The following is a 54,203-nucleotide window of genomic DNA, read 5'->3' as shown; positions in this document are numbered from 1 at the left end:
CCCGCACGGCACCCCACAACCCCGAGAACACCAGCAGCGAGTCCGCCGCGCGCCGCCGCGCCGCCGCGTCCAGCGCGGCCAGGCCGAGGGCGTCGTAGAGCACGCCGGTGTAGATCTCCCCGGCGGGGCGGGCGCCGGCCGTGCGCAGCCCGGCGTTCTTCGCGACCTCGCCGCGCAGTCCCTCGCTCAGCCCGAGGATCTCGCGGGCCTTGTCCTCGTCGGCGGCGCACAATTCGACCAGTTCGGTGAGCACGGCCTCCCGCGCGCCGGTCAGCCCCGGCAGGGACAGCGACTCCAGCTCCAGCGGGGCACCCTCACCCGCGCTCGCCTTGCCCTCCGAGGGGGGCAGCAGGACCAGCAACACGTACTCCTCACGTAGACCTCCGCGTCAGGGTACGGCGTACCACCGGTACGGCCTCGCCCCGGCGTCGGCGGCCGTCCGGGCCCGCACCACCGGCCCGGCCCGGCCCGGCGCGGGCCCGGCACGCGGCATGGAAGCGGACCCCGCGGGCGTTGCACCGTGGCAGACGGCACGACGAGGGGGAGTCCGATGGGGGAGCAGGACCGGGTGGAGCAGGGCCGGGCGGAGCAGGATCGGGCGGAGCAGGCGCCGGGGGAGCGGGCGCTGTGGACGCGGGCCCGGCTGGGGCGGTGCGGACCCCCGCTCGACCTGCTGACCGCGAACTTCCGGCGGCACGTGTACGCCCCGCACGCCCACGACGAGTACACGATCGGCGTCTGCGTCGGCGGCTCCGAGGTCATCGCCTACCGGGGCGGCCACGTCCGTACCGGCCCGGGCACGATCATCGTCCTCGAACCCGGCGAGATGCACACGGGCGGTCCCGGCAACCCCACCGACGGCTACGCCTACCTCGCCCTGTACGCCGAGCCGTCCCTGCTGGCCGACGGCACCGGCGGCGGCCTGCCGCACTTCCGCGAGCCACTCGTCGACGACCCCGCGCTGGTCAGGGCCCTGCGCACCGCCCACACGCAGCTCAGCGCCCGCCCCGACCCGCTGGAGACCGAGTCCCGGCTGCCCTGGCTGCTGACCGCCCTGGCCCGGCGCCACTCCACGGCACGCCCGGTGGCCGACCGCGTCCCCGGCGCCGCCGCCATAGCCCGTACGGTCCGCGACCGCCTCGCCGGCGAACTCGCCGACCCGCCGTCCCTCGCCCTCCTCGCCACCGACCTCGGCCTGTCCCGCTACCAGCTCCTGCGGGCCTTCCGTACGACCATGGGGATACCCCCGTACGCCTGGCTCGCCCAGCACCGGGTGGCCCGCGCCCGCACCCTGCTCGGCACCGGCCTGCGTCCGGCCGAGGTCGCCCCTCTCGTCGGCTTCGCCGACCAGGCGCACCTGACCCGCTGGTTCCGCCGGGTGCTCGGGGTGACCCCGGCGGTCTACCGCAACAGCGTTCAAGACACCCCGGGGCGCGCCGGCCGAGACTCGACCCCATGACTGCACGCGGCTGGTTCCTGTTCTCCCTGATGGGAGTGGTCTGGGGCATCCCCTATCTGATGATCAAGGTGGCGGTGGACGAGGTGTCCCCGCCGGTGGTGGTGTTCACACGCTGCGCGCTCGGCGCGGCCCTCCTGCTCCCGTTCGCCGTGCGCCAGGGCGGCCTGCCCGCGTCCGTGCGGGCCCACTGGCGGCCCCTGCTGGCCTTCGCGGTGCTGGAGATCATCGTCCCCTGGTTCACCCTCACCGACGCCGAACGGCACCTGTCCAGCTCGACGGCCGGCCTGCTCATCGCGGGCGTACCCATCGTGGGCGTGATCGGGGCGCGGCTGCTGGGGGACACCGAACACCTCGGCGTCCGCCGGGTGGCCGGCCTGGCACTGGGCCTCGCCGGCGTGACGGTCCTGACCCTGCCGCACCTCACCGGCGGGGACGCGCGCTCGCTGGTGGAGGTCCTGCTGACCGTGCTGGGCTACGCGACGGCGCCCCTCATCGCCGCCCGCCGTCTCAAGGAGGTCCCTTCCCTCCACCTCACCGCCGCCTGCCTGACGCTGGCCGCGCTGGTCTACGCCCCCGTGGCCGCGCTCACCCGCCCGGCCGCCGTCCCGTCCGCCACGGTCCTGGCCTCGCTGGCCGGTCTGGGCGTGATCTGCACGGCGGTGGCGTTCGTGGCGTTCCTGGAACTGATCCGGGAGGCCGGCCCCACCCGGGCGACCGTGATCACCTACGTCAACCCGGCGGTGGCGGTGGCGGCGGGCGCGCTCTTCCTGGACGAGCCGCTGACCCTGCCCGTACTGGCCGCCTTCGCGCTCATCCTCGCCGGCTCGGTCCTGGCGACGGCCGCCGGTCCGCGGCGGGGCACACGCCCGGTACCATGGTCGACACGGCAGACGAGCCGGGCGGACGGCCGCGTGGAATCCCTCAGGGGGCTCCCCGAGGAACGTCCGGGCTCCACAGGGCAGGGTGATGGCTAACGGCCACCCGGGGTGACCCGCGGGACAGTGCCACAGAAAGCAGACCGCCGGGGATCTCGGTCCTCGGTAAGGGTGAAACGGTGGTGTAAGAGACCACCAGTGCCCAGGGTGACCTGGGCAGCTAGGTAAACCCCACCCGGAGCAAGGTCAAGAGGAGCGCCGTGAAAAGCGCTCTGCGCGGACGTTCGAGGGCTGCCCGCCCGAGTCCGCGGGTAGACCGCACGAGGCCGGCGGCAACGCCGGCCCTAGATGGATGGCCGTCGCCCCGGCCGCCGCGAGGCGACCGGGGAACAGAACCCGGCGTACAGCCCGACTCGTCTGCCGCCACCTGCGGCTCCGCTTCGCCTGCGCCGAACCGGTGTCCGCCGGGGGACCGGGGCTCCCTGGCAGGAGGAGTCATATACCGGGCTTCAGCCGGCCGTGCCCTGAAGGACCGGTGACGTCCGCGAACTCGTCGGGAGCCGGATCCGTTCGGCCGTGTCCGGGGCCGGTGGCAGGTCGTGCAGGCGCCGCTCGCGGTCCACAGCGACAGGAACCCGGTGATCCTGTGCGCCGAGTCGTCGTACGCGGTTACGGCGACGGAGGAGGACGGACGCCCCGAGCGCGGGGACAACGGCCCCCCACCCGGGCGCAGGTCCGCCCACCCCGTGCGGCAGATGCTCAGCCGGCGGCGCCGGAGCCGTCGTCGTCGCGTGGCGTGATGTGGAAGTCGAACGCCAGCGTCCCCGGGTCGAGGGCCGTCGTCCCGCCGTCGACGGTGAGGACCGCGCCGTTGACGTAGGACGCCGCCGGGGAGAGCAACCAGTCGATGGCCTGCGCGATCTCGCGCGGCTCGCCCGGCCGTCCCGCGGGCAGCGACCTGGTCGCCTCCTCGTAGGCGGCCTGCACTCCACCGCGCAGGCCGGCCTCCTCGGCGAAGCGCGCCATGCGCCGGTCGGCCATCTCCGTCCGTACCCAGCCGGGGCACACGGTGTTGGCACGCACCCCGTACCGCCCGTAGTCGACGGCCACGGAACGGCAGAGCTGGAGCAGGGCCGCCTTGGAGGTGGCGTACGGGGCGTTGCCCGCGCCGTTGCGCAGCGCGGAGACCGAGGCGACGGCGACCACCGCTCCCTTGGACTCCAGCAGGTACGGCAGGGCCGCGCGCAGCAGCAGCAGCGGACCGGTGACATTGGTGCGCATCACGTCGTCCCAGTCCTGGAGCGACAGGTCACCCACGGCTCCGCCGCGCCCGATCCCCGCGTTCAGCACCACTCCGTCGATCCGTCCGTGCTCGGCCAGGGCCGCCCGGACGAGCCCCTCGGCCGCGTCGGGCTCCCCGGCATCGGACGGATGCGCCAGCGCCCCGATCTCCCGGGCGAGGCGCCGCAGGGGTTCGGGCCGGCGTCCGGAGACGACCACGTGGTGGCCTCCCTCGCGCAGCAGCCGGGCCGTGGCCTCCCCGATGCCCGTGCCTCCGCCGGTCACGACGACAACCCGCTTGTCCGCCAACGTGGTCGAACCCCCCATCCACCGAGATCACCTGGAGCATCCGACTCTAGGGCCGGCGGCTCCGCCTCCGGCGACTTCCGGCCAGGGGCGCGGGCATGGGCAGGACATGGACAGGTGGCAGCCCGCACGGTCGCTCACCGCGCGGGTGGGGAGCCCGCTCCAGGCGCGTTCGGTGTGATCAGGACGCGTCCTGCGGGAGGTCCCGGCCGGCGAGGCCGCTCTCGGCGAAGTCCGCGTCGCTCGGCCCCGGGCCGCCGGCGAAGAAGCCCTGCATGAGGGCGTTCAGGTCCAGCTTCTTGGCCCCGGCCGGAACGGTGGGCCTGGTGCCCTTGCCCAGCCGCACCGTCAGGCCGAGCTTCTTGACCTTGGCGTTCTCGGCCAGCTTGGCGAGGTCCACGTCCACCTCGGTCAGCTCACCGTTCTTGAGGGTGAAGTCCGCCGTCACCTTGGCGTCGGGGGCGTCCTTGAGGTCCTTGGCCGTGGGCAGTTCCATGCCCGGCGGCAGGTCCTTCACCAGCGGGCGGATCTTGCCGAACAGTTCGGTGACGAGCGTGCGGAAGGGGGCCGTGGCCAGGACGTGCTCGGTGCCGTTGCCGCCGCCGGCCGTCTTGAGGTGCACGTGACGGGCGACGACCTCGCGGAGGGCGTTCGCGAGCTTCTTCTGCGTCTTGGCGTCGAGGGACGGGCCGGGCGCGGGACTGTCCTTCGGCCCCTGGCCGTCGGCGGTGGCCTTCTGCATCTCCTTGGTGTCGAACTTCACCCACTTGCCCGCGAGGACGTCCTTGATCGCCCCGGCCTCCGGCGGCAGGTCCGCGGCGGACGGTACGGGGCTGCCCGACAACTTGCCTATGGTGTCCATGTCGGCACGGATGTAGGCGTTGTCGCCGATCACCCGGTACTCGGCGAGGTCGCCGTCCGGGCTGCTGACCTTCATGGCCATGCCGACGAGGTCCTTCTCGTCGGACTTCTCGATCGGCTTCTTCGACTGCACGGTGACCGTGATCTTCGCGCCGCTGATCAGCTTGGCCGCGTCGTCCGGGATCTCCTCGCCGGGCGCGGGGCGGGACTTGGCGTCCAGCGCCTTCAGGGACGCGACGTCGGTGTCCACGTCGAGCTCGAAGGAGAGCGTGTTCTTCTTGCCGAGCTTCTCGAAGGCCCGGTCGAGCTTCTTGCCGGCGGAGAGCTGCTCCACCGTTCCGCAGGCGGCGGAGCCCGCGAGGACGGCACCGACGACGGCGGTGGCGGTCAGGGTCTTGCGTATGGCACTGATGATGGTCTCCTCGTGAATCCGACCACGGTGTGATCGATCAGAAGACTCATCAGTTGCTCACAAGGTTGTCCCGTCCGTCGCGCGATATCGGAACACCGGCCCGAGCACCGGCCGGTGCGTCGAATGGACGGTCCTGCGCGTGAGGGGACCGGGCGTCAGGCCTGGGTGTCGAGCGGGCGGGACCCGACCTTCTCGAGGTGGTGTTCGAAGACCCGCCGGGCGTCCGGGGTCAGGGTGCGCAGCGCCACCAGGGCCGTGATCGCCACGTCGCACAGTTCCGCCTGTACGTCCTCCCAGGTGTGGGTGACGCCCTTGCGCGGGTTCTGGCCGGTCGCGCCGATGACCGCCTCGGCGACCTCGCCGACCTCCTCGGACAGTTTGAGGATGCGCAGCAGCACCCCGTCCTGGCCGCCCTGGGCGCGGGCGGCCTCCAGGCGGGCCCACAGGGAGTCGACTGCGGGCCAGAGCCCGGCGGCGGAGTTCTGAGCGCTCATGTCCCGCAGCTTGCCATGCCCGGACGGCGGTGCCGGCCGTTCCCGGGCGGCGGTCACTCCTCGAACAGGGTCTCCTGTTCGGCCGCCTCGGCGGCCCGCGCCCGTACCCGCCTGGTCCGGGCGCCGACGACCACGGCCGTCACCGCGGCCGTCACGCCGAACGCGGCCGGCACCATCCAGGCGCGGTCGAGGACGTGCCCCAGGGCGTGGTCGAGGGAGAGGCGGCCCGGTCCGGTGACGGCGAGGCCGGCCCCGACCAGGCCCAGGCTCACCGGGTGCTCGTAGCCGCCCTCCTGGGCGAAGAAGCCGTTGGGCAGGTGGATGGCCGCCGCTCCCGTCATCGCCCCGGCCGCCGCCGCGCCCGCCGCCGGGGTCGCCAGGCCCAGCGCCAGCAGGACGCCGCTACCCGCCTCCGCCAGGCCCGACGCCGCAGCGCTGGCCTTGCCGGGCGCGTAGCCGACGGACTCCATGAACTGACCGGTGCCCTCCAGGCCGTAGCCGCCGAACCAGCCGAACAGCTTCTGCGCGCCGTGAGCGGCCAGCACCCCGCCGGCGCCCAGCCGGAGCAGCAGCAGGCCCAGATCACGTCGGTCGTAACAGCTCACGGTGACTCCCAAGCGGACAGGCGGACAGGCATACGGGCGTACAGGCTCCCTCCCGCGTTCCAGCCTGGCACCCCCGGCACCGCCCGGCCCCCGCTGGCTGCCGTTCGGGTGGCGGCCCCGGGGGAGCGGTGTGAGCCTGACGCCATGACGATTCAGCCGACCCGGCTCAGCGATCCGGCCGTCAGGGCCTTCGTGCACGCCGTGAACTCCCGCGACCTGGAGGGCTTCATGTCGCTCCTGGCGCCCGGTGCGACCATGTGCGACGACGGCTTCGACCGTGATCTCGCCGAGTGGACCGACCGGGAGATCTTCTCCTCCCACGGGCACCTGGAGGTCGACAACGAGTCGGACGGCGGCCGTACCGTCCTCGCCCGCTACCGCAACGACACCTGGGGCGAGATGCGCACCAAGTGGGTCTTCACGGTCGAGGACGACGGGCGGATCTCGCGTTTCGAGACCGGGCAGGCCTGACAGGCGCCCGCGTGCCGGGAGACGGCGGTGACGCACCGGGAATTGCTCCGGTGGCGCGTTCCCCGGCCCCACGGCCCTCCTGCGCGCCGGGCCTCCACCCGGCGCGGTGTACGGTCCCCGGGTGCGTGAAAGTTCCCGGCTCAGCCGGCGTGCCGTCCTCGGGCTGTCGGCCGCCGTCCTTCCCCTCTCCACGGCCACCAGGGCCGCCGCCGCGACCGGGGTCGTCGGCGGCGAGCGGCTGGCCCGTCCCGGCGTCCAGGTGAGCGGTGCCGCCGGACTGCCCGGAAAGCTCACCGCCCGCTCGTGGCTGGTCGCCGACCTCGACAGCGGGGAGATCCTCGCCTCGTTCGCCGCGCACCGGCGCCTGCCGCCCGCCTCCACCCTGAAGATGCTGTTCGCGGACACCGTGCTGGATCGGCTGGACCCCGCCGAGCGGTACCGGGTCACCGACGCCGACCTCGCCGACGTCCCGGCCGGCTCCAGCCTCGTCGGCGTCAAGCCCGGCATCACCTACACGGTCGAGCAGTTGTGGCAGGGCGTGTTCCTGCGCTCCGGCAACGACGCCGTGCACGTGCTCTCCCACCTGAACGGCGGCATCGCCCGGACGGTCGCCCAGATGCAGGCCAGGGCCGCGGACCTCCAGGCCCTGGACACCCATGTGGTCAGTCCCGACGGCTTCGACCACAAGGGGCAGCTCTCCTCGGCGTACGACCTGACGCTCTTCGCCCGCCACGGGCTGAAGGACGCCGCGTTCCGCCGGTACTGCGGCACGCGGACCGCCGACTTCCCGGCGGGCGGGAAGAAGACCTTCCAGATCCAGAACACCGACCGCCTGTTGACCGGGGCGTGGGGCCTGAAGACGTACGACGGGCTGATCGGCGTCAAGAACGGCTACACCAGCCACGCCGGCAACACCTTCACCGGTGCCGCCACCCGGGGCGGGCGCACCCTGCTGGTCACCGTGATGCATCCCGGGGCCGGCGGCAACGCCGTCTACGAGGAGACCGCCGCGCTGCTCGACTGGGGCTTCGGGCACGGGCGTTCGGCGCAGGCAGTGGGTCTGCTGGTGGCACCGCTCAGTGAGGGCGGGGTGAAGGCGAGTCCGCCGCCCGCGCGCAAGCCGGTACGGGCGGCGGCCGGCGCGCCCGGTACGGGGTCGGGGGGCGGCTCGGGGTGGGGGCTGGCGGAGGGCTCGGCCGGGGCGGCGGCCCTGCTGGGTGCCGGCGCCTGGGCCCTGCGCCGGCGCCGGACGCGGACGGCGGTGAACGGCGAGGCCGGCGGGCGCGGTACGGCCCGCGAGGGCGGTGAGCGCCGCAGAGGCGGCGGCCCGCCGGGAGGGCGTCACCGGAGCTGACCGGCGGGTGCGGCGGTCACCGCAGCCGAGCGGTGCGCGGCGGTCGTTCCACCCACCGGCGTGTGCCCCGCGATCGGCCACGAGGCCCACCCCGACTCCGGTCCGGTGGAACGGCCGCCGCCTTCCCCCCGAGGGAGTGGCCGCGGAATGTCGGCGCGTCAACTGTGAAGCTCTGGTGGAGGAAAGTTGAGCACACGGGCGTGACCGGCCGCAAGAGCGCGGATGTTCAAATGCCGGTTCCCGGGCGCCGAGCGGGCGGGCGCGGCCCGGCTCAGCCCCGCCCGATGTACGGCATCCCGGTCGCCAGTACGGTCGCGAACTGCACGTTCGCCTCCAGCGGCAGCTCCGCCATGTGCCGCACCGTGCGCGCCACATCGGCCACGTCCATCACCGGTTCCGGGGCCACCTCCCCGTTCGCCTGGAGCGCGCCGGTCCCCATCCGGGCCGTCATGTCGGTCGCCGCGTTGCCGATGTCGATCTGCCCGACCGCGATGCGGTACGGCCGCCCGTCCAGCGACAGCGACTTGGTCAGCCCGGTCAGCGCGTGCTTCGTCGAGGTGTAGGCGACCGAGTGCGGGCGGGGCGTGTGGGCCGAGACGGAACCGTTGTTGATGATCCGGCCGCCCCGCGGGTCCTGCTCCTTCATCCGCCGGTAGGCCGCCCGGGCGCACAGGAACGCGCCGTTGAGGTTGGTGTCCACCACGTGCCGCCAGGCGTCGTACGGCAGATCCTCGACCGGGACCCCGCCGGGCCCGAAGGTCCCCGCGTTGTTGAACAGCAGATCCACCCGCCCGAACCGCTCCACCACCGCCGCGAACAGCGCGTGCACGTCCTCGGGACGGGACACGTCGGTGCTTGCGGCGAGCGTGGTGCCCTCCGGCACCAGCGCCGCCGTCTCCTCCAGCGTCCCGGCGCGCCGGCCGGCGAGCGCCACCGACCAGCCGTGGCGCAACAGCTCCACGGCGACGGCCCGTCCGATGCCGGAACCCGCCCCGGTCACCACCGCGATCTTCGATTGCCTGTCGGTCATGGCTCCGCAGCCTAGGCGGCAGATCCGTCATACGGAATCAGGTGTCCGCCATACGGTTATCCGGCGACGCCGGCCGGCTCGTCACCCGGATACCGCGCCCCGGCCTCCCCCGGATACCGCACCCCGGTCAGCTCCCGCACCGCGTCCAGCGTGCGCATCACCGCGAGCGTGCCCTCCAGCGGCACCAGCGGCGACTCCTTCTCGCCCGCCCGCAGCGCCCGCATGACCTCCCGCGCCTCGTGCCGCATGCTGTCGCGCGGCCCGTCGGCCGGGTCCGCGGTGAACTCCTCGGGGTCACGGCCGTCCCGGTGCAGCACGAACCGGTCCGGGTGGAAGAAGCCGGACGGGACGTCGATCCGGCCGCGCGAGCCGGTCACCGACGCGGTGGCCGCCGTAGCGCCGTCGATGGAGCAGTGCAACGAGGCCAGCGCGCCGCCGTCCCAGGACAGCACGGCCCCCGTCTGGAGGTCGACGCCCTCCGGGGACAGCACCGCGCTCGCGGTGACGCCGTCCGGCTCACCCAGCAGCAACTGCGCGAAGGACACCGGGTACACGCCCAGGTCCAGCAGCGCCCCGCCGCCCAGCGCCGGGTCCCGCAGCCGGTGGTCCGCGGCGAAGGGCCCGGCCAGCCCGAAGTCGGCCTGCACGGTGCGCACCTCGCCGATCGCCCCGTCCTCCACCAGCGTCTTCAGCCGCCGCACCAGGGGGTTGCAGTACATCCACATCGCCTCCATCAGGAAGCGGTCGTGCTCCCGCGCCAGCGCGACGAGTTCCTCCGCCTCGCGCAGGTTGAGCGTGAACGGCTTCTCGCACAGCACGTTCCGCCCCGCCGCCAGGCACAGCCCGGCCGCCGCCCGGTGCGCGGTGTGCGGGGTGGCGACGTACACGACGTCGACGTCCTCGTCCGCCGCCAGCGACTCCCAGTCGCCGTACGCCCGCGTCACCCCGAACCGGTCGGCGAACGCCCGCGCCGACTCGGGCCGGCGCGACGCCACCGCCACGAGCTCCGGCGCCGGCCCCGCCGCGGAGCCGTCGCCCGACGCGGCCACCAGATCCGCCGCGAACGCCGCCGCGATCCCGCCGGTCGCCAGGATCCCCCACCGCACGCCCCGCTCCGCCATGCCCGCCCCACCCTCGCTCACCAGTACCCCGGCAGTGTGTACGAGCTGAGAGCATAGGCGCCGGTACGGCACGAGAGCCGGTCCAGTAGGAGAGGGAGGGACACATGCCCGAGCACCCGGCGGCACGGACACCCGGGACGCAGCACCCGTCCACCCAGCCGAGCCCACCCGCCGACCGCCGGACCGGCCTGCTCGTCACCCTCGTCCTCGGCGGCCTCACCGCCACACCCCCCCTCGCCATGGACATGTACCTCCCGTCCCTGCCGGAGGTCACCCGCTCCCTGCACGCCCCCGCCGCCACCGTCCAGCTCACCCTCACCGCCTGCCTGGCCGGCATGGCACTCGGCCAGCTGATCGTCGGCCCGATGAGCGACCGCTGGGGCCGCCGCCGTCCGCTCCTGGCCGGCCTCGCCGTCTACGTCCTCGCCACCGCCCTGTGCGCCTTCGCCCCGAACGTCGAGACCCTGGTCGCCTTCCGGCTGGCCCAGGGCCTCGCGGGCGCGGCCGGCATCGTCATCGCGCGGGCCGTCGTACGCGACCTGTACGACGGTGTGGCCATGGCCCGCTTCTTCTCCACCCTGATGCTGATCTCGGGGGTCGCCCCGATCGTGGCGCCGCTGATCGGCGGGCAGATCCTCCGGGTGACGGACTGGCGGGGCGTGTTCGCCGTCCTCACCGTCGTGGGCGCCCTGCTCGCCGCCGTCGTCCGGTGGCGGCTGCCCGAGACGCTGCCACCCGCCGACCGCCACGGCGGCGGGACCGGCCAGGCCCTGCGCGCCATGCGCGGCCTCCTCGCCGACCTGCCCTTCACCGGTTACACGCTGGCCGGCGGCTTCGCCTTCGCCGCGCTGTTCGCCTACATATCCGCCTCGCCGTTCGTCATCCAGGAGATCTACGGCGCCTCCCCGCAGACCTTCAGCCTGCTGTTCGGCGTCAACTCGGTCGGCCTGATGATCGCGGGCCAGATCAACGGCAAGGTGCTCGTGGGCCGGGTCAGCCTGGACAAGGTCCTCGCCACCGGCCTCGCGGTCATCGTGCTCGCCGCCACCGCCCTGCTCCTGATGGCCACGGGCACCTTCGGCGACGTCGGCCTGGCGCCCGTCTCCGCCGCCCTGTTCGTCCTGATGTCGGCCATGGGCATCACCCTGCCCAACGCCCAGTCCCTCGCCCTGCTGCGCACCCGGCACGCCGCCGGCTCCGCCTCCGCGCTGCTCGGCACCACCTCCTTCCTCGTCGGCGCGGTCGCCTCCCCGCTCGTCGGCGTCGCCGGGGAGCACACCGCCGTTCCCATGGCGATCGTCCAACTGGCGGGCGCACTGGTCGCCGCGGCCTGCTTCGTGGGAATGTGCCGTCCCTGGAACATCCGTACGGCGCCGGAGGGAGCGGACAACTGAGCGCACCGAGACTGCGTACCGGCACGCCCGAGCGAGCCGGGCTCGACCCCACGGAACTCGGGCGTCTGACCGACGACGTGCACGCCCTGACCACCGGCGTCCGCCCCTGGGCGGCCGGCGCCGTCGTGGTGGCCGGACGCGGCCCCGTGGTCGCCGTGGCGGAGGCCGCGGGCTGGGCGGTGCGCTACAGCGCCTACGACCCGAAGACCGACAACGCTGTCGCGCTGCCGTCCCACTCCCGGGTCCCGGCCACCGTCGACACCCCCTTCGACCTGGCCTCCCTCACCAAGCTGTTCACCTCCGTCGCCGCCGTGCAGCAGATAGAACGCGGCACCCTCGGCATGGACGCCCGGGTCGGCGCCTACCTGCCCGAGTTCACCGGAGCCGCCGCCTACGGCGTCACCGTGCGCCAGCTGCTCACCCACACCTCCGGGCTGCGCCCCGAGCTCCCGCTGTACGACTGCCCGGACGAGCGCGCCCGCCTCGCCCTCCTGCGGAACACCGCCCCGACGGCGGAACCGGGCACCTACCGGTACTCCGACCTGAACATGCTCCTGCTCCAGTTCGTCCTGGAGCGCATCACCGGCCGCCCCCTCGACGTCCTCGTCCAGGAGGGCATCACCCGCCCGCTCGGCATGACCGCCACCGCCTTCGGGCCCTGCCCCGGCGCCGCGGCCACCGAGGACCAGCGCCGGCCCTGGGCCAAGGCCGACCGGGGCATGCTGCGCGGTGTGGTCCACGACGAGAACGCCTGGGCGCTCGGCGGGGTCGCCGGCCACGCGGGCCTCTTCTCCACCGCTCCCGACCTGGCCGTCTTCTGCCGCGCCCTGCTCGCCGGCGGCTCCTACGGCCCCGCGCGCATCCTCGGCGCCGACTTCGTGGAGCTGCTGTTCACCCCGCCCGGGCTGGGCTTCGCCCTGGACCAGCCGTGGTTCATGGGCGAACTGGCGGGCCGCGGCGCGGCGGGCCACACCGGCTTCACCGGCACGTCCCTGGTCCTGGACCCGGCGACGGACACGTTCCTCGTCCTGCTGGCGAACACGGTGCACCCACGGCGCCGCCCGGCGGACAGCACCCCGAGAGCGGCCCTGGCGACCCGGCTGGCCCGAGCGGTGATCTGAACCCGGCGCCGCCCCGCCACCGCCCTCCCGTCCCCCGCACCCCGCCCCTCCCGCACCGCCCTCACCCCCCGCCCTCGTACAATCGGCAGGTGAACCACCCCGTATCCCCGTCCCCGGCCGAGACTCTGCGCGGGGCCCTCGGTGGGCTGCTGGCCGGGTTGCCGCCGTCGCGGGTCGCCGGAGCCGTGGAGCGGCTGATCGCCAATTACCGCGGCGACACCCCCACCCACGCACCGATCCTCCGCGACCGCGCCGACGTCGCCGCGTACGCCGCCTACCGGATGCCGGCCACCTTCGAGGCGGTCCGCTCGGCGCTGGCGGCGTTCGCCGACGCCGTGCCCGGCTGGGTGCCCGCCGGGCACGTGGACGTCGGCGGCGGCACCGGCGCCGCGACCTGGGCGGTCACCGCCACCTGGGACGGCACCCGCCCGGTGACGGTGCTGGACTGGGCGGAGCCCGCGCTCGCCCTCGGCCGGGAGCTGGCCGCCGCCAACCCGGCCCTCGAGGGCGCCCGCTGGCAGCGCGCCCGCATCGGCACCGGCCTCGCCCTGGACGACACCGACCTGGTCACGGTGTCGTACGTCCTCAACGAACTCGACGCGGCCGACCGGGCCGCCCTCGTCGACGCGGCCGCGAGCGCCGCGCGGGCCGTCGTGATCGTCGAGGCCGGCACCCCCGCCGGCTACGAGCGGGTCATCGAGGCCCGTGACCGGCTCGTCGGGGCCGGGTTCCGTGTCGCCGCGCCCTGCCCGCACAGCGCCGCCTGCCCGATCGCCCCCGGCACCGACTGGTGCCACTTCTCCGCCCGGGTCGGCCGTTCCTCCCTGCACCGCCAGGTCAAGGGCGGCTCGCTGGCGTACGAGGACGAGAAGTTCGCCTACGTCGCCGCCACCCGGTTGCCCGCCGCACCGGCCCCCGCCCGTGTGGTCCGGCGCCCGCAGATCCGCAAGGGGCAGGTGTTGCTCGACCTGTGCGAGGCCGGCGAGCGGCTGACCCGGACGACGGTGACCAAGCGCCACGGCGAGCTGTACCGGGCGGCCCGGGACACCGACTGGGGCGATGCGTGGCCGCCGGACGGCTCCGTGCCGTAGTCCGCGCCGCCCCTCGTTGCTTCGGTCCCCCGGTCGGCAAGTCCGCCCCCGACGCCGCCCGCCGCAGCGAGAGGCCCCGCCGGGCATTCCACGCGGGCGGCCCGGGAGGCGGGGCAGCAGCCCGTCCGCGCCACCCGGCACCGGTGACCTGGCCGCCGGCCTCAGGGCGGTGCTCCCGGCCACGGTGGACGGGCTGCTCGACCCGTGCTTCGAGGCGCCCTCGCGGGCTCCGGCCGCGGAGGGCCCGGTCGACGAGGAGCTCGGCCGCCGGTTCGCGGCGAAGCTCCCGGGCGTGCTGTGAGGGTTGTCTCGCCCGGTTGGGCCGGAACTGTCCCCATGGGCCCCGGGGCGGAGGGAAGATAGGTCGATGAGGCAAGCTGTCCGCACACAGCGAGGCGAGGGGACAGATGAGCGCGACGTTCGGCGGCCGGACCGGTCTCCAGGGCAAACTCTCCCGGTGGCTGCCGGGGCGCCGCCCGAGAGCCGCGGCCGGCGACGACGGCCGTGAGGCCCTGCTGCTCGCCGCCGCCGGGGCAGGCCTGCCGTTGGCCCCGGCCGCGCACCCCGCCCCCGGCTACCGCTGTTCCTGCGACCGCGTCGGCTGTCCCACCCCGGCCCGGCACCCCGTGTCGTTCGCCTGGCAGACCCAGTCCACCACCGAGCGCGGTCAGATCGAGCGCTGGGCCCGGCATCAGCCGCAGGCCAACTTCATCACGGCCACCGGCATGGTGCACGACGTCCTGGACGTGCCCCTGGAGGCCGGCCGCGAGGCCGTGGAGCGGCTGCTCGGCGCGGGTGTCGAGGTCGGCCCAGTCGCGGAGAGCGACGACGGCCGCATGCTGTTCTTCACCCTCACCCGCGGCACCCCCGAGGTCGAGGACGAGTGGTGGCCCTGCGAGCTGGACTGCCACCCCGAGACGATGGACGAGCACCCGGGCCTGCGCTGGCACTGCCGCGGTTCCTACGTCCTCGTGCCGCCCGCCCGGCTCCCCGGTGACGACCGCCGGGTGCGCTGGGTGCGAGGCCCGGAGCAGCCGCTGCCCGACCCGCTGACCCTGCTGGAGGCGCTCACCGACGCGTGCGCCCGGTACGCGGCCCAGGAGCCCGCCCACCCGGCCGCGGCCTGGCCGCCGCGCCACTGACCCCGTCGGCCGTGTCCCGCGCCGGCGCGCACGAGCCCCGCGCGTTCAGGCCCCCTGTCCGCCCGTCAGGCCCTGGACGCGGCCGAGGATCCGTACCGGGCCGCCGGGCGGGTCCAGCGCGGCCTCACCGGCCATCGACTCCAGCGTGAGGGACTGCTTCACGTCGCCCTTGACGAGGGCCCGGACGTCCTTGCTCGGGATCGGCACGCTCGCGCCCGGGTAGGCGGTCCGCTTCTCGAAGTGGCGCGTGGTGAAGAACACCAGCGCTCCGCCGTCCGACGTGCGCAGCGCGAGCGGCGCGTAGTCGCCGTGGGTGAGCGGCTCGTCGATGAACTGGCGTACCAGGCCGGGCTTCTCGGCCGCCTTCTTGCGGTCCGCGCGCAGCACGCTCGTGTCGCGCCCGTCCGCGAAGGTCCCGCCGCCGCTCTTGAGGTACGACGTGTACGAGGCGCTCAACGCGTCCGGCCGCACGGCCAGACCCGGGGAGCCGGCCGGTACGGCCTCGGCCCAGCCGTCCTTGTCCGTACGGAACTTCGGTACGGCGCCGGGCGCCATGAGCGTCAGGTACGCCACCTGCCACCGCTCGCCCCGGCCGTGCCGGGTGAACACCAGCACCCAGCGGACGGCACCGCCCTTGTTGCTCCGGGCGTCGGCGACGAACCAGCGCGGCCAGCCGGCCTTCTTCGGGATGGTGTACGTGACGTCCGTCAGTGCCAGCGGGGCGTGCCGGGCGTTCCCGGCGGGGCTGTTGGTGTGCCCGGCCTTCAGCCGGGCGGAGTCGATGTCGGCGACGGAACCGGTGACGTAGGGCGCGTCCAGGGAGCTGTCGTAGGCCTTGTCGGCCTTGTTGTACGCGTCGGTGAACGCGGTCAGCGCCCTGGCGGCCTCGGCGCGGGTGGCGGCCGGGAGCACCACGCGTTCCCCGTGCACCACCACACAGCCGCTCGCCGTCATCGACATAGCGGTCAGGCAGGCCGCTATGAGTGCGTTCCGGTCACGCCTGCGAAGCCGTCGACGGCTGCTTTCCCTGGTCATCCGGCTGCTTCACCTTCCCCTTACCGGAGGCGAACCCTACCGGGGAGAGGAACAGCGCGAGCACCGGGACCAGATACAGCGCCCACACCGAGACCTGGACGACCGTCGGGTCCGGCTGGAAGTTGAACACGCCCTTCAGCAGGGTGCCGTACCAGCTGTCCGGCGGGATCGTGTCGCTGATGTCGAAGGCCAGGTGGGTCAGGCCCGGGACCCAGTCGGCCTCCTGGAGGTCGTGGAAGCCGTACGCCAGTACGCCCGCCGCGACGACGACGAGCATGCCGCCGGTCCAGGTGAAGAACTTCGCCAGGTTGATCTTCAGGGCGCCGCGGTAGAACAGCCAGCCCAGCAGGACGGCCGTGGCGAGGCCGAGGGCGACGCCGACCAGCGGGCGCGGGGTGCCGTCGGAGGCCGCGTGCACCGACGCCCACACGAACAGCGCCGTCTCCAGGCCCTCCCGGCCGACCGCGAGGAACGCGGTGGCGACGAGCGCGCCCGTGCCGAGGGCGAGGGCCGCGTCCAGCTTGCCGTGCAGCTCCGACCGCAGGTGCCGGGCGGTGCGCCGCATCCAGAACACCATCCAGGTCACGAGGCCCACGGCGACGATCGACAGGGAGCCGCCGAGCGCCTCCTGCGCCTGGAAGGTCAGCTCCTGGGAGCCGAACTCCAGGGCGGAGCCGAAGCCCATGGCGATGGCGATCGCGATGCCGATGCCGATCCAGATGGGCTTCAGGGCGTCCCTGCGCCCGGTCTTGACCAGGTAGGCGATCAGGATGCAGACGACGAGCGACGCCTCCAGCCCCTCGCGCAGGCCGATCAGGTAGTTGGAGAACACGGGCTACGCCTCCTTCGAGAACAGCGTGCGGCCCCACCAGTCGCCGGAGTCCCGGACGCCGGGGGGCACCGCGAAGACCGCCGAACCCACGTGCTGGATGTACTCGTTGAGCGCGTCGTGCGCCGACAGCTTCCGCTGGAGCGGGATGAAGCCCTTGCGCACGTCCCGCTGGTAGGCCAGGAAGAACAGGCCCGCGTCGAGGCGGCCGAGGCCGTCGGTGCCGTCGGTGAACGAGTAGCCCCGGCGCAGGATGGTGACCCCGTTGTTGGAGTCGGGGTGGGCGAGCCGCACGTGCGCGTCCGGTTTCATCGCCTTCAGGAACGGCTCGTCGTGCTCGTGGGCCTTGCCGACGGGGGCGCCCTCGCGCTTGTCCCGGCCGAACACGTCCTCCTGCTCCTGGAGGGAGCTGCGGTCCCAGGTCTCGATGTTCATGCGGATGCGCCGGGCGACCAGGTAGGAGCCGCCGGTCATCCAGTCCGTCCGCGTGTCGCCGTCGCCGTCGCCGACCCACACGAACTTCTTGAGCCGGTCGGTCTCGGTGCCCGCGATGTTGCGGGTGCCGTCCTTGAAGCCCATCAGGTTGCGCGGGGTCTGCGCGCCGGGGGTGGTCGAGGACGTCTTGCCGAAGCCCAGCTGCGACCAGCGGATGGCGACCTTGCCGAAGCCGATCCGGGCGAGGTTGCGGATCGCGTGCACGGCGACCTGCGGGTCGTCGGCGCAGGCCTGGACGCACAGGTCGCCGCCGGTGCGGGACCTGTCCAGGTTGTCGCCGGGGAACGCGGGCAGGTCGACGAGGGCCTCGGGCCGCCTGTCCTTCAGCCCGAACCGGTCGAAGAGGGAGGGCCCGAACCCGATGGTCAGCGTCAGCCGGGACGGCTTGAGCCCGAGGGCCTCGCCGGTGTCGTCCGGCGGGGCCTCGGCGAGCCCGCCGTAGGCGCCCTCGCCGACCGCCTTGCCCGTGGTCATCCGCCGGGCCGCCGCCGTCCAGTCCTTCAGCATCTGCACGAACGCGTCGCGGTCGTCGGTCTTCACGTCGAAGGCGGCGAAGTGCAGCCGGTCCTGGACCGGCGTGGCGATGCCGGCCTGGTGGGCGCCGTGGAACTCCACCGCGCCGCCGGTCTCGGCGGCCACCGGGTCCACGTCGTCGCCCGTCCTGGTCATCGCCACCGTGCCGCCGGCCGCGGCGGCCCCGAGCGCGAGCCCGGCCCCGCCCCAGCCGATCAGCGCGCGACGCGACGGAGTGCTGCCCTGGGTATCGGTCATCGCCCTGCCCCTCTGCTTACTTCACGACCGCGGCGGCGAGCTTGGACAGCGGCTCGGCGAGCGCGTTGACCGCGTCCGACAGCTCCTTGCGGCGGTCCTTGCCGACCTTGTCGTAGGAGATGAAGTCGTAGCCCGTCCGGTGGGCGGGATCCGTGCGGTAGGTGTCCAGCAGCGCGTCCAGGGTGGTGAACTGCTTGTCCAGTTCCCGGGTGAGCGCCGGGTCGTTGTGCGCGGCGACCGGCTTCAGCAGCTCGTACGCCTTCTGGGCGCCCTCGACGTTGCCCTTGAAGTCGACGAGGTCGGTGTGCGCGTAGCGGTCCTCCTCGCCGGTGACCTTGCCGGTGGCGACCTCGTCGAGCAGTTCCTTGGCGCCGTTGGCCATGGACGTCGGGGTGATCTCGGCCTTGCCGACCCGCTTCTGCCAGTCCTTGAGGTCCGTCACCAGCCGGTCGGCGAGTGCCTTCTCCTCGGCGCCGATCTTCTTGTCGTGCCAGAGGGCCTTCTCCAGCCGGTGCCAGCCGGTCCACTTCTGGCCGTCCTCCAGGCCGTCCTCGCGGACGTCGACCTTCGGGTCGATGTCGCCGAAGGACTCGGCGACCGGCTCGGTGCGCTCCCAGCCGAGGCGGGAGACGGCGTAGGCCTTCTTCGCGGCGTCGAGGTCGCCGGCCTTGACCGCCTTCACGAACGTCTCGGTCCGCGGCAGCGTCTCGTCGGCCTGGTCCTGGGCGTACCGGCGGTACTCGGCGACCGCGGTGTCCAGCTTCGGGTCGCGCCGGGCGCTGCCGCCGCCGCCGGTGACGGTGAGCTTCTGCCGGACGCCGTGGCCCTTCATGCCGGGCCGGCAGGCGACCTCGTACGATCCGGCCTTCACCTCGGCGGTGAGCGTGTACCGGGTGCCCGGCCCGATGTTCTCCTTCTCGGAGACGATGCGGTCGTCGGGGAAGAGGATCTCGACCTCGGTGGCCTGGGAGCCCTTGTTCTCGATCTTCAGCGTCACCTGGCCGGCCGGCACGGACTTGGTGGAGGTCTCGCAGGTGGAGTCGGCGGCCGTGACCCGGACGGCTTCGCCGTCCTTGGCGTCACTCTTCGCGGTGCAGGCCGAGAGGGCGGTCAGAGCGGCCGCGGTGGCGGCGGCGGTGACGGTCAGTCGGACGGCTCGCATGCAGGCTCCCGGATCGCATTGGTGAGGCTGCCCTAACTTACATGAGGCTCACCTCACCCAGAACAGTGCGGGTCGTGATTCAGCTCTCGCCGGAAGATCACGGCCGGTACGGAGTCGGTGATTGAATCTCCAGGTGACTGCATACGACGTACTCCGGGTCTTCTGCGGGCCGTACGGCGGGTACGGCAAGGAGCTGGGCGTCGTCCGCGACGGCTCGCGGATGCCGGAGCGCGACGAGCGGCAGGCCCTCGCCGCCAGGCTCGGCTTCGGCACGACCGTGTTCGTGGACGATCCCGAGCGCGGGGTGATCGACCTCTACACTCCCGCCCGGCGCCCGCCGTTCGCCGTGCACGCCTGCGTCGGCACGGCCTGGCTGCTCGACGTGCCGGAGCTGGTCACGCCCGCCGGTGCCGTCGGGGTCCGGCTGGACGGCGAGTTCAGCTGGATCGAGGCCCGCGCCGAGTGGGCGCCGCCGCGCACCCTGCGCCGGTACGCCGGAGCCGCCGAGGTGGACGCGCTCGGCGCGCCCGCGCCGGCCGGGGCGGGGCTCTACGCCTGGGCCTGGGAGGACGAGGCGGCCGGCCGGGTGCGTGCCCGCGCCTTCCCGGACGGGGAGGCGGAGGCCGGGGAGGACGAGGCGACGGGCGCCGCCGCGCTGCTGCTCACCGACCGGCTGGGCCGCGCCCTGAACATCGCCCAGGGCGCGGGTTCCCAGATCCTCACCGCACCGCAGCCGCACGGCTGGACCGAGATCGGCGGGCGCGTCCTCCTCGAACGCTGACACGCGCCCCCGTTCGGGTGGATCGCGTGTGCGCACGACGACGGACGAGGACGTCCGGGCGTGACCACCGCGCCCCTGCGGGAGGAGCACCTGGCGCACCGGAACCGTCCTGGCCACGGCCGTCCCTCTTCGTGCGGGACAGAGCCCGACTTCGAAGGAGGGCGGCCGCGCGGCGTCACGGCAGGGTCAGGATGTCCGCGCCGGTCTCCGTCACCACCAGCGTGTGCTCGAACTGCGCGGTCCGCCTGCGGTCCTTGGTCACGACCGTCCAGCCGTCGTCCCACATGTCGTACTCGTGCGTCCCGAGCGTCAGCATCGGTTCGATCGTGAAGGTCATCCCGGGCCGCATGACCGTCGTCGCGTGCGGGCTGTCGTAGTGCGGGACGATCAGGCCGGAGTGGAAGGAGGTGTTGATGCCGTGTCCGGTGAAGTCCCGGACGACGCCGTAGCCGAAGCGCTTGGCGTACGACTCGATGACCCGGCCGATGATGTTGATCTGCCGGCCGGGCCTGACGGCCTTGATGGCGCGGTCCAGGGCCTCCCGCGTCCGCTCCACCAGCAGCCGTGACTCCTCGTCCACCTCACCGACCAGGTAGGTGGCGTTGTTGTCGCCGTGCACCCCGCCGATGTACGCCGTCACGTCGAGGTTGACGATGTCGCCGTCCCTGAGGACCGTCGAGTCCGGGATGCCGTGACAGATGACCTCGTTGACCGAGGTGCACAGCGACTTGGGGAAGCCCCGGTAGCCGAGCGTGGACGGGTAGGCGCCGTGGTCACACATGTACGCGTGGGCGACCTGGTCGAGCCGGTCCGTGGTGACCCCGGGCGCGATGATCTTCGCGGCCTCCGCCATCGCCCGCGCGGCGATCCGGCCGGCGGTCCGCATGGCCTCGACGGTCTCCGGCGTCTGCACCTCCGGCCCGGTGTACGGCGCCGGCGCGGGCTTGCCGACGTACTCGGGGCGGCGGATGTTTCCGGGAACCGGACGGATGGGGGACAGCTCCCCCGGGACGAGCAGCGACTGGCCAGACATACCGGCGAGTCTAGCGAGCGGGCATTGGGGGAACATGACGGTGGCGAGAGGAGCTGCCGATGGCCCTGTTCAAGAAGCGCACCGCCGGAAAGCCGGGCGAGTGGTACTACTGCCTGGAGCACCACAAGGTCGAGGAGGGCCCGGACTGCCCGGGCAAGGACCGCTTCGGCCCCTACGCCTCCGCCCAGGAGGCCGGGCACGCGATGGAGGCCGCCCGCGAGCGCAACCTCCAGTGGGAGAACGACCCGCGTTGGCACGACACGCCGGCCGGGCAGGACACCCGGGACGACTGAGCCGGCCCGTGCCGCACCCGGCCGGCCCGGCGGGGCTCACCAGGGGGCCGGCGGGGGTGCCGTCAGCGCCTCCGCCAGCCTCGACAGGCGGTCCCGCAGATGACGCCGGGCCCGTGGGCTCTCCCCGGCCGGGTTCTCCCCGGCCGCCGCGCTGACCAGGTGCTGCACGCTGTCCAGGTCCAGTTCGGCCCCCTCGGGGACGGCCAGCGTGTCGTGCGCCATGGCGGCCAGCTCGCCCCCGCCCGCGCCCAGCGCCAGCACCGTCACCCCGGCCCGCCGGGCGTCGTGCACCCGCTCCAGCAGCGGCGCGGGCTCCTCGGGCGCCACGACCAGCAGGGTGTCGCCGCGCCGCGCCGCCGCGATCCGGGCCGGCCCGACGGCCAGGTGCGCGGGATCGCAGGGGCGCACGTGATGCCGCACGAGAGTCGGGGCCAGCTCCGGTGTGCCCGACCACGCGGCCTCGTCCACCAGGTGCGCGGCCAGATGCCACGGCTCGTACGCCGGCGTGCCCACCAGCAGCAGCCCGCCCCCGTGCGCCACCACCGACCCGCGCAGCAGCCCCGCGAATCTGCGGGTGGCGCCCAGCCACTCGGTTCCGGCGAGCACTTCCCGCAGCAACGCGACCCGTACGGCGTCCATGCGACCGCATCCTGCCGTAACGGACCGTTCGTCACACCGAGTTCACACGGAATTCGCCCGGCCGGGGAAGGGGACGGGGCCCGTTCCGTCAGAAGTGAGGAGCCGTCCATGACCGACGCGACCGTCCCCTTCCGCGCGGGCCACGACGGGTACGCCGCCTTCCGCATCCCGGCCGTCGTCGCCACCGGCACCGGCACCCTGCTCGCGTTCTGCGAGGGCCGGGCCGACTCCCCGGCCGACCACGGGCGCATCGACATCGTGCTGAAACGGTCCACGGACGGCGGCCGGACCTGGGGTCCGCTCCTGGTCGCGGCGAGCAACGGCAGGAACCTGGCCGGCAACCCCGCGCCCGTCGTGCTCGACACCGGACGCATCCTGCTCGTGCACATCCGCGCCGCGGCCTCGGCCACCGAGGCCGCCATCCTGCGCGGGCAGGTCAAGGACGCGGACGGGCGCCGCGTGTGGGTGCGGCACAGCGACGACGACGGCCTCACCTGGTCCGCCCCGACGGAGATCACCGCACGGGTGAAGAGGCCCGGCTGGCGCTGGTACGCCACCACCCCCGGGCACGCCCTCCAGCTGAGCGGCGGACGCGTCCTCGTCCCCGCCAACCACACCCTGCCGCCCACCGGCACCGACACCGGCGCCGAGGCCCGGTACAACAGCGGGCACTGCCTGCTCAGCGACGACCGCGGCGCGACCTGGTACCTCGGCTACGTGGACGAGAACACCGACGGCTACGTCAACGTCAACGAGACCACCGCCGCCGAACTCCCCGACGGCCGCGTCTACCTCAATACCCGCAACGACTCGCCCTCGCCCGGCAACCGCGCCGACGCCTACTCCAGGGACGGCGGCCGGACCCTCGTGAAGCCCTTCCGCCCGCAGGCCGGGCTGAGCGCACCGGTCTGCCAGGCCTCCGTCCTCCAGCTCCGCGATCCCGACCTGCTCCTCTACTCCGGCCCGGCCGACCCGGCCGCCCGCGCCCTGATGACCATCCGCGCCTCCGCCGACGGCGGCACCACCTGGCGCACGGCGTTCACCGTCGACGGGCTGCCCGCCGCCTACTCCGACCTGGTCCGGATCGACCGGCACACGGTCGGGCTCCTGTACGAGACCGGCGACTTCGGCGCCTACGAGACGATCACTTTCCGCCGGGTGCCCGTACAGCGGCTGACCTGAGCCGCTGCGGGCCCGGAGACGGACGTAGAGTCGGGCCATGACCTCTACCGACAGCGCACAGAAGGCCCCCGCCAAGGACCCCTGGGACCTGCCCGACGTCTCCGGGTACGTCGTCGGCGTGCTCGGCGGCACCGGACCGCAGGGCAAGGGCCTCGCCCACCGGCTCGCCCGGGCCGGCCAGAAGGTGATCATCGGCTCCCGGTCCGCGGAGCGCGCCGAGGCCGCCGCCGCGGAGCTCGGCGACGGCGTCGAGGGCGCGGACAACGCCGAGACCGCGCGCCGCAGCGACATCGTGATCGTGGCCGTGCCATGGGACGGCCACGGCGACACGCTGAAGGGCCTGCGCGAGGAACTGGCCGGCAAGCTCGTCGTGGACTGCGTCAACCCGCTCGGCTTCGACAAGAAGGGCGCCTACGCCCTCAAGCCCGAGGAGGGCAGCGCCGCCGAGCAGGCCGCCGCCCTGCTGCCGGACTCCCGGGTCACCGCCGCCTTCCACCACCTGTCGGCCGTCCTGCTCCAGGACCCCGGGGTCGAGCGGATCGACACCGACGTGATGGTGCTCGGCGAGGAGCGCGCCGACGTGGAGATCGTGCAGGCGCTGGCCGGGCGCATCCCCGGCATGCGCGGCGTCTTCGCCGGCCGGTTGCGCAACGCCCACCAGGTCGAGTCGCTGGTCGCGAACCTGATCTCCGTCAACCGCCGGTACAAGGCGCACGCCGGGCTCCGCGTCACCGACGTGTGAGACCGGGCGGGCCATGGGGGACACTGGTCTCAAGCAGTGTCCCCCGCAAGGAGCCGACCCCCATGCCCCGCATCGCCCTCTACCCTCTCGTCGTCTGCGTCCTCGCCGTGGCCGCGGCGGTCGTCTCGTTCGTCCAGGGCAGCTGGCTGGGCGTCGTCTGGGTGCTGCTGGCGGGTGTGACGTCCAACATGACCTGGTATTACGTGAAGCGCGGCAAGGTGGCCCGGGGCGGATCCGTCACGGGCTGACCGAGCAGTACTCGTCGGCGCCCTCCCAGAACCGGTAGAGGTCCTGACCGCAGTACTGCGAGAAGCCGTCCACGTTCAGCGTGCGCAGGATCGCGTCGACCCCGTCGAAGAACGCGCCGTTGACCGACGGCAGCCACAGCACCGCGAACACGAACAGCAGCCCGAACGGCGCGAACGGCTCCACCTGGCGTTTGACGCCGTACGACAGCCAGGGCTCGATCACGCCGTAGCCGTCCAGGCCGGGGACCGGCAGGAAGTTCAGGATCGCCGCCGTCACCTGGAGCAGGGCCAGGAACGCCAGCGCGTCGCGGAACGTCCCGGGCACGCCGTCCAGGGCGTGCAGCCAGAACGGAGCCGTGCACACGGCCGCGAACAGCACGTTCGTCAGCGGGCCGGCCGCCGAGACCAGGCTGTGCCGCCAGCGGCCGCGGATGCGGTCCCGCTCGATGAACACCGCGCCGCCCGGCAGACCGATCCCGCCCATGATCACGAACACCACGGGCAGCACGATGCTCAGCAGCGCGTGCGTGTACTTCAGCGGGTTGAGCGTCAGATAGCCCTTCGCGCCGACCGTGATGTCCCCGCCGTGCAGGGCGGTGCGGGCGTGCGCGTACTCGTGCAGGCACAGGGAGACGATCCAGGCCGCGGTCACGAACAGGAACACGGCTATGCCCGGCTGCGCGGCGAACCCGGTCCAGGTGGCCCAGCCGGTCACCGCCGTCACGGCCAGGATCCCGACGAACACGGGACTGACCCTGCGGTCGCCGTGGCGGGTGGTGGCGGTGGTCATGGGCGCGCTCCTGGACTGCGGGGACGGTCGGTCAGGCGACCGTACCGGCCGCGGGCCCGTGGGGAAAACGTCTCGCGGTGGCCGTCCGGTTCCTTCAAGGTGGGGGAATGCCACGCACGAGGGTGTTCTACGAGGATTGGCAGATGGAGTGCTGCGGCACGCCGTTCGCGGTCGGGGACGAGGTGGCCTGGCGGCTGGCCGCCTACGGCGAGGAGGAGCGGCGGGAGCACACCGGGTACGGCGCCGAGGCCCGGGTGGAGAACCACCTGGGTTCCGAGTGGGAGGCGCTCGGCCGCGTCCACGGCATCGAGCTGGTGCACCAGGAGTACGTGGTCCACACCGATCCGCGCCTGCGTGAGCGGCTCGACCGTGCCCTGGACCCGGACGCGGAACCCGGGGAAACGGTCCTGCTGCCGTCTCCCCACCGTATGGAACAGGTACCCGGCGCGTGGACCCCGGAGCCCGTCGACGCCTGCCCGAGGTGGTTCGGCCGCGAGGAACCCGGCCGGGAGCCCGGCCCCCAGCGGGTGCGGCACACCGTGGGCGCCCTGGTCACGCTGGACGTCACAGGGGTCAGGGACGTCGCCCCCGAGGTCCCCGGCGCCACGCCGGACGAACCCGGTGACCGCCGCTGATCGCCGCAGGGACAATGGACCCGTGCGCTATCGGCTGCTCGGCACCATCCAGGCCCTCCGCCCCGACGGTACGGCCGTCCCGGTCGGCGGGGCGCGGCTGCGTGCCCTGCTGAGCGTGCTCGCGCTCCGGGCCGGCCGGACCGTGCCCGTGGCCGTGCTGGTGGACGAGGTCTGGGGGGACGATCCACCCGCCGACGCCGCCGGCGCGCTCCAGGCGCTCGTCGGCCGGCTGCGGCGGGTCCTCGGCGCCGGTGCCGTCGCCTCCGCCGACGGCGGCTACCGGCTCACCGCCGCGCCCGGCGACATCGACCTCGCCCGCTTCGACCGGCTGACCGGCGACGGGCTGCGCGCGCTCGCCGGCGGCGACCCGGCCGGGGCCGCCGCCGTCCTCGACGACGCCCTCGCCCTGTGGCGCGGGCCGGCCCTCGCCGACCTTCCCGACCGCACCGCGGAGGCGGCCCGCTGGGACGCCCGCCGCCTCGACGCCCTGCGCGCCCGGCACACCGCCGCCCTCGCACTCGGCCGGGCCGAGCAGTCGCTGCCCGAGCTGACCGCCCTGTGCGACGCCCATCCGCTGGACGAGCCGCTCCAGGCGTTGCGGCTGCGCGCCCTGCGCGACACCGGCCGCCCGGCCCGGGCCCTGGCCGCCTACGAGGACGTACGACGGCTCCTCGCGGACCGGCTCGGCTCCGACCCCGGCCCCGAACTACGCGCTCTGCATGCCGAGTTGCTGGCGGAGGAGCCAGTGGACGCGCGACCCGCGGCGGCCCCGGGCAACCTGCCCGCCCGGCTCACCTCCTTCGTCGGCCGGGAAGCCGACCTCGCGGCCCTCGGCGCCGACCTCGCCAAGCACCGCCTGGTCACCCTGCTCGGGCCCGGTGGCGCCGGCAAGACCCGGCTGTCCCAGGAGGCCGCGGCGGCGGTACGGCACACCGTCCGGGACGGGGTCTGGCTCGCCGAACTGGCCCCCGTGGACGACCCGGACGCCGTGCCGCAGGCCGTGCTCACCTCGATCGGCGCCCGCGAGACCGTGCTGCACGGCGCGGGCGTGGAGACCATGCGCGCGGTCGCCGACCGGCACGGCGACCCCCTCGAACGGCTCGTGGAGCACTGCGCCCGGCGCCGGATGCTGATCGTCCTGGACAACTGCGAGCACGTCGTCGACGCCGCCGCCCGGCTGGCCGAACGGCTGCTGGCCCGCTGCCCGGAGCTGACCGTCCTCGCCACCAGCCGCGAACCCCTGGGCGTGCCGGGGGAACTGGTCCGGCCGGTGGAGCCGCTGCCCGGGCCGGTCGCGCTGCGGCTGCTCGCCGAGCGCGGCGCGGCGGCCCGCCCCGGATTCCGGGTCGGGGACGACCCCGAGGCGTGCGCGGAGATCTGCCGCCGGCTGGACGGCCTGCCCCTCGCCATCGAACTGGCCGCGGCCCGGCTGCGCATGCTGACCCCCCGCCAGATAGCGGACCGGCTGGACGACCGCTTCCGGCTCCTCACCTCCGGCAGCCGCACCGTGCTGCCCCGCCAGCAGACGCTGCGCGCCGTCGTGGACTGGTCCTGGGAGCTGCTGGACGCGGACGAACGGGACGTGCTGGCCCGGCTGTCGGTCTTCGCCGGCGGCTGCGACCTGGCCGCCGCCGAGGCCGTGTGCGGGCCCGTCGCCCTGGACGCCCTCGGCTCCCTGGTCGACAAGTCCCTCGTGGTGGCCGCCCCGTCACCCGGCGGCGGCATGCGCTACCGGCTGCTGGAGACCGTCGCCGAGTACGCCGCGGAACGGCTCGCCGAGGCCGGCCGCCGTACCGAGGCCGGCCGCGCCCACCTGACGTACTACCGGGAACTCGCCCGCACCAGCGACCCGTTGCTGCGCGGACCCCGGCAGCGGTCCGCCATCGACCGGCTGGAGCTGGAGTACGAGAACCTGCGCACCGCCTTCCGGTTCGCGGTCGCCCTCGGCGACGAGCAGGAGGGGCTGTGCCTGGTGCTGTCCCTGGTGTGGTTCTGGCAGATGCGCGACCAGCGCATCGAGACCCGCACCTGGTGCCAGGAGGTCATGGCGCTCGGCCCCGACCCGTTCGCCGAGCCGGTGCGCCCCGCCCGGCCGGTGTGGCGGCGCTGCACCGAGACCCCGCCCCCGTACACCGGCGAGGACCTCGCCGAGGCCCGGCGCGGTGTCCATCTCGCCCACCTGGCCTGCATGGACACCGAGATCGACACCTGGCAGACGCCCGAGGCGCAGGCGAAGCTGCGCGCGGTCACCCGGGCCTACGAGCCCGGCCTGCCGCAGACCTGCCGGGCCCCCGGCATGCTGTGGTTCTTCGCCGAGCTGCTGACCGGCCACGCGGAGCGCCTGCTGACGATCGTCGACGCCTGCGTGCGGACCTGCCGGGACACCCCGGGCTACGAGTGGGAGCTGGCCGGCGCGCTGCAGATGCGCGCGGGTCTTCTCGCCAACCGGACCGCCTGGGCCGGCGACGCCACCCGCGACGCCGACGAGTCCCTGGAGATCTACCGCCGCCTCGGTGACGCCTGGGGCACCACCGAGGCCCTGTCCGCCCGCGGCGAGGCCCACGAACGCAAGGGCGCCTGCCAGGAGGCCGCCGCCGACTACCGGGCGGCGATCGAGCAGGCCGAACGCCTCGGGGCCCGCGCCCAGATGGCCGTGCTCCGCGCCCGGCTCGGCGGCGTGCTCCTGGAGTCGGGCGAGGCCGAGCGCGGCGAGCGGCTGCTCCGGGAGGTCATCGACAGCGAGGCCGGCACCCTGCACGAGGCGATGCCCGCCGCCCGGCTGCTCCTCGCCGCCTGGCTCGGTCTGACCGACCGCACCGCCGAGGCGCGTGAACAGCTGCGGCTGCTGCGCGAGGAGCTGCCGGTCGCGCACTTCGTCGTGTTCGACGCCATGATCGTCGGCCAGCAGGCCTGGCTGGACGCCCTGGACGGGCGCACCGGGGAGGCCCTCACCCGGGTCCGCAGGGCGTTGCGGCTCGCCGCCGACCCGCTCTCCCAGGCCATCGCCCCGCACCTGCACTCCCTGTGCCTGACCTTCGCCGCGATGGCCCTCACGGGCGCCGGCGAGGGCGCCGGCGACAGCCGCGCCTCGGACGCCGCCCGCTGTCTGGGCGCCGCCCGGGCACTGCTGCCGCCCGGCCATGTCGCCTCCCGTACGGAGCAGCGGGCGTACGACATGACCGAGGCCCGCGTCCGCGAGGCGCTCGGCCCCGGATACGCGGCCGCGTACGCCGAGGGCGGTGGCCTCTCCCTCGTGGAGGCCACCGCCCTGGTGTGAGCGCCGGTGAACGTCAGCTCTTCGTGCGGAACTTGTGGATCGCGACCGGTGCCATGACCGCGGTGAGGCCCACCGACCAGATCAGCGTCACCCACAGATGGTGGGCGACCGGGCCGCCCTCCATCAGGCCGCGGGCGGTGTCGGCCAGCGCGGAGAGCGGGTTGTAGTCGGTGAACGACTGGAGCCAGCCCGGCATGGAGGCGGTCGGCGCGAAGATCGACGAGCCGAACTGCAAGGGCATCAGCACGAGGAAGCCCATGGCCTGCACGGACTGCGCGCTCTTCATCATCACGCCGAGCGTGAGGAACACCCACATCAGCGCCGAGCCGAACAGCGCGGACAGCGCCACGGAGGCGAGCAGGCCGCTCCAGTGCTTGATGTCGTAGCCGACCAGGACGGCGACCACCATCAGGACCGCCGTCGCGAACAGCATCCGCATCAGCTCCACCGCGATCTTCGCGAAGAGCACGGAGCCGCGCCCGATGGGCAGCGAGCGGAAGCGGTCCATGACACCGGAGTTGAAGTCCTGGTTGAAGCCGGTGCCCACGCCCTGGGCCATGTTCATGCCCATCATCGCCATGAGTCCGGGCACCACGTACTGGACGTACCGGTCCTGGCCGCCGCCCAGCGACTGTCCGATGGAACCGCCGAAGACGTACACGAACAGCAGCGTGAAGACGACCGGGAACAGGATGGCGTCGAACATCGACTCCGGGTCCTGCCGGATCCACAGCAGGTTGCGGCGGATCAGCGCGCCGGTGTGACGCAGATGGGCGCGGAGCGGGATGGGGGTGTCGGCCGGGTGCGCGGCCGGCGCGAGAGTGGCGGCGCTCATACGGCGACCTCCTGACGGTCGTCGGCGGGTACGGCGTCCTGCGGGGCACTGGCACGGTGGCCGGTGAGGGACAGGAACACCTCGTCCAGGCTGGGCAGTTCGGTGGTGATGGCGGAGATCGTGATGCCGCGCGCGGTGACCGCGCCGACCACCGCGGTCAGCTGTTCGTCGCTCAGGATCGGCACCAGCAGGGTGCCGGTCTCGCTCTCCACGGTGGTGGTCGCGAGCCCGGTGATGCCCAGCTCGTCCAGCATGACGGCGAGGGGCCGCAGCTGGAGCGGGTCCAGCGGGCGGACCCGCAGGGTGCGTCCGCCGACCCGGGCCTTCAGCTCCTCGATGCCGCCGCCCGCGATGACCCGGCCGCGGTCCACGACGGTCAGCTCGGAGGCGAGCTGCTCGGCCTCCTCCATGTACTGGGTGGTGAGCAGCACGGTCACGCCCTCGCCGACCATCGCCTTGACCTCGTCCCACACCTCGTTGCGGGTGCGGGGGTCCAAACCGGTCGTCGGCTCGTCCAGGTACAGCACGGCCGGACGGCCGATCATCGACGCGGCGAGGTCCAGCCGGCGCCGCATGCCGCCGGAGTAGGTGCTCGCCGGGCGGCGGGCCGCCTCGGTCAGCGAGAACCGCTCCAGCAGTTCGTCGGCGCGGGTGCGGGCGTCCTTGCGGGACAGGTCCAGCAGCCGGCCGATCAGGTAGAGGTTCTCCCAGCCGGGGAGCTTCTCGTCCACCGAGGCGTACTGGCCGGTGAGGCCTATGACCCGGCGCAGCTGCCGGGGCTGGCGGACGACGTCGTAACCGGCCACGGTGGCCCGTCCGGCGTCGGGGGTGATCAGGGTGGACAGGATGCGTACGAGGGTGGTCTTGCCGGCGCCGTTCGGCCCGAGCACACCCATCACGGTGCCCTCGCGCACGTCCAGGTCGACACCGTCCAGCGCTTTGGTCTCGCCGTAGTGCTTGACCAGTCCCCGTACGGTCACGGCGTGGGTCACGCCTGCGGGGTTGTCGTCGATGCGTGTCATGGGGAAGACGGTGCCAGGGCCCACCGACAAACGGCCGACAGAGCGCCGACAGCTCCCGCCCGGCGTCTGTCGGCGGCCTGCAGGCGCTCCGCCGGCCGCGCCGGCGCCCGCTACGGCACCTGCTGGATGTGGCCGCTGACGATCTCCCCGCCCGCCACGGTGTAGGTGCCGCGGAACTCGCGCACGCTGCCGTCGTGCTGGCTCGCCCGGAGGTCGACGCTCACCTCGCCGTAACCGTCGTCGGAGGCGGTGACGTCGACGTGCGCCGTGGAGGCGAAGCCCGCCACCCAGTCCGAGTAGGTGCCCGGGGCGAGGTGGGAACCGCCCATGTCCCAGGCCGCCGAGTAGTTCCCGGCGTTGACGTAGTCGTAGTACGTCATCACGACCGTGCGCGCGTCCTGGACGCCGGCCGTGGGCTCGGGCGTCCCGGTGTCCGGGGCGCCGCCGTCGTAGGAGGAGGAGCTGTCGGCCGGATAGGTCTCCGCCGTGCCGTTCCCGCCGTCGTAGGGGGACGGGGTGACGTCCGAGCCGTCGTACGTGGATTCGGGGGAGACCGCGGCGGAGGGGAAGCCGCCCGCCGAGGGGGTGCCGGGGCGGTCGGCGGTGGTCACCGCGAGCGTCACGCCGCCGGCCGCCAGGACGGCCACCAGGGCCCAGGGCAGCCAGCCCGGCAGCCGCGTGGCGCCCACCCGCAGATACGTGCCCCGGTCGATGGCCTGGGCCGGTTCCCCGGCGGCGTGCGGCGCCCCGCAGCGGGGGCAGTCCGGCCGCGCGGTGTCCTCGGCGCGCGCGCCGCAGTGAACGCAGAAGTGCATGGCCCCGTCCTCCGTCTACAGGCCCCGGACGGCCTCTTCGATCGCCACCGCGAGGGAGGCCAGCGCGGTGACGCCCGGCACGGCCTCGACCAGCGCCCTCGCCACCCGGCGGAGCTTTCCCGTACGGGGTTGCGGCGCGGCCAGCTCCTCGCGCGCGTCCTGGGCGAACTCGGCCAGGTCCTCCCGTTCCGGATGGTCCGAGCCGCGCAGCTCCTCGATGAACCGGGCCAGCAGTTCGCTGATCTCCTGCGGGGTCGCCACCGGGCCGCCGGCGGCCCCGTCCGCCGCCCGTTCCGCGACCCGGAAGTCGACGCGCGCGTTGCTGCCGCTCGCGACCACCGCGTTGCGCACCTGCGCGTTCCCCGTCGCGATGACACCGTCGTTGCTGCGTCCGTCCATGCCGGTCCCCGTTCGTCCGTTCGGTGTGCCGTCGCCGTCAGTCCGTGTTGGGCCGCGGGATCTTGCTGAGGATGGTCGAGATGCGGGACCTGTCGCCCGAGGCGACCGAGCTGGACTCGACCTTCGCCCCCGCGGTGGCGATGATGCCGTTGTTGATGATGGTCTCCTGACGCCTGATCAGGTCACCGGCGTCGATGTCGTGCTCCAGCGCGAACTCCACCAGGGCGTCCAGGATCCGCCGTTCGACGGTCTTGAGGACCATGCCGGAGTCGACCTTCTGGAAGTACCGCCGGTGGTCCGTGGCGGAGGCGAGCTGCCGTACGCTGTCGCGCGCCCCGTAGTCGAACATCCCGAGCCGGGTGATCTGCCGGTGCTGCTTCTTCAGCCGGCTGCGCAGCCGGAAGTCCGGGAAGAAGCCCATCACCGCGCGCGGCGGCGAGGCGAGCAGCACGAACGGTGTGCTGGCCAGGGCCTGGAACACCATGGTGAGGAACTGGCGTGGCGAGGGGTACGGCATGAGGCTGTCGATGGTCCGGTAGCGGTCCAGCAGGGGGCACAGCACGGTGGGCAGGGCCTCCACGAACAGGTTGGAGTCCGAGCGCACGAGCCGCAGGAACATCGAGGTGATCAGTTCCCCGCCCCAGCCCGAGGAGTGCGTGACGAGGTAGACGCGCGCGGTCTCCTCCGGGGCCCGCTTCAGCGCCTCCAGCCGGTCGGGGCCGATCTGGGCGGCGGGGCGGCCGAGGGGGTCCGGCAGGAAGCGGGTGTCGCCCAGCAGCGCCGCCCCCTCCACGAAGACCCGCTCCTGCAGTTCCAGGCAGGGCAGCGACAGCTCGCCGACCCGCCGGGCGATGTGGGCGTACAGGTCCGCGACGTCGAACTCCCGTGGCCGCACACCTTCGCGTCCCGAGGCGGTCACGTCGAAGATCAGCGACCACGAGTCGAGTTCCTGGCCGTAGCCGGTGAACGGGGAGTAGCCGCTGTAGACGGTGAGGTTGCCGTGGGCGTACTCGTCGATCTGGCGCAGCCGCCGGGCCGCGGACTCGTTGGGCGGCGGGGGTGCCTGCGCCGGGTCGAACCGGTCCGGCCGCAGCCGCTGGAGGCGCTCGCCGTACTGGGTGGAGAGCGCGAAGACCAGCGTCGTCAGCCAGGCGAACAGGAGCATCAGGAGGATGGCCGTGCCGCTGTGCAGCACCAGCAGCCCGATGGCCAGGATCAGGAACTCGGCCGCCAGCAGCAGGTCCCTGGCGTGCCGCCGCGCGTTGGCCTCGTAGGCGTACCGCAGGACCACGGGTACGTCGCACCCGGGAGCCGGTGCCACGCCCAGATGGGGTTCGGCGGCGATCTCCCGGATCAGCGAATCGGCGTAACCGCGGTCCAGGAAGACGGCCGCGCACATGTACCGGGTCAGGTCCCGGCCGCCGGTCCAGCGGGGAACGGCGAGGCCGCGTGCCGGGCGCGCCGTGGGCGCCGGTCCGGTGACGGCCAGCGCGGCCCCGCAGCCGCCGCAGAAGGCGGCCTCCGGCACGGTGGCGGTGGAGCAGTCGGGACAGGTGGTCTGCGTCTGGGCCATCGTCGCTCCCCCGGATGTGAGACGTCCCACATCGCCAAGTGCACCACTCACGCGGGGCCGGGAGGCCCCAGGAGCGATTTCGAGGCCACTCCGTTACGTGGAGTTCGACAATTCCCTTGATCCGAGCGGAAGTTGAGGCCAAAGGTTCGCGCTGCCGACCGGAAAAGGGGCAGCCCGCCGACGGGGGGCGATCGGCGGGCTGCCCGGGGTGGTGCGGCGGTGGCCAGGGCCGCATCAGGCAATGTCCGCCCTGTCGACGACGGCGCGTAGGCGCCGGTCGTCGGCATGGCGGATTCGCCAGATGATGCAGCGGCGTTCCTAGTGGACGGAGTGCTCCTCCAGTGGGAACGTTCCGCCGACGACGTCGTCGGCGAACGCCTTCACCGCGGTGCCCATGACCTCACGCAGGTCGGCGTACTTCTTGACGAACTTCGGCATCCGGCCGGGCGTCAGACCCAGCATGTCGGTCCACACCAGCACCTGCGCGTCCGTCTCCGGGCCGGCCCCGATGCCCACGGTCGGGATGTGCAGCACCCGGGTCACCTCGGCCGCCAGCTCCGCCGGGACCAGCTCCAGGACGACCGCGAAGGCGCCCGCGTCCTGCACGGCCTTCGCGTCCCGCAGCAGCTGCTGCGCCGCCTCCTCGCCGCGGCCCTGCACGCGGTAGCCCATCGCGTTGACGGACTGCGGGGTCAGGCCGATGTGGGCCATGACCGGGATGCCGGACTCCACCAGGAGGCGGATCTGCTCGTGCGAGCGCTCGCCGCCCTCCAGCTTGACCGCGCCCACCCCGGCCTCCTTCACCAGCCGGGTCGCCGAGCGCAGCGCCTGCACCGGACCCTCCTGGTAGGAGCCGAAGGGCAGGTCGCCGACGATCAGGGAGCGGGTCGTACCGCGGACGACGGCCGCCGAGAGCATGGTCATCTCGTCGAGGGTGACGGGCACGGTGGTCTCGTAGCCGAGGTGACAGTTGCCCGCCGAGTCGCCGACGAGGATCACCGGGATCCCGGCCTCGTCGAAGACGGACGCGGTCATCGCGTCGTAGGCGGTGAGCATGGGCCACTTCTCGCCCCGCTCCTTGGCGAGGGCGATGTCGCGGACAGTGATGCGTCGTGTGCCCTTCCCCCCGTACAGCGCCTTGCTGCCGTCGGAGGGCTTGTTCTGGGCAGCCGAGAGCTGCGTCATGGCAACGGCTCCTTCAGTCATCTCGAGGCGCCCTGACGGCGTCCCCGGATCGCCTCCATGGTGGCACCTCGTGCCAGTCACGGCCAGAGGGGGTCCCCCTGATCAAGGCTTGGCAAAGAAAATAAGATACGAGACGGTTCCGTATCGAAATGGTCATAGGGTCGGACCCATGACAAGTCCCGTCCCTGCCCCCCGGATACCGGAAGCGGTGCACCGGCGCCGCTGGGCGATCTTGGGCGTGTTGATGCTGAGCCTGCTCATCGTGGTGCTCGACAACTCGATCCTGAACGTCGCCATCAAGACCATCTCCACCCCGGCGCCCACCGGCCTCGGCGCCACCCAGAGCCAGATCGAGTGGGCGATCAACGCCTACACCCTGGTCTTCGCCGGCCTGCTGTTCACCGCCGGCCTCGTCGGCGACCGGATCGGCCGCAAGAAGGTGCTCCTCGGCGGCATCGCGGTGTTCGGCATCGGCTCGGCGCTCGCCGCCGAGTCCGGCTCCCCGGCCCAGCTGATCGCCTACCGCGGGCTGATGGCCGTCGGCGCCGCCTTCGTCATGCCCGCCACCCTCGCCGTACTGATGAACGTCTTCGAGCGCGACGAGCAGCCCAAGGCCATCGGCATCTGGGCCGGCGGCGTCGGCCTGGCCATCGCCATCGGCCCGATCACCGGCGGGGCCCTCCTCGACCACTTCTGGTGGGGCTCGGTCTTCTTCGTCAACGTGCCGATCGTGATCCTCGCGCTCGTGCTGATGGTGTGGCTGGTGCCCGACTCCCGCGACCCCAGGCCCGGACGCCTCGATCCCATCGGCGTGGTCCTGTCCGTCGTCGGCCTCGTCCTGTTGGTCTACGGCATCATCAAGGGCGGCGAGCTGGCCGACTTCACCGACCCGAAGGTCCTGGCGACCATCATCGCCGGCCTCGTCGTGCTCGCCGGGTTCGTCGTCTTCGAGAAGCGCAGCGACCACCCGTCGCTGGACGTCAGCTACTTCAGGAACAAGGCCTTCTCGGCCGCCATGAGCGCCATCGCGCTGGTCTTCTTCGCGCTGATGGGCGTCACGTTCTTCGGGGTCTTCTACACCCAGAGCGTGCGCGGCTACTCCCCGCTGGAGTCGGGCGTGCTGATGCTCCCCCTGGCCGTCGCCCAGCTGATCTTCGCGCCGCGCGCCCGCCTGGTGGTCGACCGGTTCGGCAACAAGGCCACCACCACCGCCGGTCTGCTGCTGATCGCGGCGACGCTGGCCGCGTTCGCCGGCTTCGAGGCCGACACCCCGATCTGGCTGCTGGAGGTCGTGTTCTTCCTGATGGGCACCGGCATGGCGCACATCATGACCCCCACCTCGGTCGTCATCATGCAGGCCCTGCCGCGTGAGAAGGCCGGCTCCGCCTCCGCGCTCAGCAACACCTTCCGCCAGGTCGGCGGCGCCCTCGGTATCGCCGTCCTCGGCTCGGTGCTCGCCACCTCGTACCGCAACGGGATCGAGGGCAAGCTCGGCGCGCTGCCGCCGGCCCTGCGCGACACCGCGGGCGACTCCATCGAGGCCACCCTCGGCATCGCCGAGAAGCTGGGCCCGCGGGGCCAGGCCCTGGTCACCCCCGCCGACGACGCCTTCCTGCACGCCATGCACGTCACCGCCCTGTGCGGTACGGGTGTCGCGCTGGTCGGAGCCGTGGTGGTGGCCCTGTTCCTGCCGGGCAGGGCGCCGGCCGGGCGGTCCGAGGACCGGAAGTCGGAGTTGGTCGGCGCCAAGGACTGACGGTCCGGCGCGACGTTCACGGGGGAAGGGGGCCGTTGCGGGACAATTCCCGCAGTCATCGAGAGGACGGTACGACGTGAGCCTTGCCGACAGCCGGCCACGGCCGGAGGGACCCGCACGGGGCCGGCCGCGCAGCGAAGCGGTGGAACACGCCATCCTGGAAGGCGTGATGAAGCTCCTGGAGGAGGGTGTGCCCCTCGCCGAGCTGTCCATCGAGCGCGTCGCGCGCACGGCCGGGGTCGGCAAGGCCACCATCTACCGCCGCTGGAGCGGCAAGGAGGAACTGTTCGTCGACGTCGTACGCGCCGCCGAACCCCCCGACCCCGAACTCCCCGGCACCTCCCTGCGCGACGACCTCGTCGTGCTGCTGGAGTCCCTGCGCCGGCGCGGTCTGGCCAGCCGCTCCTCGGCGATCCTGCACAACGTGTACGCGCAGATGAAGAGCAGCCCGCGGATCTGGGCCGCCTACCACGCCAGCGTCGTGGAGCCCCGCCGCGTCCTCGGCCTGGACGTGCTGCGCCGCGGGCGGGAGAACGGCGAACTGCGCGCGGACGTGGACCTGGAACTGGCCAACGACATGTTCGTCGGCCCCATGCTCGTCCGTGCCGTCCTGCGTCCGGACGGGGACCTGCCCGAGGGGCTGGCGGCGCAGATCGTCGACACGGTCCTGGCCGGCCTACGGCCCGTCAGCTCCACAGCCCCGTCACGCTGATGTGCGCGTTTGGTCACAGACCCCGCCCGGACGGGGACTGACCGGAACTCCTCGTCCCGCCCCGTTCGTCCTCTTCTTCCGTAAGGCCGTCACGGGACGGCGGGAACGGACCCGATCATCCCCTAGGGTCGGAAGTGGACGGGGGACGAACGGTGTGCACGGCAGGCAGTGAGGCAGACGGTATGGCGCAGCAGGCGTACATGACGGAGACGGACAACGGCGGCTCGGGGCCCGAGCGACCGGGATCCCGGCTTCGGCGCCTCGCGCACCGTCTGACCGCCGGCTGGAGAGGCGATCCGCGCGTCTGGCGCCGCGGCCTCGTGCTGGCCGCGCTGGCCCTGCTCCTCGGCCTGGTGATGCTGGTGCACTCCCGCATCCCGAACCGCGTGGGCAACCTCGGCAGTCTCACCGAGACCTTCCTGCCCTGGCTGGGCCTGGCGGTCCCGGTGCTGCTGGTCCTCGGCGTGCTGCGCCGGTCGGCGACCGCGCTCGTCGCCGTGCTCCTCCCGGCGGTCGTCTGGCTGAACCTGTTCGGCGGACTGCTCACCGACCGGTCGGGCGGCGGCGGCGACCTGATGGTGGCCACCCACAACGTCAACGCCGACAACCCCGATCCGGCCGCGACCGCCCGCGACGTGGCCGCCTCGGGCGCGGACGTCCTGGCCCTGGAGGAACTGCCCGGCTCCGCCGTCCCCGTCTACGAGAAGGCGCTGGCGGCGACGTACAAGTACCACGCGGTGGCCGGCACGGTCGGCCTGTGGAGCCGGTATCCGATGGCCGGCGTCGAGGCCGTCGACATCAAGCTCGGCTGGACGCGGGCGATGCGCGCCACGGTCGCCACGCCGAACGGCCCGGTCGCGGTCTACGTCGCCCACCTGCCCTCGGTGCGGGTGAAGATGAAGGCCGGGTTCACCGCCCGGCAGCGCGACAAGAGCGCCGACGCGCTCGGCGAGGCCATCGCCGACGAGCCGCTCAAGCGCGTGGTGCTGCTCGGCGACCTGAACGGCACGATGAACGACCGTTCGCTCAACGCCGTCACCTCGCAGCTGCGCTCCACCCAGGGCGCGGCCGGCAGCGGCTTCGGGTTCAGCTGGCCGGCGTCGTTCCCGATGGCGCGGATCGACCAGATCATGGTCAGGGGCGTGCAGCCGCAGAGTTCCTGGACGCTGCCCCGCACGAACAGCGACCATCTGCCGGTGGCGGCCCGCGTGAAGGTGTGAGCCGTCGCACAGCGCGGCCGGTGACGGCGCTCACCTCGGCAACCAGGACGCCACCTGCTGGAATACTGGGCCGGAGAGGCTTTGTTCCGTAGGGGAACATACCCACGGATCTGTACGGCACCACCTCTCTGGAAGGCCCTTCATGCCCCTGGCCCTGCTCGCCCTCGCCGTGGGCGCCTTCGGCATCGGTACCACCGAGTTCGTGATGATGGGCCTGCTGCCCGACGTCGCGGACGACCTGCACATCTCGATCCCCAGCGCCGGGCACCTGGTCTCGGCGTACGCGCTGGGCGTCGTCATCGGCGCCCCGCTGCTGGCCGCCGCGACGGCCCGGATGTCCCGGCGCACGGTCCTGATCGCCCTGATGGCCCTGTTCGTCGCGGGCAACGCGCTCTCCGCGTTCGCCCCCGGCAACGGCTCCCTGCTCGCCGCCCGCTTCCTCAGCGGACTGCCGCACGGCGCCTTCTTCGGCGTCGGCGCGGTCGTCGCCACGGCCATGGTCCCGCCGGAGCGCAAGGCCCGCTCGGTGTCCCTGATGTTCCTCGGCCTGACCGTCGCCAACATCGCGGGCGTGCCCGCCGCCACCCTCATGGGCCAGCACCTCGGCTGGCGGGCCACGTTCCTCGGCGTCAGCGCGATCGGCCTGGTGGCGATAGCCTCGCTCGCCCTGCTGATCCCGCACGACCGCACCCCGGCCTCCGGCACCGGCCTGCGCGGCGAACTGGCGGCGCTGAGGTCCCTGCCGGTCTGGCTGGCCCTCGGCACCACGGTGGCCGGCTTCGGCGCGCTCTTCGCCGCCTACAGCTACGTCACCCCGATGCTCACGGACACCGCCGGCTTCGCCGAGACGAACGTCACCCTGCTCCTCGCCCTCTTCGGCGTCGGCGCCACCGCCGGCAACCTCCTCGGCGGCCGGCTCGCCGACCACTCCCTGCGGGGCACTCTCTTCGCCGGCCTTGCCTCCCTGGCCGTCGTGCTCGGGCTGTTCCCGCTGCTGATGCGCGCGGAGTGGAGCGCCGCCCTCGCCGTGACCCTGCTCGGCGCGGCGGCGTTCGTCACCGGCTCCCCGCTCCAGCTGATGGTCATGGAGAAGGCCTCGGCGGCCCCCTCCCTCGCCTCCTCGGCCAACCAGGCCGCCTTCAACCTGGCCAACGCCGGCGGCGCCTGGATCGGCGGCCTGGCCCTCGCGGCCGGCTTCGGCGCGACCTCCCCGGCGCTGGCCGGCGCCGTCCTGGCCGTCCTGGGCCTGGGAGTCGCGGGCGTGGCCCACGTGGTGGACCGGCGCCGGGCGACTCCGTCGGCGGGCCGCGTGGTCACCTCCCATGTCCCTCGGGAATCGGGGGCGTTGCACCACTGACCCGCTCCCGGCGCCGGTCCGGACGGGCCCCGGGCTCCGCACCCGGGGTACGCGCAGGCTCACCCTCCACGGGAGGCGCGGTGCGACGGGCGACTGCCCCGGCCGGGGACCGGCCGGGGCGTGGTGGAGCTGGTTCCTGGCCCGGCCGGCGGTCGGCGCCTGCCTCGCCCTGGGCGTGGCCGCCCTGCTGCCGGTCGGTGCGGTCCTCAGCTGTGACCCGCGAGCCCGCTCAGGGGCTCACCAGGTGACCGGCAGCCGCACCGGGAAGCGGCGGATGGTCCCGGTGTCCCACTCGATGTCCTCGGGCGCGACGGCGAGCCGCAGGCGGGGGAAGCGGGTCAGCAGACCGGTGACCGCGCTCTCCAGCTCCGCCCGCGCGAGCGGCGCGGCGAGGCAGTGGTGCCCGCCCCACCCGAAGGTCATGTGCGGGCGCACCGGCCGTGCGAGGTCCAGCGTGTGCGGATCGGGGAAGACGGCCGGATCGCGGTTGGCCGCCAGATAGGACACGTGCACGTAGTCGCCGGCCTCTATGGCGGTCCCCTCGACCTCGGCGTCCTCCAGGGCGATCCGCGGGATGCCCACGCCCTTGCGGAACGGGATGAACCGCAGCAGCTCCTCCAGCGCGCCGGGGAACCGGGCGGGATCGCGCGCCAGCGCGGCACGCTCCTCGGGCCGGGTCAGCAGCAGGTAGACGATGTTGCTGATCTGGCAGGTCGCGGTGTCGTTGCCGCTGAGGATGAGCGTCACGGCCATGACCGCCAGCTCGTCGTCCGTCAGCGGCTCCTCGTCCGGCGCCACCGGCGCGGTGACCATCGCGCTGAGCAGGTCCTCGCCCGGCGTGCTCCGCCGGGCCGGGATCAGCGCGGCGAAATACTCCCGAAGGGCGGCCTTGGCGTCGGCCGCGTCCTTCCGGGCGGCCGGCGAGGTGACCAGCAGCCGCATCGTGTACGTGCGCAGCCGCTCGCGGTCGGCCTCCGGTACGGCCAGCAGCTCGCAGATCGTCAGGTGGGGCAGCGGAACCGACAGGGACGTCACCAGGTCCGCGGGCGGCCCCGCCTCGGCCACCGCCGACAGCAGTTTCGCCGCGACCCCGTCCACAGCCGGCCGCATGGCAGCCACCCGCTCCCGGGTGAACGCCTGGGCCGCCGCCTGCCGCAACCGGGTCACGTACGGCGGGTCCGTCACGTTGATCGATTCCGGTGACACGATCGGCTCCGGCGTCATCCTCGGATAGTCCCGCCCGATGATCGCCGCCCGGCTGAACCTGGGATCGCACGTCACCTGGCGCACTCCGGCGAAGCTGGTCACCAGCCACGCCTCGGCCTCACCGTAGGGCAGCCGGATGCGGCTGACCGGGCCCCGCTCCGCCAGCGAGGCCAGTGAGGGGTCGAATTCGAGCGCGTCGGCGAAGTCGAAGGGGCAGTCGAGCACTGCCGGGTCATGGAACGACATACAGCCTCCTTGGTGCGCCGCTGGGCGCATCACTTGCGAGGGTGCGAGGGAGACGGCCGTGGACCCCAGGGCGATACGGGAAGGCGCCGACACGGCCGGCCGCTGAACGGAGCCGGCGTGTCGGGGCGGCGGCGCCACAGGGTGCCACCCCGTCCCTGGAAAAGGTCATCACCTGCCAATATGCGACAGTTCGGCGCGCCTCGCAGAACAGGAGCTTCAGGCAATGAAACCGGCTCCGGGGCGCCTCAGTTCCCCAGCTCGCACCAGACCGTCTTGCGGCCCGGCTCCCGGTCCACGCCCCACCGCTCGGCGAGCGCGTCGACGAGGGCCAGGCCGCGGCCGGACTCCGCCGTCGCGGCGGCGGACAGCAGCACGGGCAACCCGCGCGGATCGGGGTCGGTCACCTCGACGCGGGTACGGCCCCCGGCCGCCGCACCCGTGACCCGTACGGTCACCGGCGTGCCCTCGCCCAGGTGGTCGAGAACGTTCGTCAGCAGCTCCGTGGCGCAGAGCCGGACGTCGAAGCCGTGCTCACGCAGGTGGCGGCGCAGCTCCGGCGCGGCCTTCGGCGTGGCGAGCAGGTGCAGTTCCAGTGGCGTCATCAGCCGGCCGCCGTCTTCCGCAGCGCGGCGGCGAGGGCGCGGGCCGTGGCCGTGTTGCAACTGCCGAGCGTGACGAGGCCCGCGGGCGGCGCGTACGTACCCGCGAAGCCCGGCAGGTCGACGCGCAGGGAGGGCAGCGTGATGCCGTGCAGGGCGAGGGCGGTACGGAGTTCCTCGACGCAGAGGGTGACGTCGTAGGCGGTGGGGGAGCGGTCGGGCATGGGGGTGTGTCGACCTTCTGTGCGGTGTGTGACGAACACCTCACAGAGTGTCGCCCGCCTCGCTACCGTGGAAGGGGTTTCGCGTTCGCGACCAGGTCAGCGGAGGAGAGTGAGCGGTGGCTCGCGGCAAGGACATCGACGGCTCGGTCAGCGTCCCGACCTTCTACGGCAAGGAGTTGCGGTGGAAGCGGGAGGCGGCGGGGATGTCGCTGGAGACGTTCCTGGAGGGCAGCTTCTACGGTAAGACGTACCTCAGCGACATCGAGCACGGGGAGCGGAGGATGCCGCTGGATCTGGCCCGGCATGCGGATCGGGTACTGGGGACGGACGGGTTCTTCGAGCGGCATTGCGAGGATGTGCGGAAGGCGCGGAGGGGGCCGCATGCCGCGTACTTCGAGAAGGCTTTGGAGGCGGAGAAGTACGCGGAGGCAATTGAGCTGTGGTCTCCCATCATCTTCCCTGGGCTGCTCCAGACCGCCCCGTACGCCCGGACGCTGGTCCGGTCGGCTCACCCCGCCGCCTCCGACGAGTGGGTCGAGGAGAAGGTGACGGCCCGACTCGCCCGCGCCCGCCTCTTCGAGGAGGACCACTCCACTCCTGAGTACTGGGCGGTCCTGCGTGAGTCGTTGATCACGGACCCGCTCCTCCCGACGCTGGAGATGGCCGAACAGCTGGACCGGATCGTGGAGCTGGCCGAGAGGCGCCGGATCACTCCGCAGATCGTTCCGCGCACGTGCGGGGCGTATCCCCTGATGGCCGCCTCCATCATGGTGATGTCCTTTCCGGACGCGCCGCCGCTGATCTACACCGAAGCGTCCTACAGCGGTGACACCATTGACGATCCGGCCCTCGTGAAGCAGTACCGCAAGGCATACGATCGGCTCAGGGCCGTCGCGCTGTCACCAGACACGTCCCTGGCCATGATCAAGGCAGCGGCAGAGGATTACCGAAATGGTGAGCAACCGGGTCGACTTGAGTGACGCGCTCTGGTTCAAGAGCAGTCACAGCAACGGCGACGGCGGGGAATGCGTCGAAGTGGCCGGCGACTTCCCCGGTGCCGCCCTCTGGCGCAAGCCGAGCTACAGCAACGGCGACGGCGGCAACTGCGTCGAAGTCGCCGACAACCTCCCCGGTCTCGTCCCCGTCCGGGACTCCAAGTCTCCCGACGGCCCCGCCCTCATCCTCACCCTCACCGCCTGGGCTCCCTTCATCGCCTCGCTCAAGTCCCTCTAGCTGTATTTGACTTGGGCGGTGCCGCGTGCGGCGGGAGGCGAGGTGTACGGTGATCACATCGATAGCTCGCGCAGTCTCACCTTCCATGGGAGGCACCGTGCACAGCAACATCGTCCCGGCCGAGGAACGGCACGCTCCGGAGTGGGGCTGGTTCCTGGCATGGCTCGCGGTCGGCGGGTGTCTCGCCCTGGGGCTGGCCGCCTTGTTGTCGGTCGGCGTGGTCCTGGTCGTCCTGGCCGCGGCGGCCGCTGTGTTCCTGTTCCGCAGGGGGCACCGGAGCGCCGTCGTCGGGTCTCTCGCGGGCCTTGCCCTGCCCCTGTTCTACCTGGCCTACCTGAACCGGGGCGGTCCCGGGGACGTGTGCCACACGACGGCAAGCGGACAGACCTGCACCGACGAGTACGCCCCGGTGCCGTTCCTGGTCGCCGGTGCGCTGCTGTTCGCCGCCGGCTTCCTGGCCTTCCTCGTGCTGGACCGCCGGCACCGGGGGACGAACTGACCTGAGGGCGCCTTTCCGGTTGTCCGTCCTGTAGGGCCGGAAAACCGGAAAGGCCGCGTCAGTGACTGGAACGGGGGCTGGGCGGGGCCGTCGCGGCAGCCGTCGAAGCGGAACTCCCCCGCATGGCCTCGTCGAACTTCGGGAAGCAGACGTACCACTTTCCGGCACTCCTGCACGCGGCCACGTGAAAGGCGGGATCCGAGGTGTCGCGCCGATGGTTCGAGACGCATTTCTCGTTCTGCCGGGGCTGGACGGTGGCGCCTTTCGGAATCACGCCCGAGCTGCACATCTTTCCGGTGAGGACCACCGTCGCGGAATCGGCCTTCACGTGGACCGAGCCGAGAGCGAGATCCTGGGCGCGCACCGAGGAATTGTTCATTCCGGTGAACAGGACCTTCAGTACGCCACGCTCACGCGGGAGGACGAAGGAGGCGGCGCGGGGGAACCGGCCGGAGAACAGTGCCGCCGAGTACTGCACGGCCACCGTGCCCGGACCCATGCCCTTCGTGTCCACCGTGCCGCCGGGTGCGTCGGGCGTGCCGGTGGCCTCGGACGAGCAGCCGGTGGCCGCCAGCACCAACGCGGCCAGGAGGGGGGCGGCCCCCCACGCGCCCGTCCGGTGAGGACGGGGCGCGCGGGGCCGGTTGTGCGCTCTCATCCTCAGGAGGTCCATCCGAAGCCGGTCGCGCGGCGGTGGTGCACCAGGTTCGAGCAGCCGCCCGCCTTGCTGTCGTGCCAGGTGCTGACCTCGTTGCCGTTGCGCTTGCCGTAGACGTGCACGTTGTGCTTGAAGACGGCCGTGTCGGTGCTGAAGCCGCAGGCGGCCCAGCCGGACGGTCCGAGCAGCGCGATCACGATGTGCTCGAAGTCCGTGTTCTTGAAGGTCTCGGCGCCGCCGGTGCCCCAGCCGTCGCTCTGGGTGCTGAACGACGGCTTCGGGGTGCCGGACGTGGACCAGCCGTCCCACTTGAACTTGTAGGCGTTGTTCCGGGCGCTCAGGGTGCCCCCGTGGCCGTACAGCGGCCAGCGCAGGTTGGTCGTGAGCGACGTGATGGTGATGTTGACCGGGTCGATCCACGCGGTCTTGGTGTGGGCGTTGCTGTACGGCGTGCTGCTCGCCGCGTCGGCCGCACCCGTGTCGCTGAAGGGCCCCGAGGCCGGGTCGACGGTCGCGCCGGTGTCACCGGCCGTGGAATCGGCCTGCGGTGTCTCGGGTGTGGCGTTGGTGTCCGCGGGCGAGACCAGGCTGGCTTCCTGACTCGCCGAGATGGTGCCGGTGCGGATGCGCTCCTGGCAGGTGGTCGGGTTGTATCCGACCTCCTGCTCGTACGCCGTGCCGGACGAGGAGCCGGTGACGGAGCCGTCGAACTGGCAGGTGCCGTCGCTCTGCACCGTGCCGTCGACGGTGCTCACGGTTCCGGTGACGCCGAACTTGCTGGTCGCGTCGTCGTCCGAGTAGGTGATCCACCCGTCGCTGCCGATTTCCACGCCGGGTACGCCCGTGGAGGACGCCGTCGGGGTGGGGGTGGGCGTGGCGGTGGGGGTGGGCGTACCGCAGCCCGGGGACACCGTGCCGGAGAACTTGCCGACCAGGCCCGTACAACCGGACGGCACTGCGGCCTGGGCCATGCCCACCGGGCCCCCGATGGCGAGCAGGGAGGCGGAAATGGCGAGCGTGACCACGGAACGCGGTCTGAATCTGGACATGGGGTTCCTTCGCTGGTGATGAGCAATGAAGGCGGAACCGTGCGCATGATTCAGAGCGGATTTCAGCGCCCCGCTGTGCGGCGTGGACCCCCCCTGAGCCACTGCAATCGTACGCACGCTCGAATGTGAAGATCAACTGTGGAATCCTTCATTCCTCAAAAGAAATCTTTTCCGGAAACTGGTGTTGTTTCTCCTCTCGACATGCTTTTGTCTTTCCGAAAACGGTCTTTTTCGCGGTTCTGGGACATGAAAAAAGGGGATGTGGGTTTTGAGACCCACATCCCCTTCCGCTCAGCGGATCGGAACTCAGTGCCGGCGGTAGGACCGCACGTACCAGTGGCCGGGTGAGCCCACGCCGGTCACGTCGTCGTAGCCCTTGACCGCGGACAGCGAGCTGTCCTTGCCGAGGCTGCGGGCCGAGTAGAGCAGGCCGCCGGACGCGTCGAGGCCGTTGGCGAAGTCCACGCGGGCGACCGCCAGGCCGGAGCCGGTCGGGTTGTCCGTGACGTCGTGGAAGACGCCCCTCTTGCCGTACCTGGCGTAGATGACCGGGTTGGCGAAGCCGAGCGCCGTGCCGCCGCGTGCCTCCTGGGCCAGGGCCTGGACCGCCGCGATGACCGGAGCGGCCAGCGAGGTGCCGCCGATGCGGTACTCGCTGTACTGCTGCGAACCGTCCGGGAAGGTCTGCGTCTGGCCGACCAGGAAGCCGGTGTTGGGGTCGGCGACGGCCGCGATGTCCGGGACGACACGGTTGCCGGCGGCGTTCTCCGCCTTGGCGAGCGAGTCCGGGACGACGCCCTTCTGGTAGTACGGCTCGGCGACCGTCTTGCTGGTGCCGCCGCCCGCGCCCGAGGTGAAGGCACCCGGGAAGCCGTCCCAGCTCTTGCCGTCGGCCGACAGGACCGCCTTCTCGGTGCCCCAGCCGGTCTCCCACTGGTACGCGTCGCCCTTGCCGACCGCGAGCGAGGTACCGCCGACCGCGGTCACCCACGCGGAGTTGGCCGGGGAGTCGACCTGCTTCGTACCGGAGTTGGCGACCTCGTCGCCGTCGTCACCGGAGGAGAAGTAGAAGCCGATACCCTCGACCGCGCCGAGCTGGAAGACCTGGTCGTAGGCCGCCGCGCGGTCGGGCGTCTGGCTGGCCTCGGTGTCGCCCCAGGAGTTGGAGACGATGTCGGCCAGGTCGTGGTCGACGACCTTGTGCAGGGAGTCCAGCAGGTCGTCGTCATTGCAGGACGCGGCACCGACGTAGGTGACGGCGGCGTCCGGCGCGACCGCGTGCACGGCCTCCACGTCGAGGGTCTCCTCGCCGTACCAGCCGGCCGCCCCGCAGTCCTCGGTGCTGTTGTAGGCGTCCGGCAGCACCTGGTGCAACCGGCCGCTCTTCCAGGGCGCGTCGCCGTTCTTCGACGCGTACTGGCCGGCGTCGGCGGCGATGGTCGGCGAGGCGTAGGCGTCCGTGATGGCGATGCGGACGTGCCTGCCGGTGTACGGGCCTGCGCCGTACGCGGCGCGCAGCTGCGTGCCGGTGTAGCCCTTGACCGCGTACGGGATCTTGTGGCCGTAGGCGTCCGGCAGCGTGCTCGCGGTGTTCGAGCCGTAGTACGAGGAGAACGGCCCGGAGTTCCGGTACACGGCGTCCGGGGGCGGCAGCTCGTCGTCGTGGGTCGCCTTGTGCGGGGCGTTGTCCAGGCCGGTCACGGTCAGGACGGCGCCCTTCAGGCCGGCCGGCACCGACGCGGTCCGCGCGGGGGCGCGGTACGTCTTCGACCCCTTGGCGAAGTTGTGCAGCTGGGTGCCGAACGCCTTCTCGGCGGCGGCCACGTCGCCGGAGACGGCGACGTAGTGCGGGGTGACCCCGGTGACGGTCAGGCCGGCCGACCTCAGCCACGACGTGACGGCGGCCACCTGGGCCTTGGTGGCCCCGAAGCGGGCCTGTGCCTTCTTGGCGCTGAGGTACTTGCCGTACAGCGGCGAACCGGGGTCGGACACCGCCTTGGCGTAGGCGGCGAGGCCCGCCGCGTCCCGGCCGGCCAGGTAGACCCGGGCCTTCACCTGGGCGCGGTCGGACGTCGCGCCCTTGTCCGCCTTGGCCGTGGCCCACGCGGGCTTGGAGCCCTTGAGGGTGTCGCGGGCCGGGGAGTCCGCGGCGTGGGCCGCGGGCATGCCGAGCGCCAGCGCGCCGGCGATCATGGGCAGTGTCGCTGCCATGCTCACACCGGCGCGCACGGTGGCACGGTTGGATCTCATAGAACCCCCTGCGATGCGTTTCGCATGCATGTAGTGGTCGGTACGTCGCGGTTCCGCGCGCCGGCCCGCGGCGGTGTCGGCCGGCGAAGGGATCACACGATGGGGGCCACTCTGACGATGAACCGTTCATGTCAGGGGAACGTGAAAGTCAAGAGAAGCCCAAGTGGGCGCCATGCAGGGTGATTTGCGTCTTACGTCCCGACGGTGGGGTTACGAACGGGCTTGCGCGCCCCGCTCACGAACCGGCTTGCGCGCCCCGCTCCTTGAGCATGTCGGCCATCAGCTGTATCTCCGACCGCTGGGCCTCCACCATGCCCTCGGCGAGCCGCTTCTCCACGCCGACGGTGCACTTGGCGACACACCCCTCGGCCATGTGGACCCCGCCCTTGTGATGCTCCGTCATCAGCTGGAGGTAGAAGACCTCGGCCTGCTTCCCGTTCAGCGTGCCGAGCTTCCTCAGGTCGGAGTTGGTCGCCATGCCCGGCATCAGCGCGCCGTCCTTGCCCTCGGGCATGTCCCCCATGCCCATCCAGGTCATCGGCGGCTGCGCCGACACCTTCGGCAGCTCCCACAGGTCCAGCCAGCCCAGCAGCATGCCGCGCTGGTTGGCCTGGGTCTGCGCGATGTCGTACGCGAGGCGCCGGACCTCCGCGTTCTTCGTGCGGTCCCGCACGATGTACGACATCTCGACGGCCTGCTGGTGGTGGACGGCCATGTCCCGGGCGAACCCGGCGTCCGCCGACTCCGCGCCCGGTGTCCGCGTGCCCGCCCCGCCCGTGTCCTCGGCCACCGCGTACGTGATCGCGCCGGCCGCGACGAGCACCGCCGCCGCGGCCTCCGCGGTCCAGCCGACGTGCCGGCGCCTCACTTCATGGCCCCGCCGGTGCACGAGGCACCCGGCTCGGGCGTCTGGCGGCCCTGCACATAGGTGGAGAAGAACTTGTCCACCTCGGGGTCGCTCGCGCTCTTCACCGCCACCTGGTGGCCCCAGGCCGACAGGATCAGCGGGGCGGCCTGGTTCTCGTACGGGCTCATCAGCGAGTACGGCGTCCTCTTCACCTTCGCCGCCAGCGCGTCGACGTCCGCCTTCGGCGCCTTGCCCGTGTACGTCACCCAGACCGCGCCGTGCTCCAGCGCGTGCACGGCGTTCTCGTCCTGAACGGGCTTGGTGTACACGTCACCGTTGCAATTGAGCCAGATCGGGTTGTGGTTGCCGCCGACCGGCGGGTGCATCGGGTACGACACCTTGGTCGTCACGTGCGTCCGGGACAGCTTGCCCGACCAGGTCCGCACCCCGTCCTTGCCGGTGGTGAAGTGCCCGGAGTCCCCGGAACCCTTGGCGTCACCGCTCGCGGCCGGGTCCTTGTCCCCGGACTGCTTGTGCACGAGGACCACACCGCCGACGGCGAGACCGGCGACGACCACCACACTCGCGGCGATGGTGAGCACCCGGTTGCGGCGCTCGCGGACACGGTCCGCGCGCCGCATCTCCTCGATGCGCGCCTTGCGCGCCGCGGTGCTGCTGTTCTTGCCGGAACCCATAAGGCGTGTCCTTCTGCGGAAGGGGGACGTGGACGGTGGGGCCCGCTGATCGTAATGCGCGAGGGCGGTACTTCCGTAGAGAGGACGCGGGAACCGGCTGATTTGAAGCGCGGATGCGCGTTACCTACCCTCGCGGTATGCGGCTGCTGCGCTCCACCGACCTGGCTCTGCGTGTCCTGATGAGACTCGCCGTCGCCGCCGGCGCCACGCCCACCACCCGCCAGGTCGCCGCGGACATGGACGTGCCCTACACGCACGCCGCGAAGGTCGTCGCCGAACTCCAGCACCTCGGCCTCGTCGACGCCCGCCGCGGCCGGGGCGGCGGCCTGGCCCTGTCCGAACGGGGGCGGACGGCGTCGGTCGGCGCGGTGGTGCGCGCCTTCGAGGGCGACGGCGACGTGGTCGAGTGCGAGGGCACGGCCCCCTGCCCGCTGCGCGACGGCTGCCGCCTGCGCGGTGCCCTGCGCCGCGCACAGGAGGCGTTCTTCGCCACGCTGGACTCCGTCACGATCGCCGAGATCGTCGCCGAGCCGACCGCGCCCCTGCTGCTGGGCCTGACCCGGGGGCCGGGACCGGCCTGAGCGCTCCGCGGCCGGCCCCAGGCGCCGTCGCTGCCGCCGCTCAGTCCTGGGCCAGCCACAGGTCGGGGCCGAACACCTCGTAGTGCACGTCCGCCGGAGCCACGCCCCGCGCGATGAGCTGGGCGCGCACCGCGCGCAGGAAGGGCAGCGGGCCGCACAGGTACGCGCGCGTGCCGGGGGGTACGGCGATGCCGGCCAGGTCGACCGGACCGGTCCGGGTGCCCGGCTCGGCGTCCCGCTCGTAGAAGAGGTGCACGGCCGACTCGGGCAGCTCGCCGGCGTACGCCCTCTGGCCGGCGCGCAGGGCGTGTTCGGCGGGGGAGCGGTCGCCGTGCACGACGGTGACCGGGCCGCGGTGGCCCGAGGCGGCGAGGTCGGCCAGCATCGCGACCATGGGGGTCACGCCGATGCCCGCCGAGGCGAGCAGCAGGGGTGTGTCCGGTCCGCCGGCCAGGACGAGGTCGCCGTACGGCTCGGACAGCTCCAGCAGGTCACCGGGGCGCACGCGCGCGTGGAGGTGGTGGGAGACCTCCCCGTCGGGGGCCGTACCGCCGTCCACCCGCTTGACGCTGATCTGCCGCACCCTCTCGCCCGGCGCGCCGGACAGGCTGTACTGCCGTATCTGCCGGGCCCCGTCGTCCAGGGTGACGCGGACGGAGACGTACTGCCCGGCGCGGAAGCCGGCCACCGGGCCGCCGTCGGCCGGCCGCAGCCGGAAGGTGACGACGTCCGCGGTCTCCGTGACCCGCTCCACCACCTCGAACTCCCTGAAGCCCCGGCCGGCGCTCTCCTCGTACAGCCGCTTCTCGACGGCGACGAGGGCGTGCGCCATCAGCCAGTACACCTCGTCCCAGGCGGCGGCCACCTCGGGCGTGACGGCGTCGCCGAGGACCTCGGCGATGGCGTCGAAGAGGTGCTCGTGGACGACCTCGTACTGCTCGGCGCTCACCCCGAGGGAGGCGTGCTTGTGCGCGATCCGGGCCAGCATCGCGTCGGGCCGCCGGTCCGGGTGGTCCAGCAGGTGGGTGGCGAAGGCGGCGATCGAGCCGGCGAGGGCCTGCTTCTGTGCGCCGGAGGCCTGGTTGCCGCGGTTGAACAGGTTCCGCAGCAGTTCGGGGTGGGCGGCGAACAGGCGGCCGTAGAACCGCTCGGTGATCTCGCCGATGGCCGCGCCGACGGCGGGCAGGGTGGCGCGGACGGTGGCTGCGGACTGCTCGGTCAGCATCGGGACTCCTCGGAGGACTCGGCTGACCGGCACGCTATGAAAAGTTGCATACGAGATACAAATTAAACGGCCGTGGTGTCGCTCACCGGGGCGGCGAACCGGCCATCGGTGCCGAGCGGACCGGCCGTGGGGGCGGAGGGGACCGGCCGTCGAGGCGAAGGGGACCGGCCATTACGGATGACGGCCCGAGCAGGCAAGATGGGCGGCAGAGCGGTACACCGGCCGTAAGAGAGGCGTTCAGATCCAGGACGCTCGGGCGATCAAGGTCCGCAACGCGCACGAAATGGTGTTGTGGTGGGATGCTCAGGTGCCCGACCGCCTCCCGCGATACGGGAGACAGGCGGCCTGACCAGCAAGGATGGGGAAGCGGAAGATGGACAAGCAGCAGGAGTTCGTGCTCCGGACGTTGGAGGAGCGCGACATCCGGTTCGTACGGCTGTGGTTCACGGACGTGCTGGGCTTCCTCAAGTCCGTCGCCGTGGCCCCCGCCGAGCTGGAACAGGCCTTCGACGAGGGCATCGGCTTCGACGGCTCCGCCATCGAGGGCTTCGCCCGGGTCTACGAGTCCGACATGATCGCCAAGCCGGACCCGTCCACCTTCCAGGTCCTGCCCTGGCGCGCGGAGACCCCCGGCACGGCCCGCATGTTCTGCGACATCCTCATGCCGGACGGCTCCCCGTCCTTCGCCGACCCGCGCTATGTCCTCAAGCGTGCCCTCGCCCGCACCTCCGACCTGGGCTTCACCTTCTACACCCACCCGGAGATCGAGTTCTTCCTGCTGAAGGACCGCCCGCTGGACGGCTCCCGCCCCACGCCCGCGGACAACTCCGGCTACTTCGACCACACGCCCACCAACGTCGGCATGGACTTCCGCCGCCAGGCGATCACCATGCTGGAGTCGATGGGCATCTCCGTGGAGTTCTCCCACCACGAGGGGGCCCCGGGCCAGCAGGAGATCGACCTGCGCTACGCCGACGCCCTCTCCACGGCCGACAACATCATGACGTTCCGCCTGGTCATGAAGCAGGTGGCGCTGGAGCAGGGGGTCCAGGCGACCTTCATGCCCAAGCCGTTCTCCGAGCACCCCGGCTCGGGCATGCACACGCACCTCTCCCTCTTCGAGGGCGACCGCAACGCCTTCTACGAGTCCGGCGCGGAGTACCAGCTCTCCAAGGTCGGCCGCTCCTTCATCGCCGGCCTGCTCCGGCACGCGGCGGAGATCTCCGCGGTCACCAACCAGTGGGTGAACTCCTACAAGCGCATCTGGGGCGGCTCCGAGCGCACCGCCGGCGCCGGCGGCGAGGCCCCCTCGTACATCTGCTGGGGCCACAACAACCGCAGCGCCCTCGTCCGCGTCCCCATGTACAAGCCCGGCAAGACCGGCTCCGCCCGCGTGGAGGTCCGCTCCATCGACTCCGGCTCCAACCCCTACCTGGCGTACGCGGTGCTGCTGGCCGCCGGCCTGAAGGGCATCGAGGAGGGCTACGAACTCCCGCCGGGCGCCGAGGACGACGTCTGGGCCCTCTCCAACGCCGAGCGCCGCGCCATGGGCATCGAACCCCTCCCGCAGAACCTCGGCGAGGCCCTGACCCTCATGGAGAGCAGCGACCTGGTCGCCGAGACCCTCGGCGAGCACGTCTTCGACTTCTTCCTGCGCAACAAGAAGTCGGAGTGGGAGGAGTACCGCAGCGAGGTCACGGCCTTCGAGCTGCGGAAGAACCTGCCGGTGCTGTAGGGGCGGGTCAGGGCGTCAAGGCCTTTGACCATGCGTGTGGCCGATCGCTGGCTGCGGTCGGCCACACCGCGATTCGGCGCGACCGTGACGCACCTTCGCCGGCCGGTCCTCCGGAGAGGCAGGACCCCGCCGCTGACCGCCGGGGCGCGGGCCGGCGGCCGGATCACACGGCGTTGATCTGCCAGGCGATCACGCCGGTCGATCCCCCGGTGCCGTCGACGTCGATGCGGACCGGCTTGTCCGCGGTGATCCGCTGCTGAACCACTGACGTATCGCATGGCACGGTGGTCCTCGTGCCGGCGTCCGCGGGCACGAAGGTCAGCCGCGCGTTCCCCTTGCCGGCGCATGCGAGGCTGATTCGGTAGGTCTTTCCCTTGCTCAGAGTGGGTTCGCTGTGAATACCGTCGATTACGCGTTCCGCGCCGGCCTCGACAGGTGTTCCGCTACGGACGGCGGCAAGAGCCGCTTGGGCCTGCTCACCGAGTTCTTTCTCCGACTGCTTGGTTGCCGTTCGAGCCGGACTCGGTGCAGGTGATCGTGAAGGATCTGCCCGGTTCCCACCGCCGCCGGACGTCGTGCACGAGGCGAGCAGGAACGCCGACGCCAGGACGGAGCATCCGGCGAGCTTGGCCGTCCGCAGGCTCGAATGGGTCTTCCAGTTCACCTTGTAGCCCCAGGAACCGTAACTGCAGATGACCGTACCGATTCCTGCTGAGTGCCGTGGCGTCATGCCCATGTGACACCCTCCGTGGACCGCCCCCGCAGCGGTCGAACACGTGGACACTAGGCGTAATCGCGTGTACGCAACAAGTGCAAGATCCATTCCCTGAGGGGAACTTGAGAATCCAGAATGCCCCTGCCGCTCCTCGTCCAGCTGTGGCTGCTTCGGCGCAGACGGTCCGGTCGTACGGAAGGGCCTGCCCGTGCTGCAGTCACGCCGGAACGGCGCGGGGGCCGGTGGTCGTGGGCCACCGGCCGCGGGGGCGGGCTCTGCCGGGTCATTCCGGGCGCAGGCACTCGATCCCGTAGTCGCCGGTGTCCTCGTCGATCGTCACGCCGTGGGTCTCGCTGCGGAAGCCCGGGAAGCGGCGGTCGAAGCTCTCCAGCGCGGTGAGGTAGCGCAGGAGGGGGCCGTCGGGGGTGCCGGTGGACTCGCCCGGCATGAGGACGGGGATGCCGGGCGGGGTCACCGTGACCATCGCCGCCGCGACCCGGTCCGCCGCGTCGGCGATCCGCACCCGCTCGGTGCCCCCCCGCACCAGCCGCTGGTAGCAGTGCTGCGGCGGGAACACCGGCTCGGGCAGCTGCTGGAACGCGGTGTCCAGCAGTTCCACCAGGCGTGCCGAGCGCAGC

The 54,203-nt window shown here is 72.6% G+C and carries 55 protein-coding genes, 1 other RNA gene and 1 pseudogene (2 of these 57 running past the window's edge); 26 read left to right on the top strand and 31 right to left on the bottom strand.

Annotated features, from left to right (window positions below):
• A protein-coding gene (yaaA, locus tag ACGFT1_RS29615; RefSeq protein WP_373912070.1) for a peroxide stress protein YaaA crosses the window boundary here: on the bottom strand, nt 1–361 show its start. The gene continues 422 nt to the left of window position 1, outside the view; 361 of the gene's 783 nt are visible here — the first part of the coding sequence; its start codon is at nt 359–361; the stop codon falls past the left edge of the window.
• Between the two features lie 189 nt (nt 362–550).
• Between yaaA and ACGFT1_RS29610 the strand changes: the two genes are divergently transcribed.
• The 3 genes and pseudogenes from ACGFT1_RS29610 (at nt 551) to rnpB (ending at nt 2,754) form a co-directional block, all read left to right on the top strand.
• Nucleotides 551–1,459, top strand: coding sequence for an AraC family transcriptional regulator (locus tag ACGFT1_RS29610; protein WP_373912047.1), 909 nt, complete (start codon nt 551–553; stop codon nt 1,457–1,459).
• Nucleotides 1,456–2,283: pseudogene (locus ACGFT1_RS29605) on the top strand (DMT family transporter); the annotation flags it as partial. The gene ACGFT1_RS29610 and the pseudogene ACGFT1_RS29605, both read left to right, overlap by 4 nt.
• Nucleotides 2,284–2,350: 67 nt before the next feature.
• Nucleotides 2,351–2,754, top strand: an RNA gene (gene rnpB / locus ACGFT1_RS29600) — RNase P RNA component class A.
• 339 nt (nt 2,755–3,093) lie between these two features.
• Here the strand turns inward: rnpB and ACGFT1_RS29595 are convergent.
• From ACGFT1_RS29595 to ACGFT1_RS29580, 4 genes are all read right to left on the bottom strand, one after another.
• Nucleotides 3,094–3,924, bottom strand: coding sequence for an SDR family NAD(P)-dependent oxidoreductase (locus tag ACGFT1_RS29595; protein ID WP_373912069.1), 831 nt, complete (start codon nt 3,922–3,924; stop codon nt 3,094–3,096).
• A gap of 178 nt (nt 3,925–4,102) precedes the next feature.
• Nucleotides 4,103–5,116: a hypothetical protein gene (locus ACGFT1_RS29590; protein ID WP_373912046.1), complete on the bottom strand. Its 1,014-nt coding sequence runs from the start codon at nt 5,114–5,116 to the stop codon at nt 4,103–4,105.
• A 233-nt stretch (nt 5,117–5,349) separates the two neighbouring features.
• Nucleotides 5,350–5,688, bottom strand: a complete 339-nt coding sequence (locus ACGFT1_RS29585) for a MazG-like family protein (protein WP_373912045.1) — start codon at nt 5,686–5,688, stop codon at nt 5,350–5,352.
• 53 nt (nt 5,689–5,741) lie between these two features.
• Nucleotides 5,742–6,293: a DoxX family protein gene (locus ACGFT1_RS29580; protein WP_373912044.1), complete on the bottom strand. Its 552-nt coding sequence runs from the start codon at nt 6,291–6,293 to the stop codon at nt 5,742–5,744.
• A gap of 144 nt (nt 6,294–6,437) precedes the next feature.
• Between ACGFT1_RS29580 and ACGFT1_RS29575 the strand changes: the two genes are divergently transcribed.
• Both ACGFT1_RS29575 and ACGFT1_RS29570 read left to right on the top strand, forming a co-directional pair.
• On the top strand, nt 6,438–6,764 hold the full coding sequence (locus ACGFT1_RS29575) for a nuclear transport factor 2 family protein (protein ID WP_373912043.1): 327 nt from the start codon (nt 6,438–6,440) through the stop codon (nt 6,762–6,764).
• Between the two features lie 121 nt (nt 6,765–6,885).
• On the top strand, nt 6,886–8,118 hold the full coding sequence (locus ACGFT1_RS29570) for a D-alanyl-D-alanine carboxypeptidase family protein (RefSeq protein WP_373912042.1): 1,233 nt from the start codon (nt 6,886–6,888) through the stop codon (nt 8,116–8,118).
• A 271-nt stretch (nt 8,119–8,389) separates the two neighbouring features.
• Here ACGFT1_RS29570 and ACGFT1_RS29565 read toward each other — a convergent pair whose 3' ends face one another.
• Together ACGFT1_RS29565 and ACGFT1_RS29560 are read right to left on the bottom strand one after the other, a co-directional pair.
• Nucleotides 8,390–9,148: an SDR family oxidoreductase gene (locus ACGFT1_RS29565; protein WP_373912041.1), complete on the bottom strand. Its 759-nt coding sequence runs from the start codon at nt 9,146–9,148 to the stop codon at nt 8,390–8,392.
• A gap of 56 nt (nt 9,149–9,204) precedes the next feature.
• Nucleotides 9,205–10,269 (bottom strand): Gfo/Idh/MocA family protein, encoded by a 1,065-nt coding sequence (locus ACGFT1_RS29560; RefSeq protein WP_373912068.1) that lies wholly within the window; start codon nt 10,267–10,269, stop codon nt 9,205–9,207.
• Nucleotides 10,270–10,373: 104 nt separating this feature from the next.
• Between ACGFT1_RS29560 and ACGFT1_RS29555 the strand changes: the two genes are divergently transcribed.
• From ACGFT1_RS29555 to ACGFT1_RS29535, 5 genes are all read left to right on the top strand, one after another.
• Nucleotides 10,374–11,663: a multidrug effflux MFS transporter gene (locus tag ACGFT1_RS29555; RefSeq protein WP_373912040.1), complete on the top strand. Its 1,290-nt coding sequence runs from the start codon at nt 10,374–10,376 to the stop codon at nt 11,661–11,663.
• On the top strand, nt 11,615–12,784 hold the full coding sequence (locus tag ACGFT1_RS29550) for a serine hydrolase domain-containing protein (RefSeq protein ID WP_373912039.1): 1,170 nt from the start codon (nt 11,615–11,617) through the stop codon (nt 12,782–12,784). The genes ACGFT1_RS29555 and ACGFT1_RS29550 overlap by 49 nt, the downstream gene beginning before the upstream one ends.
• 89 nt (nt 12,785–12,873) lie before the next feature.
• Complete coding sequence (locus ACGFT1_RS29545) at nt 12,874–13,875, top strand: small ribosomal subunit Rsm22 family protein (RefSeq protein ID WP_373912038.1); 1,002 nt, start codon at nt 12,874–12,876, stop codon at nt 13,873–13,875.
• A 169-nt stretch (nt 13,876–14,044) separates the two neighbouring features.
• Nucleotides 14,045–14,176: a hypothetical protein gene (locus ACGFT1_RS29540; protein ID WP_373912037.1), complete on the top strand. Its 132-nt coding sequence runs from the start codon at nt 14,045–14,047 to the stop codon at nt 14,174–14,176.
• 106 nt (nt 14,177–14,282) lie between these two features.
• Nucleotides 14,283–15,017 carry a bifunctional DNA primase/polymerase gene (locus ACGFT1_RS29535; protein WP_373912036.1) on the top strand — a complete coding sequence of 245 codons (735 nt, stop codon included), beginning with the start codon at nt 14,283–14,285 and terminating at the stop codon, nt 15,015–15,017.
• A gap of 45 nt (nt 15,018–15,062) precedes the next feature.
• On the opposite strand, the gene ACGFT1_RS29530 is transcribed toward ACGFT1_RS29535, so the two are convergent.
• From ACGFT1_RS29530 to efeO, 4 genes are read right to left on the bottom strand one after another with little or no spacing between them, the layout of a single operon-like run.
• Nucleotides 15,063–16,052 carry a hypothetical protein gene (locus tag ACGFT1_RS29530; RefSeq protein WP_373912035.1) on the bottom strand — a complete coding sequence of 330 codons (990 nt, stop codon included), beginning with the start codon at nt 16,050–16,052 and terminating at the stop codon, nt 15,063–15,065.
• Nucleotides 16,012–16,884: an iron uptake transporter permease EfeU gene (gene efeU / locus ACGFT1_RS29525; protein ID WP_373912034.1), complete on the bottom strand. Its 873-nt coding sequence runs from the start codon at nt 16,882–16,884 to the stop codon at nt 16,012–16,014. The genes ACGFT1_RS29530 and efeU overlap by 41 nt, the downstream gene beginning before the upstream one ends.
• Before the next feature lie 3 nt (nt 16,885–16,887).
• On the bottom strand, nt 16,888–18,147 hold the full coding sequence (efeB, locus tag ACGFT1_RS29520; RefSeq protein ID WP_373912033.1) for an iron uptake transporter deferrochelatase/peroxidase subunit: 1,260 nt from the start codon (nt 18,145–18,147) through the stop codon (nt 16,888–16,890).
• Between the two features lie 16 nt (nt 18,148–18,163).
• The gene (gene efeO, locus ACGFT1_RS29515; protein ID WP_373912032.1) at nt 18,164–19,309 is read right to left on the bottom strand and encodes an iron uptake system protein EfeO; all 1,146 of its coding nucleotides are present in this window, start codon (nt 19,307–19,309) and stop codon (nt 18,164–18,166) included.
• A 133-nt stretch (nt 19,310–19,442) separates the two neighbouring features.
• On the opposite strand from efeO, the gene ACGFT1_RS29510 reads away from it, so the two are divergent.
• Entirely contained in the window at nt 19,443–20,090 is a 648-nt protein-coding gene (locus ACGFT1_RS29510) for a PhzF family phenazine biosynthesis protein (protein ID WP_373912031.1), read from the top strand.
• A gap of 175 nt (nt 20,091–20,265) precedes the next feature.
• Here ACGFT1_RS29510 and map read toward each other — a convergent pair whose 3' ends face one another.
• Entirely contained in the window at nt 20,266–21,123 is an 858-nt protein-coding gene (gene map / locus ACGFT1_RS29505) for a type I methionyl aminopeptidase (RefSeq protein ID WP_373912030.1), read from the bottom strand.
• Between the two features lie 59 nt (nt 21,124–21,182).
• On the opposite strand from map, the gene ACGFT1_RS29500 reads away from it, so the two are divergent.
• Entirely contained in the window at nt 21,183–21,416 is a 234-nt protein-coding gene (locus tag ACGFT1_RS29500) for a hypothetical protein (protein ID WP_373912029.1), read from the top strand.
• 36 nt (nt 21,417–21,452) lie between these two features.
• Here the strand turns inward: ACGFT1_RS29500 and ACGFT1_RS29495 are convergent, their stop codons facing one another.
• Nucleotides 21,453–22,055, bottom strand: a complete 603-nt coding sequence (locus ACGFT1_RS29495) for a hypothetical protein (RefSeq protein ID WP_373912028.1) — start codon at nt 22,053–22,055, stop codon at nt 21,453–21,455.
• A 108-nt stretch (nt 22,056–22,163) separates the two neighbouring features.
• Between ACGFT1_RS29495 and ACGFT1_RS29490 the strand changes: the two genes are divergently transcribed.
• From ACGFT1_RS29490 to ACGFT1_RS29480, 3 genes are all read left to right on the top strand, one after another.
• Nucleotides 22,164–23,237 carry an exo-alpha-sialidase gene (locus tag ACGFT1_RS29490; protein WP_373912027.1) on the top strand — a complete coding sequence of 358 codons (1,074 nt, stop codon included), beginning with the start codon at nt 22,164–22,166 and terminating at the stop codon, nt 23,235–23,237.
• Between the two features lie 37 nt (nt 23,238–23,274).
• Complete coding sequence (gene npdG, locus ACGFT1_RS29485; RefSeq protein WP_373912026.1) at nt 23,275–23,979, top strand: NADPH-dependent F420 reductase; 705 nt, start codon at nt 23,275–23,277, stop codon at nt 23,977–23,979.
• 62 nt (nt 23,980–24,041) lie between these two features.
• On the top strand, nt 24,042–24,227 hold the full coding sequence (locus ACGFT1_RS29480) for a hypothetical protein (RefSeq protein WP_373912025.1): 186 nt from the start codon (nt 24,042–24,044) through the stop codon (nt 24,225–24,227).
• Here the strand turns inward: ACGFT1_RS29480 and ACGFT1_RS29475 are convergent.
• Nucleotides 24,217–25,017 (bottom strand): site-2 protease family protein, encoded by an 801-nt coding sequence (locus ACGFT1_RS29475; protein ID WP_373912024.1) that lies wholly within the window; start codon nt 25,015–25,017, stop codon nt 24,217–24,219. The two genes, ACGFT1_RS29480 and ACGFT1_RS29475, sit on opposite strands and share 11 nt — an antisense overlap.
• Nucleotides 25,018–25,124: 107 nt before the next feature.
• On the opposite strand from ACGFT1_RS29475, the gene ACGFT1_RS29470 reads away from it, so the two are divergent.
• Both ACGFT1_RS29470 and ACGFT1_RS29465 read left to right on the top strand, forming a co-directional pair.
• On the top strand, nt 25,125–25,652 hold the full coding sequence (locus ACGFT1_RS29470; RefSeq protein ID WP_373912023.1) for a DUF6578 domain-containing protein: 528 nt from the start codon (nt 25,125–25,127) through the stop codon (nt 25,650–25,652).
• A 22-nt stretch (nt 25,653–25,674) separates the two neighbouring features.
• A complete protein-coding gene (locus ACGFT1_RS29465) occupies nt 25,675–28,929 on the top strand; it encodes a BTAD domain-containing putative transcriptional regulator (protein WP_373912022.1) in 3,255 nt (1,084 codons plus the stop codon).
• A gap of 13 nt (nt 28,930–28,942) precedes the next feature.
• Here ACGFT1_RS29465 and ACGFT1_RS29460 read toward each other — a convergent pair whose 3' ends face one another.
• The 6 genes from ACGFT1_RS29460 to panB form a co-directional block, all read right to left on the bottom strand.
• The gene (locus ACGFT1_RS29460; protein WP_373912021.1) at nt 28,943–29,764 is read right to left on the bottom strand and encodes an ABC transporter permease; all 822 of its coding nucleotides are present in this window, start codon (nt 29,762–29,764) and stop codon (nt 28,943–28,945) included.
• Complete coding sequence (locus ACGFT1_RS29455) at nt 29,761–30,786, bottom strand: ATP-binding cassette domain-containing protein (RefSeq protein WP_373912020.1); 1,026 nt, start codon at nt 30,784–30,786, stop codon at nt 29,761–29,763. Before ACGFT1_RS29455 ends, ACGFT1_RS29460 begins: the two co-directional genes overlap by 4 nt.
• A 110-nt stretch (nt 30,787–30,896) precedes the next feature.
• The gene (locus ACGFT1_RS29450; RefSeq protein WP_373912019.1) at nt 30,897–31,601 is read right to left on the bottom strand and encodes a hypothetical protein; all 705 of its coding nucleotides are present in this window, start codon (nt 31,599–31,601) and stop codon (nt 30,897–30,899) included.
• A gap of 15 nt (nt 31,602–31,616) precedes the next feature.
• The gene (locus tag ACGFT1_RS29445; RefSeq protein ID WP_373912018.1) at nt 31,617–32,000 is read right to left on the bottom strand and encodes a hypothetical protein; all 384 of its coding nucleotides are present in this window, start codon (nt 31,998–32,000) and stop codon (nt 31,617–31,619) included.
• A gap of 37 nt (nt 32,001–32,037) precedes the next feature.
• Nucleotides 32,038–33,573, bottom strand: coding sequence for a zinc ribbon domain-containing protein (locus ACGFT1_RS29440; RefSeq protein WP_373912017.1), 1,536 nt, complete (start codon nt 33,571–33,573; stop codon nt 32,038–32,040).
• Between the two features lie 318 nt (nt 33,574–33,891).
• On the bottom strand, nt 33,892–34,758 hold the full coding sequence (gene panB, locus ACGFT1_RS29435; protein WP_373912016.1) for a 3-methyl-2-oxobutanoate hydroxymethyltransferase: 867 nt from the start codon (nt 34,756–34,758) through the stop codon (nt 33,892–33,894).
• Between the two features lie 169 nt (nt 34,759–34,927).
• Here panB and ACGFT1_RS29430 point away from each other — a divergent pair, with 169 nt between their 5' ends.
• From ACGFT1_RS29430 to ACGFT1_RS29415, 4 genes are all read left to right on the top strand, one after another.
• Nucleotides 34,928–36,514, top strand: coding sequence for an MFS transporter (locus tag ACGFT1_RS29430; protein ID WP_373912015.1), 1,587 nt, complete (start codon nt 34,928–34,930; stop codon nt 36,512–36,514).
• A 76-nt stretch (nt 36,515–36,590) separates the two neighbouring features.
• Nucleotides 36,591–37,226, top strand: coding sequence for a TetR/AcrR family transcriptional regulator (locus ACGFT1_RS29425; RefSeq protein ID WP_373912014.1), 636 nt, complete (start codon nt 36,591–36,593; stop codon nt 37,224–37,226).
• Nucleotides 37,227–37,408: 182 nt separating this feature from the next.
• Entirely contained in the window at nt 37,409–38,446 is a 1,038-nt protein-coding gene (locus tag ACGFT1_RS29420; protein ID WP_373912013.1) for an endonuclease/exonuclease/phosphatase family protein, read from the top strand.
• A gap of 142 nt (nt 38,447–38,588) precedes the next feature.
• Nucleotides 38,589–39,803 carry an MFS transporter gene (locus ACGFT1_RS29415; protein WP_373912012.1) on the top strand — a complete coding sequence of 405 codons (1,215 nt, stop codon included), beginning with the start codon at nt 38,589–38,591 and terminating at the stop codon, nt 39,801–39,803.
• 237 nt (nt 39,804–40,040) lie between these two features.
• On the opposite strand, the gene ACGFT1_RS29410 is transcribed toward ACGFT1_RS29415, so the two are convergent.
• The 3 genes from ACGFT1_RS29410 to ACGFT1_RS29400 form a co-directional block, all read right to left on the bottom strand.
• On the bottom strand, nt 40,041–41,255 hold the full coding sequence (locus tag ACGFT1_RS29410) for a cytochrome P450 (protein WP_373912011.1): 1,215 nt from the start codon (nt 41,253–41,255) through the stop codon (nt 40,041–40,043).
• A gap of 245 nt (nt 41,256–41,500) precedes the next feature.
• A complete protein-coding gene (locus ACGFT1_RS29405; RefSeq protein WP_373912010.1) occupies nt 41,501–41,857 on the bottom strand; it encodes an ATP-binding protein in 357 nt (118 codons plus the stop codon).
• Nucleotides 41,857–42,078, bottom strand: a complete 222-nt coding sequence (locus ACGFT1_RS29400) for a hypothetical protein (RefSeq protein WP_373912009.1) — start codon at nt 42,076–42,078, stop codon at nt 41,857–41,859. Before ACGFT1_RS29400 ends, ACGFT1_RS29405 begins: the two co-directional genes overlap by 1 nt.
• Nucleotides 42,079–42,194: 116 nt before the next feature.
• Between ACGFT1_RS29400 and ACGFT1_RS29395 the strand changes: the two genes are divergently transcribed.
• The 3 genes from ACGFT1_RS29395 (at nt 42,195) to ACGFT1_RS29385 (ending at nt 43,810) form a co-directional block, all read left to right on the top strand.
• Nucleotides 42,195–43,058: a Scr1 family TA system antitoxin-like transcriptional regulator gene (locus ACGFT1_RS29395; protein WP_373912008.1), complete on the top strand. Its 864-nt coding sequence runs from the start codon at nt 42,195–42,197 to the stop codon at nt 43,056–43,058.
• A complete protein-coding gene (locus tag ACGFT1_RS29390) occupies nt 43,030–43,311 on the top strand; it encodes a DUF397 domain-containing protein (protein WP_373912007.1) in 282 nt (93 codons plus the stop codon). The genes ACGFT1_RS29395 and ACGFT1_RS29390 overlap by 29 nt, the downstream gene beginning before the upstream one ends.
• 85 nt (nt 43,312–43,396) lie before the next feature.
• Complete coding sequence (locus ACGFT1_RS29385) at nt 43,397–43,810, top strand: hypothetical protein (RefSeq protein ID WP_373912006.1); 414 nt, start codon at nt 43,397–43,399, stop codon at nt 43,808–43,810.
• Between the two features lie 58 nt (nt 43,811–43,868).
• On the opposite strand, the gene ACGFT1_RS29380 is transcribed toward ACGFT1_RS29385, so the two are convergent.
• The 5 genes from ACGFT1_RS29380 to ACGFT1_RS29360 form a co-directional block, all read right to left on the bottom strand.
• On the bottom strand, nt 43,869–44,468 hold the full coding sequence (locus tag ACGFT1_RS29380; RefSeq protein WP_373912005.1) for a hypothetical protein: 600 nt from the start codon (nt 44,466–44,468) through the stop codon (nt 43,869–43,871).
• Between the two features lie 2 nt (nt 44,469–44,470).
• A complete protein-coding gene (locus ACGFT1_RS29375; RefSeq protein WP_373912004.1) occupies nt 44,471–45,517 on the bottom strand; it encodes a hypothetical protein in 1,047 nt (348 codons plus the stop codon).
• 306 nt (nt 45,518–45,823) lie between these two features.
• Nucleotides 45,824–47,767 carry a protease pro-enzyme activation domain-containing protein gene (locus ACGFT1_RS29370; protein WP_373912003.1) on the bottom strand — a complete coding sequence of 648 codons (1,944 nt, stop codon included), beginning with the start codon at nt 47,765–47,767 and terminating at the stop codon, nt 45,824–45,826.
• A gap of 235 nt (nt 47,768–48,002) precedes the next feature.
• Nucleotides 48,003–48,635, bottom strand: a complete 633-nt coding sequence (locus ACGFT1_RS29365; RefSeq protein ID WP_373912002.1) for a DUF305 domain-containing protein — start codon at nt 48,633–48,635, stop codon at nt 48,003–48,005.
• Nucleotides 48,632–49,309 (bottom strand): DUF3105 domain-containing protein, encoded by a 678-nt coding sequence (locus tag ACGFT1_RS29360; protein WP_373912001.1) that lies wholly within the window; start codon nt 49,307–49,309, stop codon nt 48,632–48,634. The genes ACGFT1_RS29365 and ACGFT1_RS29360 overlap by 4 nt, the downstream gene beginning before the upstream one ends.
• Nucleotides 49,310–49,446: 137 nt before the next feature.
• On the opposite strand from ACGFT1_RS29360, the gene ACGFT1_RS29355 reads away from it, so the two are divergent.
• Nucleotides 49,447–49,890 (top strand): Rrf2 family transcriptional regulator, encoded by a 444-nt coding sequence (locus ACGFT1_RS29355; RefSeq protein WP_373912000.1) that lies wholly within the window; start codon nt 49,447–49,449, stop codon nt 49,888–49,890.
• Between the two features lie 40 nt (nt 49,891–49,930).
• Here the strand turns inward: ACGFT1_RS29355 and ACGFT1_RS29350 are convergent, their stop codons facing one another.
• A complete protein-coding gene (locus ACGFT1_RS29350) occupies nt 49,931–51,115 on the bottom strand; it encodes a globin domain-containing protein (protein WP_373911999.1) in 1,185 nt (394 codons plus the stop codon).
• 373 nt (nt 51,116–51,488) lie between these two features.
• On the opposite strand from ACGFT1_RS29350, the gene glnA reads away from it, so the two are divergent.
• Nucleotides 51,489–52,850, top strand: a complete 1,362-nt coding sequence (gene glnA / locus ACGFT1_RS29345) for a type I glutamate--ammonia ligase (protein ID WP_121791281.1) — start codon at nt 51,489–51,491, stop codon at nt 52,848–52,850.
• A gap of 163 nt (nt 52,851–53,013) precedes the next feature.
• Here the strand turns inward: glnA and ACGFT1_RS29340 are convergent, their stop codons facing one another.
• Together ACGFT1_RS29340 and ACGFT1_RS29335 are read right to left on the bottom strand one after the other, a co-directional pair.
• On the bottom strand, nt 53,014–53,586 hold the full coding sequence (locus tag ACGFT1_RS29340) for a hypothetical protein (RefSeq protein WP_373911998.1): 573 nt from the start codon (nt 53,584–53,586) through the stop codon (nt 53,014–53,016).
• Between the two features lie 262 nt (nt 53,587–53,848).
• Nucleotides 53,849–54,203, bottom strand: partial view of an Orn/Lys/Arg decarboxylase N-terminal domain-containing protein gene (locus tag ACGFT1_RS29335; protein WP_373911997.1) — the final stretch only. It continues 2,099 nt past the right edge of the window; only the last 355 of its 2,454 coding nucleotides appear in the window; its start codon lies beyond the right edge, outside the window — the gene reads right to left on this strand; it ends in the stop codon at nt 53,849–53,851.

Source organism: Streptomyces sp. Y20 (assembly GCF_043195475.1).
Classification (GTDB): Bacteria; Actinomycetota; Actinomycetes; order Streptomycetales; family Streptomycetaceae; genus Streptomyces.
This window is presented reverse-complemented; position numbering and strand designations above follow the sequence as displayed.

Excerpts from the sequence above, each read along its gene's own strand:
- ACGFT1_RS29405 (WP_373912010.1), bottom strand. The coding sequence starts at position 41,857 with ATGACGCCACTGGAACTGCACCTGCTCGCCACGCCGAAGGCCGCGCCG.
- ACGFT1_RS29460 (WP_373912021.1), bottom strand. The coding sequence starts at position 29,764 with ATGAGCGCCGCCACTCTCGCGCCGGCCGCGCACCCGGCCGACACCCCC.
- efeB (WP_373912033.1), bottom strand. The coding sequence starts at position 18,147 with ATGACCGATACCCAGGGCAGCACTCCGTCGCGTCGCGCGCTGATCGGC.
- ACGFT1_RS29430 (WP_373912015.1), top strand. The coding sequence starts at position 34,928 with ATGACAAGTCCCGTCCCTGCCCCCCGGATACCGGAAGCGGTGCACCGG.
- ACGFT1_RS29575 (WP_373912043.1), top strand. The coding sequence starts at position 6,438 with ATGACGATTCAGCCGACCCGGCTCAGCGATCCGGCCGTCAGGGCCTTC.
- ACGFT1_RS29400 (WP_373912009.1), bottom strand. The coding sequence starts at position 42,078 with ATGCCCGACCGCTCCCCCACCGCCTACGACGTCACCCTCTGCGTCGAG.
- ACGFT1_RS29440 (WP_373912017.1), bottom strand. The coding sequence starts at position 33,573 with ATGGCCCAGACGCAGACCACCTGTCCCGACTGCTCCACCGCCACCGTG.
- ACGFT1_RS29560 (WP_373912068.1), bottom strand. The coding sequence starts at position 10,269 with ATGGCGGAGCGGGGCGTGCGGTGGGGGATCCTGGCGACCGGCGGGATC.
- ACGFT1_RS29585 (WP_373912045.1), bottom strand. The coding sequence starts at position 5,688 with ATGAGCGCTCAGAACTCCGCCGCCGGGCTCTGGCCCGCAGTCGACTCC.
- ACGFT1_RS29530 (WP_373912035.1), bottom strand. The coding sequence starts at position 16,052 with ATGACCAGGGAAAGCAGCCGTCGACGGCTTCGCAGGCGTGACCGGAAC.
- ACGFT1_RS29380 (WP_373912005.1), bottom strand. The coding sequence starts at position 44,468 with ATGAGAGCGCACAACCGGCCCCGCGCGCCCCGTCCTCACCGGACGGGC.
- ACGFT1_RS29555 (WP_373912040.1), top strand. The coding sequence starts at position 10,374 with ATGCCCGAGCACCCGGCGGCACGGACACCCGGGACGCAGCACCCGTCC.
- ACGFT1_RS29455 (WP_373912020.1), bottom strand. The coding sequence starts at position 30,786 with ATGACACGCATCGACGACAACCCCGCAGGCGTGACCCACGCCGTGACC.
- ACGFT1_RS29565 (WP_373912041.1), bottom strand. The coding sequence starts at position 9,148 with ATGACCGACAGGCAATCGAAGATCGCGGTGGTGACCGGGGCGGGTTCC.
- ACGFT1_RS29445 (WP_373912018.1), bottom strand. The coding sequence starts at position 32,000 with ATGGACGGACGCAGCAACGACGGTGTCATCGCGACGGGGAACGCGCAG.
- ACGFT1_RS29475 (WP_373912024.1), bottom strand. The coding sequence starts at position 25,017 with ATGACCACCGCCACCACCCGCCACGGCGACCGCAGGGTCAGTCCCGTG.
- ACGFT1_RS29360 (WP_373912001.1), bottom strand. The coding sequence starts at position 49,309 with ATGGGTTCCGGCAAGAACAGCAGCACCGCGGCGCGCAAGGCGCGCATC.
- ACGFT1_RS29480 (WP_373912025.1), top strand. The coding sequence starts at position 24,042 with ATGCCCCGCATCGCCCTCTACCCTCTCGTCGTCTGCGTCCTCGCCGTG.
- ACGFT1_RS29390 (WP_373912007.1), top strand. The coding sequence starts at position 43,030 with ATGGTGAGCAACCGGGTCGACTTGAGTGACGCGCTCTGGTTCAAGAGC.
- ACGFT1_RS29385 (WP_373912006.1), top strand. The coding sequence starts at position 43,397 with ATGGGAGGCACCGTGCACAGCAACATCGTCCCGGCCGAGGAACGGCAC.
- ACGFT1_RS29355 (WP_373912000.1), top strand. The coding sequence starts at position 49,447 with ATGCGGCTGCTGCGCTCCACCGACCTGGCTCTGCGTGTCCTGATGAGA.
- glnA (WP_121791281.1), top strand. The coding sequence starts at position 51,489 with ATGGACAAGCAGCAGGAGTTCGTGCTCCGGACGTTGGAGGAGCGCGAC.
- panB (WP_373912016.1), bottom strand. The coding sequence starts at position 34,758 with ATGACGCAGCTCTCGGCTGCCCAGAACAAGCCCTCCGACGGCAGCAAG.
- ACGFT1_RS29350 (WP_373911999.1), bottom strand. The coding sequence starts at position 51,115 with ATGCTGACCGAGCAGTCCGCAGCCACCGTCCGCGCCACCCTGCCCGCC.
- map (WP_373912030.1), bottom strand. The coding sequence starts at position 21,123 with ATGTCTGGCCAGTCGCTGCTCGTCCCGGGGGAGCTGTCCCCCATCCGT.
- ACGFT1_RS29500 (WP_373912029.1), top strand. The coding sequence starts at position 21,183 with ATGGCCCTGTTCAAGAAGCGCACCGCCGGAAAGCCGGGCGAGTGGTAC.
- ACGFT1_RS29415 (WP_373912012.1), top strand. The coding sequence starts at position 38,589 with ATGCCCCTGGCCCTGCTCGCCCTCGCCGTGGGCGCCTTCGGCATCGGT.
- ACGFT1_RS29410 (WP_373912011.1), bottom strand. The coding sequence starts at position 41,255 with ATGTCGTTCCATGACCCGGCAGTGCTCGACTGCCCCTTCGACTTCGCC.
- ACGFT1_RS29375 (WP_373912004.1), bottom strand. The coding sequence starts at position 45,517 with ATGTCCAGATTCAGACCGCGTTCCGTGGTCACGCTCGCCATTTCCGCC.
- ACGFT1_RS29420 (WP_373912013.1), top strand. The coding sequence starts at position 37,409 with ATGGCGCAGCAGGCGTACATGACGGAGACGGACAACGGCGGCTCGGGG.
- ACGFT1_RS29340 (WP_373911998.1), bottom strand. The coding sequence starts at position 53,586 with ATGGGCATGACGCCACGGCACTCAGCAGGAATCGGTACGGTCATCTGC.
- efeO (WP_373912032.1), bottom strand. The coding sequence starts at position 19,309 with ATGCGAGCCGTCCGACTGACCGTCACCGCCGCCGCCACCGCGGCCGCT.
- ACGFT1_RS29495 (WP_373912028.1), bottom strand. The coding sequence starts at position 22,055 with ATGGACGCCGTACGGGTCGCGTTGCTGCGGGAAGTGCTCGCCGGAACC.
- npdG (WP_373912026.1), top strand. The coding sequence starts at position 23,275 with ATGACCTCTACCGACAGCGCACAGAAGGCCCCCGCCAAGGACCCCTGG.
- ACGFT1_RS29535 (WP_373912036.1), top strand. The coding sequence starts at position 14,283 with ATGAGCGCGACGTTCGGCGGCCGGACCGGTCTCCAGGGCAAACTCTCC.
- ACGFT1_RS29370 (WP_373912003.1), bottom strand. The coding sequence starts at position 47,767 with ATGAGATCCAACCGTGCCACCGTGCGCGCCGGTGTGAGCATGGCAGCG.
- ACGFT1_RS29610 (WP_373912047.1), top strand. The coding sequence starts at position 551 with ATGGGGGAGCAGGACCGGGTGGAGCAGGGCCGGGCGGAGCAGGATCGG.
- ACGFT1_RS29470 (WP_373912023.1), top strand. The coding sequence starts at position 25,125 with ATGCCACGCACGAGGGTGTTCTACGAGGATTGGCAGATGGAGTGCTGC.
- ACGFT1_RS29490 (WP_373912027.1), top strand. The coding sequence starts at position 22,164 with ATGACCGACGCGACCGTCCCCTTCCGCGCGGGCCACGACGGGTACGCC.
- ACGFT1_RS29450 (WP_373912019.1), bottom strand. The coding sequence starts at position 31,601 with ATGCACTTCTGCGTTCACTGCGGCGCGCGCGCCGAGGACACCGCGCGG.